A 57,671-nucleotide genomic window follows, 5' to 3' on the forward strand; every position below is an offset into this window, starting at 1 on the left:
TAATAAGTTCACAACTCCATCCAAAAATTTAAAATTCATGAGAAAACTACGACTAATTTTTCCTGTTTTATTGATCTGCTTATTTAGCATAAACGCCTGTAAAAAAGGAGATCCAGGACCGGCCGGGACCAATGGCACCAATGGCGCACAAGGACCAAAAGGAGATACCGGTTCGCCAGGTCCGGGTGGCCCGCAAGGTGCAACTGGCAATACTGGCGCAACAGGCCCCACAGGCCCTCAAGGACCAGCAGGATCTAACGGAACCGATGGTGCCAACGGAGCTGCTGGCACCATGAGTGTTAAAAGCTATTTGTTAATTAACAGAAGCGTAACCTTAACCGGATTTACCAATTTCAATATACCGGCCATAACACAGGATATAGTTGATAGCGGCGTTGTTTTAGCCTACTTCAGAACCACTGGAAGCACCGGAGCTTATTATGCATTGCCATACAGCGAAGCTGGCAGGACCATTACACTATCAGATTTTGGCGTTGGCTATGTTAATATTAAGGCCAACTTTTCACAAACCGGGCTCGATTTTAAGATTGTAGTTATTCCCGGAGGCTGGGTTACCACTCTGCAAATTGCGCATCCAAACATCAACTTTAAAAATTATAGTGAAGTAGCAACCGTTTTGCACATCAACTAATTTTATAAAAGGTTATATTAAGGGTGAAAGGGCTGATATTGAAGGTTCTTTTACCCTTAAGATTTGTAACAATGATATGATTAATAAGCGTTTAGGGCCGTTTTTGTAACAATCATATGCGTTTTTAACATTTAATACTTTATAAGTTGAACATTTGCAATTGGATTGTGTCCAATGTATAATTAATAATTTTTCAAGTAGAACAAATACTCTATGAAACCCCTGTTCCTTATTTTAAGCCTAACCATTTTAACTGCATTCAAAACGCTGGCACAAACCACGCATGATATTAGCGGCACCGTTGTTGATACTACAAAACTTTCGCTACCCGGCAGCAGTATTAAGCTCGTATCAAATGGGGGAGATAGTACCATATCTATAGCTGATGCTAATGGAAAATTTGCGTTCTCGGGCATTAAAGGCAGCAAAATAACACTTACATTATCATCCATCGGGTTTACATCCATCAAAAAACACTTCGCTCTTGATCCTGATGGAAAACCTGTTGATCTGGGTAATATCATCATGAAGGCTTCAACCAATATGCTTAACGTGGTAACCATTGTGGGCGTAAATCCGGTAACGCTGAAAGAGGATACGGTAGAATACAATGCCAGCGCTTATAAAGTACGGGAGAATGCCCCGGCAGAGGACCTGATCAAAAAACTACCGGGTGTTGATGTGGATGTAAACGGAAACATTACCACGCAGGGTAAACAAGTTACCAAGGTGCGCATAAATGGTAAGGACTTTATGGGAGGCGATGTTCAAAGCGCCACCAAAAACCTTCCCGCCGATGTGATCGAGAACATCCAGATGATTGATGACTATGGCGACCAGGCCAACCTTACCGGCGTTAAAACCGGTGAGCCGGATAAAATCATGAACATCACTATCCGCAAGGATAAAAACTACGGTTATTTTGGGCAGGCCACTGCAGGAGGCGGTAGAGATGCCTTACCTCAAAGCCAGGATATCCCTGATAAAAACCGTTATATAGGCTCTGTTAATGCGTTTGATTTTAATGGCGATCGCCAAATCGCTGTTTTAGGGAGCATTAATAATACCAACGTTAATACCTTTTCATTCGGCAGTCCAAGTGGCGGCGGTGGCGGCGGCTTTGGCGGTGGGGGTTTTGGCGGTGGCGGCCGGGGTAATGCAGGCCGCGGCGGCGGCAACTCGGGCAGCTTGATAACCACGCAAAATGGTGAAACCAACGCGCACTCTATCGGTACAAACTTCCGTGACCAATGGGGTAAAAAGCTTTCGGTATATGGAAGTTACAGTTTTGCCGATAATACGGTTACAACAACAACCAACACTTTACAGGAAAACAGATCGGCCTCAAACCCTACAACACAAAATCAAAACAGCGTTGAAAAAGATCAAAATATAAATCACCGCTTTACCTGGAATATGGAGTATAAACCTGATACTATTAACTATTTAAAAGTTACTCCTACATTTTCATACTCGGGCACCAATACTAATGAAAATGAGGCTGTAAATTTCAGCAGAAACGGGAATATATCATCGGCTTACACTGCTATTACCAACGGCGATTCGCAAGCACCTAATTATGGTTTTACAGCCTTATTTAACCATCGCTTTAAAAATCGCCATAACCTGAGCATCAATGCTACCGTAAGTTCGGCGCCAAGTTGGTCATACCAAAACCCGGTTTATGATTATACAGCAGGTAATCCTACTGCTCCAATAAACCAAATGATCAATACTTATAGCCGCACAAACAGCTATGGAACTAACGTTTCGTATCTGAACCCAATAGGCAAACGTTCATACCTGGAGCTTAACTACGCGTTTAACCGTGCTATTACAACCAACAACAAAGAGACCGATACCCTTTTTAATGTAGCTGATTTTTCTTTTAGAAGCGACAGCGCGTTAAGTAATCGCTATAATTACACTTTTACAACTAACAGGGTTGGCTTAAACTATCGTTTTATCGAAAAGAAATATAACTATACATTAGGATTGGGGGTTCAACCATCCGTCTTAGATGGCAACTCACCGGTAACGGGCATTTCAACGCACATATCAAACTTTAATGTAATACCCACTGCCCGTTTCATTTATAATTTTTCGCGCAGCCAATCATTCAGTGTTAACTATAATGGATCAAGCAGCACGCCAAGTTTTTCACAATTACAACCCGTGATCGACTTTTCAAACGCGCTTTACCCGGTTGAAGGTAACCCCAATCTGAAACCACAGTTTACTAACAATTTTTCGATCAGGTATAATAAGTTCAGTTTCCAAACCGGTGATGTATTTTTTGCTAACTTATCGTTCCAGAGTGTGCAAAACCAGGTGGTAACCAACACCATTACCTATCCTCGTCTTTATTCGCCTAATCCGAGATTCCAAAACACTATTTTAACTCAGTATTTAAATGCTGATGGATATTACACAGGTTCTGGTCGTTTAACTTATTCCAAACCATGGGAAAACCGCAAATACACCCTTACCTTTAATGGTACAGCTACCTACACTAATAATATAGGCTACCTCACCAATATTGATTCTACTTCATTTGCGGCCACTACCGAGAAAAATATTGCCAAAAACCTGGTATTTACCCCGGAAATTCGTTTCAGGGTCGATATCAATAACGTTGTTGACGCGCAAATCTTAACTAATTACGCTATCAACAGAACCAGTAATTCCGTACAAAATCCATTACTTAACGGAACGTCAAATATCCGGACCTGGAACATCGGCCTTACCGGTAAAAATTACTTTGGCGACTGGACATTTAGCTACGATTATTCTAAAGCCACCAACTACGGCTATAGCTCAGATATCAAAGTTACCAACCCCAACATTCTGAACTTATATGTAGAGCGCCGCTTTTTGAAAAATAAACAAGCTACTATCCGCCTGTCGGGTTTTGACTTATTTAACCAAAACACTGGCTTTTCATCAACATCAACAGCCAGTTCATTGACGCAATCACGGGTTAACCGTCTTTCAAGATATTATCTGTTAACTTTTACACTTAACCTGAAAAAGTTTGCAGGCAAAGCCCCTGTTCAGGATAATATGGGTCCTGGCGGCCGGTTCAGAGATGGTGGCGGACGTCGTGATGGCGCTGGGCCTGGTGGCGGTGGGCCTCCGGGAATTCCGGGCGGACCGCAATAACAGTATACAAAAAGGCCCCATCTATGTAGATGAGGCCTTTTATTTTATCTGTATAAAGCAGTATTATATTTAATTTACTCCCCTGTCAACACATTACTTATAACGCGTTCCAGATCTTCCAGATCAAAAGGTTTGGCCAGATATGTTTGGGCGCCGGCATGGCTTGCCAATAATTGAATATCGCTATTGGCCGAAAAGTAGATGACCGGAATATGCTTTAATTCTTCTGCTTTCTTAAGCGTTTGGGTAGCTACTATTCCCCCGGCATCGGGTATCCAGTTGTCCATCAATATAACATCCGGCAAAATCGGCAAAACTTTATCAACAATATTATTGCAATCGGTAAAAGTATGCACTTCCCATCCCTTCTCTTCTAAGATATAACTGCAAATAGAAAGTATATCTTCATCATCATCAAATATGATGATCTTTTTGTGCGGTTCTTCCATTCGTATACTTCCAGTGAAACTATAAATAAATTTTAATACTGGCAAATAATTTAAAGTCTTAATTAATATACCTGGTAATCCATTTAATGCCAGGGCTATATTCCGTTTGCTGTAGTGTTAAAATAGGGCAACAAAAATATCAGTTCCGATGTGCAATCTGGTGTATTTTTTACACCTTCGTAATATGTTAGTTACTCAATAAATTATACATCATTATATTGAAAACAATAATAAATTTACCATCCAATTTAAGCCTTATTTAAACCAGTTTACAGCAGTAACTTCCCTGTTAAATTTTAATTTATGAATAAAAATATCCGATCACTTTTACTGTGGCCGCTGCTGTTTGGCGCTACAATTACCGCCAATGCTCAAAAAGCAGATCAGGCCAGTTTGTGGCTTACCAAAGCCGACAGGTCTGTTTTGTTTGAAAAGCAAAAAGATGCTCTAACCTTTAAACCGGCTAACGATAACGGATTTACCATTACTATTGACGACAAAAAAACATATCAGCCAATTGATGGCTTTGGTTTTGCCTTAACGGGGGGTAGTGCCATGCACATCATCCGTATGAGCGCAGATAGCCGGGCCGCGTTACTGAAAGAATTGTTTGCCACCAATGGTAATAACATCGGGGTAAGTTATATCCGGTTGAGCATCGGCGCATCTGACCTGAACGAAAAAGTATTTTCCTACGATGATATGCCGGCTGGCCAAACCGACCCAGCCTTAAAACATTTTGACCTGGGGCCCGATAAGCAGGATGTGATCCCGGTGATGAAACAGATACTGGCTATCAACCCTGCCATCAAAATTCTGGGTTCGCCCTGGTCGCCGCCAGCATGGATGAAAACCAATGAAGATACCCGCGGCGGTCGTTTAAAACCCGAATATTATGGGGCCTATGCTAAATACCTGGTAAAATATATACAGGGCATGAAAGCTAACGGTATACCAATTGACGCCATAACCATTCAAAATGAGCCCTTGCATCCGGGCAATAACCCTAGCTTACTATTGGTAGCTCCTGATGAGGGAGTGTTTATCAAAAACCATCTTGGGCCAGCCTTTAAAGCTGCCGGTATTAAAACCAAGATCATTATTTATGATCATAATGCCGACAGGCCGGATTACCCCATCTCTATCCTGAACGATCCCGCGGCCCGTAAATATATCGACGGCTCAGGCTTCCATTTGTACGGAGGCAATATTGATGCCCTTACCGATGTGCACAACGCCCACCCTGATAAAAACCTCTATTTTACGGAGCAAATGGTGGTAGAAAAAGAAAACAGTTCTACCATCGATATTGCCTGGCCGGTTAAACGCCTGATCATTGGCGCAACCCGCAACTGGAGCCGCAACGTACTGGAATGGAACCTGGCGGCCGATCCGGATTATAAACCATACACCGACAGGGGTGGCTGTCCGATGTGCCAGGGCGCAGTAACTATTGATAAAAACTCCGTAAAACGTAATCTCGCTTACTACTCCATAGCCCATGCATCCAAATTTGTGCGCCCGGGTTCGGTTCGTATCTCTTCTAACAATTCAGATAAGCTGCCTAACGTGGCTTTCAAAACACCTGACGGTAAAAAGGTGCTCATCGTAGCCAATACCAGCGACTCGCCACAATCGTTCAATATTAAATACAATGGCAAAGCCATCGCCGCTACTTTAGAAAAAGGCTCGGTAGGCACTTATATCTGGTAAGCGTTCTTCATTCTTTGTTTATACCAATAACCTAAGTATATCATGTTATTACAAACTTTTAAAAATATATCGGTAAAGGTTTTGCTTATGGCCCTACCAGCTTCGTTTATTTCGTTACAGGGCAACGCGCAAAGCTTTTTAAAGGCCGACGGCAAAAAGATAGTTGACGAAAGCGGCAAAAACGTGCTGTTACGCGGTATGGGTCTGGGCGGCTGGATGCTGCAGGAAGGCTATATGCTGCATGTTAACAGGGATAGTCGCCAATACCGCATCCGCGAAAGATTGGAAGATTTGATGGGATCAGCAGAAACCAAGGAGTTTTACGATACCTGGCTGGCCAACAATACCCGCAAAATAGATATCGACTCGATGCGTCGCTGGGGCTTTAACTCTGTACGTTTGCCCATGCACTATAACCTTTATACCCTGCCAATTGAAAAAGAACCGGTTGCCGGGCAAAATACCTGGATAGACAAAGGCTTCAAAATGACCGACGATCTGCTGGCCTGGTGCAAAGCCAACCACATGTACCTCATCCTTGATCTGCATGCCACACCGGGCGGACAGGGTAACGACCTCAATATATCAGATCGTAATACCGATGTGCCATCATTGTGGGACAGCGAGGCCAACAAACAAAAAATGATAGCCCTTTGGCGCAAACTGGCCGATAGGTATAAAAACGAACCCAATATTGCCGGCTATGATATCATCAACGAACCCAACTGGGGCTTTGATGACCCGGCCAATGATAAGAATGGGCTAAAGGAAAAAACTAACGCCCCTTTACGCAAACTGATGGTTGATATTACGGCTGCTATTCGCGAGGTTGATAAAAAACACATCATCATTATTGAGGGCAACGGCTGGGGGAATAACTATAACGGTATACTGCCCACCTGGGATAAAAACATGGTGCTGAGCTTCCATAAATACTGGAACTTTAACGATCAAAAATCGGTAGAGCATATCATCAAAACCCGCGATCAGTATAATGTGCCTGCCTGGATAGGAGAGACCGGCGAAAACTCTAACGTATGGCTAACAGAGGAGATACACTTGCTGGAGAAAAATAATTTAGGCTGGGCACTTTGGCCACTGAAAAAAATGGGGAACAACAATCCGATCGAGATCCCATCAAACCTAAACTATGATGACGTGACCAATTACCTCAACACGGGAAAACATAAGCCTAAGGAAAGTAACGTATATAGTGGTACGCTCGAGATGGCTATACACGCCAAACTGGAAAACGCCATTATTCACCATGATGTGATCGATGCTATTTTCAGACAACCTTTTACAACCGCAACCAAACCATTTAAAGCAAATAAAGTTACCAACGGCACCATCATTAACGCGGTTGACTATGACCTTGGTCGCAACGGCTTTGCTTACTTTGATACCGATACTGCCGATTATCGTACCTCCGGGAAACCGGGTATCGGGAACCATGGCCGCACTTACCGTAATGATGGTGTAGATATCAGCAAAGATTCTTCCACCTATAACAGTTTTTATGTTGACCATATAGAAACCAGCGAATGGACCCAATACACTATTCAGGTAAAAACACCTGGCGTATACACAGTTAAGCTAAAAGTAGCTGCAGCAACCGACGATGCCAAATTAACGCTCAATATAAACGGTGCCGATCAAGCTAAAGAAGTGGCTATTCCCAACACCGCAGGACTAAAAACCTGGCAGGTGATCACCGTAAAAGATATCCGCCTAAAAGCCGGGGTTAATAAAGTAAGGGTGTACGCCAATAAGGGTGGGTATAACCTGCATTGGCTGCAGTTTTGGAAGGATAAGTAAAATAAATCATTGAATAGCCCGACCATTTTTTTAAAAAGTGGGTTTACATGGGTTTACACTTTTTATGGTTAACATTGACTTATTTATCTTATAATCAATAAATTATAAAAAATAACACTCAAAAAGTGTAAACCCAGAATTTGCCATTTAAGCACGGCGAAGAGTTTTGATTAATGATCATAGTCTTCGCCGTACTACTTATTGGCCCAACTATCCAAAAGCACAATCATCTCCGCTACTTTAGTAAGATCGTCTTTCATCACGTCTAAAAATAACGACTCCGGAAACATTGTCCCGAAGTCGTTATTCTTAGGTTATTGCTATTTTTGTTAAACATTGTTGCCTACCGATGATGACAGATCATAAAACAATACTTAGAGATTTTGTACGCGCATTCAAAAAGTGGTTGTCTGCGCATCATACCCCACAAGAGATCCAGGATCTGCACTTTGATGATACCAGCTATCCCGACTGGAAATCTATAGAAAATTATTTTTCGGGTCTGCTTGCTGCCCAACAGATCAATCAGCTGGATGATGAAGATCTGGCCAATTTGCTTTACCTTATTGCCCGGCATTGGGATGTGGGCAGGATGATTGCCTGGTTATCCGCAGCGCCCGAATTGTCAAATATTGGCCACTTATCAATTGATGATTTTCTTATTCTTGCCCGGGCGGTCTCCAAATTACATGGGGCCGAGTATAACGATGCCAAATCGCAATTCGCGTCATCTTTTAAAAAACTGGATAAGCTTACCCCGGAAACAGAGGACACCCTTTTAGAACTCTACTTTAGCAACGACGAATATACCAAACGCTTGTCCCTGCTGTCATTGGCCAAATTCGGCTATCCGGATATCAGAGAGCTCCTGAAACAATCATGGGAAATGGTTGACGAGAAATACCATAAAATTGGCTGCCTGCAAGCCATTGATGAGTACGTAAAAAATCCTGCGCTGCTTAACGAATACCTTGCATTAACCGCAACAGAAACAGGCGATGAACTGCAAAAATATGTGGCCTATCTCAAAAACAGGTAGGCTATCTGGCCTGGCGAATACTTTAGCATTGTGTTAAATTCAATGTGCCTGATCCTTTTAGTGCCTGCGTAAATGTTTGGCAGATACAGCGGTAATAGAAAACCATTTGTAACCCGTGGTGCGGCCTGTACGCGGCTTAAATGTGATCGGCAAATCAATGCCGCTACGCTTTACGGTAATAGTTACAGCATTAGTATAGCTTTCATAAGCCGGTATCAAATTGGTAGCAGATGCAATGGTATCTCCATTTTTTAAACCAGCCAGAGCCGCCGGCGATTTTGGATTTAGTCTGGCAATAACTTCTCCGGCTTTTATCGCTTGGGGTTTATCAAAACCTAAATCAAAGAATTGCGTAGTGACTGATTTCCGCTTGAAATTTTCACCATACGCGTTATTAACCGGGATGAGCAATCGTCCCGCCATCATCAATTTAAAATCGTTTACAGCCCAGTCGCCTGCTCTTTTTTTGATCAGCTCTATCCACGTTTGCTCGGTAGTTTGCAGGCCGCTTGCTTTCAGGCGGTTCATTTCCCTGATGAGGGATAGCACAGAAACATTTTTTATCCGGTGCTGTCGAAGTTTTCCTTCCAGATCGGCAAAATACAGCGCGCCACGGGTATAAGGCGTTGTCCAGGCATTACGGCCAGACCACATAATTTGTGGGATTTTTTGATTGGGGACATTTCTAAGCCGATTGGTATAATATTCTGCGAGCTCGCCGTTCCTAAGTTCTAAATACCGTTTCTCGCTAATCAATCCTGCATCATACAAAAGTTTAACAGATAAATAATCTGCGATACCTTCTACATACCAATCAGCAAGTCCGTCCGGATCGTACAGATCAGCAACAAAAACATGTATCATCTCATGAGCAGATAGCGATTTAATATCCTCATCATTCAGCGAAATACCCGTAGGCACATACAAAACAAACGAACCACTGGTTGCCCTTCCGCTTGATAAAGGAGGACCATTGTAAGAACGAAAAAAGTAATAAAAAGGCTTTTCGGACGACCCTTCCAGGCTATCCCTGATTACCTGGTGGGCTTTTGCAGCCCAATTAGCAGCAGCCTTAAATTCACTATCCGATCCCTTACCGAGCCCATACATGCTGAAGCCACGAGGATGATCTGTTGAGGTGAACGAACTAAGCGTCCCCGCTAAAAACTGTGCTTCTAAGAGATCACCGAAAGTTGTTTGAAATTTTATTGACTTTCCGGGGCCATAACTACATACAGCATCGGCCGTACCCGGCGATTCCCAATCGAGCTGAATCTCCATAGCTTTGTCTGTATAGGGCAGCAGCAAAAAACCACCAAATGATCCGGATATGCCGTCGCCTGCGGCCTGCAAATCTCTGACGGGGCCGCTTTGGGCGGGAATGGGATTTGCGAGAGGTACACGATAGGAAATTTGCAAAGGCCCTGTTATACTACGATCTGCTTGTATACAGTCGTAATCATTGCCATTTATCGTTTTACTTTTTACCTGATGAAATTTAACCGGACCCGAATTGTCCTTCGCATTTAAGTCGCATACGGTATCACTTGTACGCTGTAATGGTGTGAGTTTGTCAAACAGAAGAATGATCTTGTCTTTGGAATCACCGTAACCTTCGGGCAGTACATAAGTCACACCTATACCGTTGATCACATTATTATCGGCATGTGAGATTTTTAATTGCAATTTAACCTGGCTATGTGCTTTGGAGTAGAGAGCCAATAAGATAATGGCAACAAATAGTTTTTTCAGCAACATAGCTTAAATATCATGTATAATCAATTGCAAATGTCGGACGAATTCGCGGCTACCGCAAGCGGGTCCTTTGTGGTAAAGATAATGGGTTACAAGGTTTCTTGGTATGATGCCACAAGCGGGACGCTTGCGATAGCAGGAAATAGCTTGATCTTTACAAATAGATATATCTTAAAACAAGGATTAGTATTATCAAAAATACCCCGTAAAGGTAATTCAGCAAATCTCTATATCTAGAATTGATCAACCCACGCAACAGTATAAATACAGGGAAATATGCCAATAGTATATACCTTACCAAGGGCCTTGAAACGTAATTAATTAAGGATTTAGCTAATAGCCACACACAAATTGCAACCAAACAGGTATATGTGTAAAATATGACGTTTCTCATAGATTAGTATCCCGAATAATTGTTTTGCTCCGCTGTCCGTAGTTTCCAAAACTGAACCACCATGCCCAGAGGCTCCGTCTCTAGACTACCCGGCCCAGCCTTCCCGATCCAAACTTCGGAAATGTATGGCCTCGGCCAGGTGTTCCAGTTTGATATCTTCGCTACCAGCCAGATCGGCAATGGTGCGAGATACTTTCAGGATGCGGTCATAGGCCCGGGCAGAGAGGCCGAGTTTTTCCATGGCTCTTTTAAGCAGGGTTTGTCCGGCTACATCTATCTTACAAAGGTCGCGCACCATCTGGGGGCTCATCTGGGCATTGGCATGCAGATCGGGGCGATTACCGAAACGTTCTACCTGCACTTCTCGGGCTTTGATTACCCGCTCTCGGATCAGTTCGCTTTTTTCGGCGGCACGGTCTGAAGATAACTCACTGAAATTTACGGGCGTAACCTCCACATGCAGGTCGATCCTGTCTAACAGCGGACCAGAGATCTTGCTCAAATATTTCTGCACCATTCCCGGCGGACAAATGCATTCTTTTTCGGGGTGATTATAATAACCGCAAGGGCAGGGGTTCATACTGGCTACCAGCATAAAGCTTGATGGATAATCAACCGTGAATTTGGCCCTTGAAATAGTTACCCGTCGTTCTTCCAGCGGCTGGCGCATTACTTCGAGGGCGCTGCGCTTAAACTCCGGCAGTTCATCCAAAAATAAAACCCCATTGTGCGCCAATGAAATTTCGCCGGGCTGCGGATTACCGCCACCACCCACCAAAGCTACATCACTAATAGTATGGTGCGGCGAGCGGAATGGGCGAACCGTAACCAAAGCATCAGCCGCGGCCAGTTTGCCCGCCACCGAATGTATTTTGGTGGTCTCTAACGATTCATATAAACTTAATGGCGGTAAAATAGAGGGCAGCCTACGTGCCAGCATGGTTTTCCCAGCACCCGGAGGACCGATCAATATCACATTATGGCCACCAGCCGCGGCAATTTCCAGCGCGCGTTTGATGTTTTCCTGGCCCTTTACTTCGCTAAAGTCGCTGTCATAATTGCTCAGGCTGTTGTAAAATTCCTCGCGGGTATTCACCACTTCAGGCCCGATGTTTAAGTCGCCGTTAAAAAATCCGGCCACCTCTTTGATGTTATCTACGCCATAAACCTCCAGATCGTTCACAATGGCTGCTTCCCGGGCGTTTTGTTTGGGCAGAATAAATCCTTTGAAACCATCTTTACGGGCTTGTATGGCGATAGGGAGAGCTCCTTTAATGGGTTGTAAACTGCCATCCAGCGATAGCTCACCCATGATGATATACTTATCCAGATTTTCCGGTTCCATTTGGCCAGAGGCGGCCAAAACAGCTGTGGCTATGGTCAAATCATAGGAAGAGCCTTCTTTTTTGATATCCGCAGGGGCCATGTTCACCACCACCTGCTGGCGCGGCATTCGGAAACCGGTATTCTTTAACGCCGACTCGATCCGGAAATAGCTTTCTTTTACAGCCACATCGGGCAGGCCAACTATAAAATATTTGGTACCCGCCGCTATATTTACCTCAACTGTTATGGTAATAGCCTCGATACCATAAACCGCACTGCCAAAAGTTTTAACCAACACTGTGATAAAGTTTAATCAACGCGTAAGTTAAATATTTTTAATTAGCAGAAGAAAACAGAAAAGATATTAAATAAGTATATACAAAAAACCGCCGCCTCTATATCAAGAGACGGCGGGCCGCTATTTTTGATCTTGAAAATTAAGCTACCTGGGCAATAATCATCAAAAACCCGCAGGAGGCAATTACACAGGCCAGTATCATAACCGACCACATTTTTTGATGATGTTTGCTTATTTTTTCAAAGGCAATGTTAAGTTTATTAAACCGCTTGTTGTTTAGCAATACAAAATAGTTGAGCAGCAATGCGCCCACGGCCCCCAGCATGATATAAGTGCCGGCCATAGGATTAACATTAAACCAACTCGATTTTAAACAGATCTGTGCGATCAGCAATAAAGTAGTTAGTAATACGATCAGCAAAAAATTCAACCCAAAAAGCGAGTTAAATCGCGGTAAACTACCCTGACCGAAATTTTTGAAACTCCATCTGTAAAAGCTTACATACATGGATTTATAAAATTTTGTAGTGTTCATAGATCGTTGGTTTAAGGTTAACAATGGCTTGTTGTAATATTATATATCGAAATAACGCAATTTTTCAGAATTTTATTGTGCCAAATCAAATATTTTTTATCAACCCTCTATTTTTATTAAATAAATACCACATTTTGCCGAAAAATGAAATTGTGGCAAATTATCCTTATGAATACCACAAAAATATTAACATCTATGCAGCGGCGGTCGCTTGCAGCCTTGTGGTGGGTCCTGATTATCTATTGAGCTTCGATACTAAATGAGGCCAATACATTTACATTCGGATCAGGCACAACAGTTTCCGGCTTTACTTTTACCGGGAATTGAGCAATCGTAGTTTTATCTTTTACCTGCATGTGAAACACTTCTCCATTAATAGCTATCTCCAGCGGAAACTCATATAAATTATCCTGCTTTTGGTAAACATTAACGCTAACCGCCCCTTTATCCGCATCGTAATGCCAGCCAATGTTCAAATCCGGGTGCCCAGCCTTACGCAACCATTGGTTAAAGAACAGGGTTAAGTCCAGGCCGCTAACTTGTTCCATTTCCCGGCGCAGATCGTCGGTATTGGCATTGCTGTTCCGGTATTTGGCATAATAGTTTTGTATGCCTTTCCAAAAAAGCCCGTCGGTCAGTTTGCGCCGAAGCATGTGTAATACCCAACTTCCTTTTTGGTAGCTATTGGCATTGAGCAGCTGCATATAGTCGTTTTTCACCGCGCTGTCAACAACCGGAGTAAGACGCTCTTTTTCAAACCCCAACACTTTTTTACGGTCGGCCAGCATCCGTTTTTTTAAAGTATCCGCTCCATATTTATTTTCCAGGTACAGGTTGGTCATGTAGGTAGCAAAACCCTCGCTGAGCCACAGATGCCAGAAACTTTTTTCGCTGGCGCCGTCGCCAAACCACTGATGGGCAATCTCATGCGCCATCAATTCTTCTATATCGGGTGTCGTTACCGACTCTTCAAAGTAAAATATAGCACTGGCGTTTTCCATACCCCCAAATATGGTTTTTGATTGCACATTGGCCAGTTTTTCATAACTGAATGGGCCAACATGTTTGATAAAGAACGGCAGTATATCCTTAGCCACAGCATAACTTTTAAAGCCAGCCTCTTTACTCTCCGGGAAAACATAAGTATATACCGGGATATTGCCAACATCGCCCTGATGATCAATAGCAAATGCTGCAACACCTATCACCATTACTTTGGTGGGTACAACAACGGCTTCATGCCAGTGCGTCAATTTCAAATGATTGGGCAATTGCTGTTCTTTTATTTTCAGGCCGTTGGATACTACCTGGTAATGATCGGGAGCGGTCACCACAAAATCAACCGAGGCTTTATCAGCCGGAACATCTACGCAGGGTAGCCAGTTATGCGCCCGGTTTGGCCAGTTATCACCAAAAAAGGTACGGTGGCCAAAGTGATTGGTCGAGATGATCAACCCATCGGCGGGGATACCGGCATAGCTTATTTTGTAGCTGTGCCGACTATTTGCTTTAGTATTGGTATAAATTTTCACCACACCTGTATCCTGTACAAATTTGAGCCTTTTTCCATTTTCGGTAACTGATGACACGAGCATCCCCTTGCCTTCGCTGTTCTTTTTTACCATGTCGAGGCTAAAGGCCGACGCGTTTTTCAAAAACTTAACATCTACCGTGGCCTGTCCCTTGATGTTATTGTCCACATCGGTCAGTTGCAGCGCGAAGTTGTAATGCTGCACATCAATAACAGCACCCGGGACCTGTGCCTTTACGGTTATACTTAAAATTAAAAGAGCCGAGGATAATATCGTTTTACGCATATATTTAAATGGGATATAGCATGGTGTATTACACAAAACTAAAATAAAAAACCGGCCAAAACAGCTCCTGGTTTATATTTAAAAACGATGTTATCTGCTGTTGATATGTTACTTTAATAATGCTTTAACCTTGCTATCAAAATTCACTTTGTTAATACCAATTAAAGTATCAATTGCCGACAGATAATTCTCATCGCCCTTACCACAATTAATTAGCGTTATGATTCCCGGTAGGCCCTTTTTTTGTTCCACTTCATCCGCTATTAAACCCGCGATCACAGACCGCACCTTTGCCATTGAATTAAAGACCACCGGGTTGATACTAAACAGATCATATAAATTTACCTGCGGGTGCTGTCGTACATATTGCTTCAATTGTTTAACCAGTTGTTTTTGTAATATCATTTCGCCGTTTTCATCGGTGTAATATGCGTTGCCCCAGCTGTAAGCAATGCCTTCTTCGGCGGCCGAGTTACGGGAGCCGATCCGAACCTTCGCTGCGTAGTAATGAAACGCGTCATGCGAAAAATCTTCATTATTCATGATCGAAAAAATACAGTTCCCGTCAACACCATAACCATCTTTGGTTTTACCGATTGACGCCCGGTCATATTCGTATCCCAGCAGCTGCAATACTTCCTGATAATTAGCACACATGTAAAAATCCATTACTTCTGGCGACAAACCCAGCCTTTGGGCAATGAGCGTATTGTTTTGGTCAAACTTTTGAGCCCGTGCAACATTAAGTTTATCCGGATAATGATAAATAATACGACCAACGGTTTTGGTCTTCCATGTACGTGTGAGGTAATTTACCGGCAGCGCAAAAGTGATCTGCTTTTCCTCAACGAGGACTATCAAATTAAAAATAGTTTTTAACTGATTATCTCTGCTTGTAATGGCTGTGGTTACAAAATACTGTTTGCCGGAAACCGGGTATAAATTGATTAGCTCCTGATGATCCGGACCGGCATTCGATTCTGTCTTTAACGATTTCAGGATGGAAATACTGAGCGTTGCCTTATCTTTTGAAACCTCGTTCCCGCTTAGTTTATTGGTTTCTATTTTGGCAAAAAGGCTGTCCAGTGAAGTTATGATCCGGGATCTGAGTGTTTCTGTTACCTCACTATGCCGGTTTTGGGCTACCGAAATAGTTTGCCCAAATACTTGGCTGGTAAAAACCAAAAGTAAAATGATGGATAGCTTTTTCATTGCTCATATTTTACTAAAAATACACATTTAGGTATATGGCTATGATATAACCCGAAAAAAGCTGCGACAGGGGAGTTTTTTTGTCTTGGGAAACCCCGCCAAGCCAGCGGGGTTAATCAATTTACATCTTAGGCATACGGCGCATCATGCTGGCCATGGCTGCCGGGTTGCTCATTTGTTTCATCACCTTTTTCATGTCGTCAAACTGCTTCATGAGGCGGTTTACCTCGGCCAGGTCGGTACCGGAGCCTTTGGCTATGCGGGTACGGCGGCTTTGGTTGATGGTTTCGGGGTTTGATTTTTCAAATGGGGTCATCGACTGGATGATGGCCTCGATAGCTTTGAAGGCATTATCGTCAACCTCTACATCTTTCATCATTTTGCCCACACCTGGTATCATGCCCATCAGATCTTTCATATTACCCATTTTTTTGATCTGCTGTATCTGGCTGTAAAAATCGTTAAAATCAAACTTGTTCTTGCGGATCTTCTTTTGCAGCTCGGCAGCTTCTTTCTCGTCAAACTGCTGTTGGGCACGTTCTACCAGGGAAACCACGTCGCCCATGCCCAGAATACGGGAGGCCATACGATCCGGGTGGAAAACATCCAGCGCTTCCATTTTTTCGCCGGTACCGATAAATTTGATCGGCTTGCTTACTACCGATTTGATTGACAGGGCGGCACCACCACGGGTATCACCATCAAGCTTGGTTAAAACCACACCGGTAAAATCCAACCGGTCATTGAACACTTTGGCGGTATTTACAGCATCCTGGCCTGTCATGGAATCAACCACAAACAGGATCTCATGCGGGTTAACCGCTGCTTTTACCTGTTCAATCTCCACCATCATGGCTTCATCAATAGCCAAACGACCGGCGGTATCGATGATCACCACATTATGGCCGTTTTGTTTAGCCAGGGCAATACCCTCACGGGCGATAGCTACCGGATCTTTTGAATCGCGGTTGGCATATACAGGGATACCTATCTGCTGTCCCAATACCTCGAGCTGGTCAATAGCCGCAGGGCGGTAAATATCATCAGCAACCAGTAAGGGCTTTTTATTTTTTTGCGTTTTTAAGTAGTTGGCCAGTTTACCAGTAAACGTGGTTTTACCCGCACCGTTCAAACCCGCTATAAGGATAACGGTTGGCGTAGCCGGAAAATTAAGCTCGGCAGTGGTGCCGCCCATCAGCTCGGCCAGCTCATCGTTCATGAGCTTGGTAAGCAACTGGCCCGGCGAAACAGCCGTTAATACATTCTGCCCCAGTGCCTTTTGCCTTACCTCATCGGTAAAGGCTTTGGCTGTTTTATAGTTAACGTCGGCATCCAGAAGGGCTTTGCGTATCTCCTTCATGGTTTCGGCCACGTTTATCTCAGTAATAGTTCCCTGACCCTTCAGGACCTTGAACGCCCTGTCGAGTTTATCCGAAAGATTTTCAAACATTATTATAAAGTACTTTAATCTTTAAAGGTTACAAAGGTATGATTTTGAAATATATCCGTTGAATTATTTTGACCCCGATGCCGCTTTTTGAAAAGAGCTTTTACATCGGGCTAACAAAAACTTTTTAAACCCCGGATTTTAACACTTTTTTGGCCAAAAACAGGGTAAAAACGAATCAAAATATTTGAAAAAATCCTGTTTTAACACTTTTTAACAAATTATGGCCCTGTTTTGAGCCGTTTTTAAAACTTTAAAAAGTATTAATTTTTTGATTATCAAATAACTATTTACCAAACCTCGCGATTTTTGATCTGTCTTTTCTTTAACAAAACAGCCCGGTTTCCATGATCGGGAACCGGGCTGTTGATGTGTATCAAATATACGGAATTTATTTTATTTACGGGAATTTATACAACATCCCCAGGGCCAGGCCCTCCGTAGCCTGGGCGTCTTTCGAGGTATGTTTATCATAAAGCAGCGTACCATTAAGACTAACATTGATTAACCGGTTAACCCGGGCCGATAAAACCATATCCACACGATGGGTAATGAATTTAAGGTCCTGCCCGTAGGGTATAAATAAGGCATAGCGGGTATTTAGGTGTACGTTTTTCATGATATCCTTATCAAACAGGGCAACCATCTGGAAGGCCAGGTCGTTTTTTACCGTTTTCAAAGTATCAACACCATAATTATCCTGTTGCTCTTTGTGAATTGCATGGTCGAGCACAAAAGTTTGCCTGGCAGTACCCGTGCCCAAACGCAGATCGAAATAGCCGGTAGGTTTATACTCAAAACCCAGCGCCTCGGTTAAATAACCCGGCGACATAAAATTGGAGATATACTGCGAGGTAAAAGTGCCGTTGCCATTATCAATATAATTGTAGCCCTTATCAAACTGCGACTCAAACGTTAACGACCCAAATATGTACCAGTGTTTGGATAATTGCGAGGCTATCTTGTTATCGAAATAAATACGGTCGTTGGTTTTACGTTTGCCCTGGCCTTTGTTTTTGGATATACCATATTGCAGGTTCAGCTCAGATACATAGCTAAATGGAGCCTTGTTATATTCGGTGTGGTAAATAAAGTTTGATCCTAATGCTACCGCGTTTACACCGCCCGCCGCGTAATTACTGGTAAATGACGATTGATTAAAATTTAACCCAAAGGTGATGGACTTTTTCCAGTAGTTCACCTTATAATCCAGCATGGTCATCGGTATCTGTGATCTTTGCAGTTGTACGGGCCGCACACGTGTGGGGATGGCATTTTTGCGCGAATCTATCCGGAGTTTATTGATTTTCGCGGTGTCAATTTTAACAGTATCGCGCTTCAGGGAGTCGGTTTGTTGTGCTTTGGCGTTGATGCCCAGGGCTATTAATGCCAGAAATGGCAGTACAAGTCGGGTTTTAAACATAGTGAACAAATTAAAGCAAAAATCTCCTTTTATAACAGATTAATAAAAATTTGGAAAGATGGTTTTAAAAAATTGAGATTAGGGAGGAGGGGAGAGAGATTATTGTGAGCGTCATTGCGAGCGATAGCGTGGCAATCCCAAACTATACAGAGCGGCTCTACAAATCGGGGATTGCCACGTCGTTCCTCCTCGCAATGACGCGTGAACAGGAAGAGGCGAAGAGAGGGTAGTCGAATGAAGGGTAGAGCGCAGAGGCCTGCCCACCATGCTTCGACAGTGCTCAGCATGACACCCATACAGGCTACAAAATAGTCCCCTTCTGCTATTACCAGCTTATGATTTCTCCATCCTTGAAAAATTGACCTGTTGGGCCTCCTTTGGGTAGCGTTGCGGCAAATACGATACTTTTAGCTCCGTCGCTTACCGATCTTCCGCCAAAGCCGGCTAAAATATCGTGGGTAGCGGTGAGGCCGGGGGTGGCGGCATTCACCAAAATGCTATCTTTTTTCAGATCTGCTGCCGCTTTAAGCGTAAAGGCATTCAGTGTGGCCTTGGAGATGCTGTAGGCAGATATGACATCTCTCCAGGGATTAACAAGACTGTAGCCTTCCCCGCCAAATGACCCCGAGCCCGAAGATACGTTCACGATTCTCGCATGTTCGCTTTTTTTGAGTAAGGGGATAAAATACTTAACCGTGCCCCATACGCCAATAAAATTACTTTCGAATACTTTTCTTATATCATCTAAATCTATCGTTTCCGTATCATACTGATCGGGGAACAAGGTGGCATTGTTGATCAGGACATCAAGCTTCCCAAACTGGTTGTTCACCTCTGCCGCGACGGCCTGTATCATCACTTCATCCGTAACATCCAATGCCATCGGCACAATATCCAGCTGTTCTTTAATTAACAGGTTGGCAAGCCCATCGGCAGTTTCCTGTTTCCGGGCGGTTATAATTACCTGATAGCCCTGGTTGGCGAGCTGCCTGGCCACTTCAAAGCCAATCCCTGTTTGTTTACCCACACCGGTGATGAGCGCTAATTGTTTATTTTTCATGAGTGTTTAATTCGTTGTGTGGTTCTCCGATCCGCAGGTTATATGATCATCTTGATAGTTGCTATCGCGCTTTCCATATCGGCTATTTGTTTGCTGATCGACGCGCTTGCCCTGGAGCCTTCCAGCATAAAATAAAGCATATCGGCCAGTGCCTTATCAGAAAAGCCTTTTTTATCCTCCAGCTCGGTTACTAATTGAAAAAACAGGTGGCGGAAGCGGCTTTTCACCGCCTGTACACGCTCCAAAACTATTTTTTCTGAAGGCGCTATCTCCGCGTTGATCTTTAAAAACGGGCAGCCACCAAAGTTGGTAGCATGGTTGCGCGTTATCGAATATTCAAAAATTCCTATGATTTTATTACGAGCACCCTGTATTTCACGCAGATGGTCTTCCAGGGCATCAAATAAGGCTGATGCCTGTCTGTCCAGGTAAGCCAGTAACACATCGGTTTTTGACCGGTAGTTGTTATATAAAGATGGCTTGGCAATGCCGGCTTCGTCTATGAGCTGGTTAATGCCGGTGAGGTTATAACCCTGGGTATAAAACAAGCGGGTAGCGGTTTGCATGATCCGCTCGTCGACACTTTCTTTTTTCATCATAGAACAAAGGTAGATCTGGAAAAATGAACATACAAGTCTGTTCATTTATATTGCTGAATTGTTACATCCGGATGATATGAAGACTCGTGGAAACTAGAATGAGCTTTATTTGTAGATTAGCAATAATAAACATTTAAAATAAAACAATAATTCGATGGCATATATAATGGTTGATATTGAAAGCGATGGACCAATACCGGGCGATTATTCTATGATCTCATTTGGAGCTGTTCTGGTAAGTAACGATTTAAATGAAACGTTTTACGGAAAACTAAAACCAATTTCAGAAAAATTTATCCCGGAGGCATTAGCCGTTTCCGGGCATACAAGGGAAGATGTTTTATCTTTTGATGATCCTAAAAAAGTGATGCTTGAGTTTGCCGAATGGATAAAAAAAGTTTGCAAAGACAGGCCAATATTTATTAGCGACAATAATGGATTTGATTGGATGTTCATTTGCTGGTATTTTCATCATTTTACAGGCGAAAATCCTTTTGGGTTTAGTTCACAAAATTTAGGTAGTTTATATAAAGGGATAGAAAAAGACACTTTTAAAACATTTAAACATTTGCGAAAAACAACGCATACACATCACCCGGTAGATGATGCAAAAGGAAATGCAGAAGCCCTATTAACGATGAAGTACGAATATGGATTAAAAATTAAGTTTTAACCAAGTCACGACAGCGGTGCATCATATATTCACATATCTTATTGTTACTTTAAGTATTCAGTTTAGCTACATTGGCATATTGTTTTTTTTGTTTACTAAAATAGTTAAACGGGAGATAGAAGAAGTAGAGATCGGCATTGACAATATTTTTTGTATTTATATAAAAAAGGTAAAAGTAAAAATAGGCTTAACCTTTTTCTTTATAGTGGGATTAAAACCTAAAGAAAATCAGGATGCTGCAATTCGGGATAAAGAATTTAAATTATTCGGCATTTTAAATATTGCTGCTAAGTTGGTTTTATTAGTTGCTGTATTTATCATCGCCGGATTACATATATCCGCCATACTTTATTACCTGTTTTACTTTTGTTGTATTATGAGTTTACAACAGCTAAAAATAGGGTTTCAGCATTTCAATGGTTTTGACCTTGCTGTTGGGATACTTGAACTTTCTATAATATTTGATATCCTAGGTCAGTTAATCATAAATTTTCTTTCTGAAAGCAAAACAAAGCGGAGCATCTTTTTGATAAACAGCGGTTTGGCGGTATTACTTTATCTCCGTTTGGTATGCAGTTATCTATTTATAAATTAACTCAATCCATAATATTAATGCTGGCAAAAATGCCAACTCCACGCAGTATGAGTGTTTTATTTTTATCCGTATCTACATAGCGGTTTCGCCGTTTATCGTCTACCACCATAAAAATATTGGTTACCTCCGGGATCACATGCCAGCCTGCCGGCGCCTTGATCCTGATCTCCCCGCAAAACTGAGTGCAATCTAATACTACCGCTCCGTTGAGATCGGCATTACTAAAGTCAACCGTTGTTCGGCCAAATAAATTGGTGAGCTGGCCATATTTGAATTCTTTTGACAGGATCTGCTTTTTTACCTCGCCAAATATGGCAGTGGTGTTGATATAATCATCATTCATGACACAATTTTTTATTCAGCCAAATTAGGGTAGCTGGTTACTTATATGAAGGCAAAATTGGCGGCATGATTAAAGATGTCGGTGAATACCTGTTTTTTTGTGGTAAAGAGCGGCCTGTCTTAGCAGCAACAAACCCATAAATTTTGGTTACTTTGCTTTTTTACCCGAGCAAATGAATAGCGCAATCATCCTTTCTAATATTAATGAACACGTTCAGCTAAACGCGGATGAACGGACATACCTGGAATCTGTTTTAATTTCAAGGCCATTCAGGCATGATGAACTGATTGTACAAAACGGGGATGTTGCCCGCTATATCATGTTTGTGAATTCCGGGTATATCATGAGCTATTATACCGATCAGGCTGGTGATGACCATGTGGTTCAGTTTGCAGCGCAAGGCTGGTGGAGCGGCGATCTGTTTAGCTTAAGCGCCGACCCCAGAACCATCTATTCAACTAAAGGCCTGAGCAATGGCGAACTGCTGCTGTTACCCCGGTCGGCCCAGGATCAATTATTTGAAAAATATCCCAAGTTTGAACGCTATTTCCGCATCACGTTTCAAACCTCACTCATCAGGCAGCAATTGCGCTTTATTGAAAGTTATTCATTAACCGCCGAGGAGCGCTATGTAAGGTTTCAATCGAGATTCCCCAATATCGATCAGTACATCGCTCAAAAATACATTGCATCCTACCTGGGTATAACCCCCGAGTTTTTGAGCAAGATCCGTAAGCGGTTGTTATTAAAGTAAGCTTAACCCGGTTCAAGATTTCGCCCCGCATTTCATAACCTGGTTCATCTTGTGCCGGCTGACTGCGTTTTAATTTTGTGTTCAAATAAATAAGGATAATGGAACACATAAAATCAACATGGTCAATTGACCCCGATCACTCCGAGATACAATTCAAAGTAAAGCACCTGGCCATATCAAATATTGCCGGTACTTTTAAAACATTTAAGGGTGATGTAATTAGCCCCAAAGAAGATTTCGACAACGCAGCAATTAATTTGGCGATAGACGCAAACAGTATTAACACCCAGCACGAGATAAGGGATGGACACCTTAAGGGGGAGGAGTTTTTTGATACCAATCAATTTCCCCAGATCTCTTTTAACGGATTATTACAAAAGCAAGCCGGCAAGTATGAACTCACAGGCAATTTAACCATACGCCAAAACACCCAGCCTATTGTACTGGATGTAGAATTTACCGGCATCGGTAAAGGACGCAATGGCGATGTGCGGGCCGGATTTGAGGCAAGCGGAAAAATTAACCGTAAAGATTATGGCCTTACCTGGAGCATGCTTACCGACACTGGTGCTTTAATTATAGGCGAAGAAATCAAGCTGCATTTTGATATTCAGTTGATCAAACAGTAATTTAATACCCCTTGCCTTCATCTAAATAAAAAACCCCGGGCCTCGCGTCCGGGGTTTTTAAGATAAAGATGTTGTTATTTAATATTGATAAGGATAGGAGTGTCGTTATTAATTTGCCTTATATTCAAAATCGCCAGAATAAGGCGTTGTAGTAATGGTTTTGGTGATGACGGGCTGCGCGGCTCCGTCAATTACAGGTTCCAATTTAAAAGTAAAGCTATGTCCTGCAGTAGCGCTAAACCCACCCGTAGAAATAGCAGCAAGATATATTGGTGTGGTTGTTTCTATAACCACCTGCCCGGCCCTGAACTGGGCATTTGTTATGGTAAGCGATGTTTGATTGGGTTGTACAACACCATTTAATTTAAAAATAGTTGTGGTATTGGCTGTTGCTGTGGTACCTACAATAGCCAGGTCAAAATCATCAGATGCCAGCAAACCGGTGGTTGACATGGTGAACTTCATGTTCTTTTGAGTGATGCCTGGGGTTGGGTCCGGATCGTTTTTCTTGCTGGAACATCCGCTAAAGGTTAATAAACCCAAAACGACAAGGTTTATCCATAAAATTGCTTTTTTCATAAGAGTTGTTTTAAATTGTTTGTGATTGATTAATTATAAAATTTCCATATCCGCGATCGGCGGATAAGGGCAAGCTTGTTGTTCTTAATTGTTGTTTTTATCCTTTCTTCCTCAATACGTTTTCAATCTATTTGTCGGCGGGTGCCATGTTAGGGAGTAGGCGTTTCAAAAGTAGGGTGGGTAATCACACCAAACAATCAGGTATATCTGGTATTTTTTTATACCTATAGTTAGGTATTTTTAATGCTTTTTAAATAATTCAACTTTGCATAAAAGGAATTTCAGGGCTGGTATTTGGATAAAAGAAAACTTTACCATTAAATTTAGGCCCCTGATTATCCTGCATCTACCAAAGTCTTCAGCTTAAACCAATGAAAAAATATTACAATCTGATAGTTTTTATGGCGATAGCCTTGAGCAGTCGCGCGCAGCTGCCTCTTAACGGAAAGCATTATGCCGACAGCATACGCTTAGCCCTAAACACCCCTGTACCCGATAGCGCCAAGGCCCGCAGCTGTTTCCGGCTAACAGATTATTTTATCCTGTCGGAAGATACCTTAAAGGCCCGCCAATACTTACAGCAGGGGCGTAAATACAGCGGCGACAATAAATACCTGCGATCTGTTTTTTTGGTTTTCCAGGCGGGTACATTACCTGGTTCGCGCCCCGACTCGGCTATAAAAACGTATTTACAAGCCGATAAAGAACTACAAAAGTATCATACCGCCGATGCTTATTTGATACGAGCCAAAGGCCTGCATGACTATGCCCGCTTGCTGCAATATAAAAATGACAACCCCGAAGCTTACGTAAACATCCTCCTGAACCAGGCCCTTCCATTGGCCCAACAGGCCGGCGACCGCGGTTATACTGGTAAAATTTACCTGGATATAGCTTTCGCGTTTAAAAATTTAAACAATTTTAAAAAAGCCGAGATTTATCTTTTTAAAGCCATTGCCACACTTAAAAATGCGCCGAAAGATGCGCAATACCTGGCATCGGCCTATCATACACTGTCTGAAAACTATTCACTATCGGGCAAGGCAACACAAGCCGCCGCCATGTTGGATAGCATGCGCGTTTTACTAACACCTTACCCCGATGCCGATATCTGGCTTGATTATTATGCCGGCGAGGGCATGCGCCTTACTATAGCCGGGCAGTTTGATCAATCGCTCAGCGTTATTGATAAGGGTATTGCGCTGGCGCAAAAATTACAGCAGGAGTATCCGGAACAGCGGCTGCTGATGCAAAAATTTTATGCCCTGTATAATAAAAAATCCTTTCAGCAGGCCAAGAGTGTTGCGCTTGATCTTAGCCACCGTAAGCCATTCATGAACATCGCCTCAAACCGGTCGCAGTTATTTTATTGTCTGGCGCTAACTGATGAAGAACTCAAGGATAAGGCCGGAGCCTATGATTGGATGAAACGGTACAGTGCCCTGAGCGATAGCATAGCCCACAGTACCCTGGAAACCAAAATAAACTCGCTGGAAATAAAGTACCAGACTGCCGAAAAACAGAAAAAAATTACGGAGCTGGAAGCTGGCAGGCAAAAAGCTAAACTGACCAATTGGTTACTGGGTATTGCCAGCATCACTTTACTCATCATTACGGTATTTTTGATCTACTATTATCGCAACAGCAAAAAACTGGCGCAACAAAAGGAACTGAACCATCAGCAACAGTTAAAAGAGATAGAACAGCAGCAGCAGCTCAAATTTACCCAGGCCATGCTTACCGGCGAAGAGCAGGAACGGCAACGTGTGGCCCGCGATCTGCATGATGGCCTGGGCGGCATGCTTTCGGGTATCAAAATAAAACTTTCGGGACAGGCTAAGGCGGCAGGGCATCAGGAGCTTGACGGTGTGATATTGCAGCTGGACCATTCGGTGGCAGAGTTGCGGCGCATAGCCCGCAACATGATGCCCGAAAGCCTGCTGCGGCTGGGCTTGGAAACAGCCCTGCGCGATCTGTGCGAATCATTGATGAGCACACAAACCAGGATCAAATTCCAGGCTTATGATATCCGGAAAGATATGCCCGCGGTTATACAGGCTAACATTTATCGTATTGTACAGGAGCTTTTATCAAATGCGGTAAGGCACGCGCAAGCCAGCAATATCATATTACAATGCAGCCAAAACGACGAGATCTTTTTAATAACTATTGAAGATAACGGCATTGGGTTTGATACCCAGGCGGCCTTAGATGCCGAAGGGATAGGCTTTAGTAATATTAAAAACCGGGTAGACTATATGAAGGGGAAAATGGATATAGAATCGGTGATCAATGAAGGGACCACCATTAACATCGAATTAAATGCGGCAGGATAAGATCATAATAGCCATTATTGACGATCACCCCATGGTGATAGAGGGACTGAAATCATTGTTAAAACCCGAAGCTGCTGTTTATGCTACGGTAAGCTTTACAAGGGGCATGGAGTTTATTTCTTTTTTAAGGCAGAACGACGTAAACCTGGTATTGTTAGATATTAGTTTGCCCGATGTGAGCGGTATTGAGTTATGTAAGGAGATCAAGAAGATCTCGCCCGAAACCATTGTGTTGGGGCTGAGCAATCAAACCGAACGCAGTATGATGCTGCAAATGCTGCAGAGCGGCGCCAGCGGCTATTTGCTCAAAAATGTATCGCCCGATGAATTGCTCACCTGTATACAGGAAGCCCTGCACGGGCTGATCTCCTTTAGTCGCGAGGCCAAAGAGATCATGGGGCGTCCCTCAAAAGCCGGACTAAATGAGGTGGCTTCCATCACCAAAAGAGAAAAACAGATCCTGGAGTTGCTAGCCCAGGGCAAAACCACAGCGGCCATTGCCACAGAACTTTTCCTGAGCCCCCTTACCGTTGATACACACCGAAAAAACCTGCTGCAAAAGTTTGAAGTGAAAAACACCGCAGAGCTATTAATGGCAGCAGTACAGCAGAAATTATTGTAATCCAACAGTCCTTGCTAAGCTATTTCATACACCTGTATCATTAGCAAACGCGCCTGTTCGGTACCGAACAATCACATTAGCATAAACGGCCATTAATCATCTGACTGATAGCATTTTATATTTTTGGTATTAAATATGCTGCTGGTTTTTAATAATTAGTATAATATGATCCGTAGTTACTTAAAAATAGCCTGGCGAAATTTTTACAAGCGTCCGTTTTATTCACTCATCAATATATTTGGCCTGGCCCTGGGAATAAGCTGTACTATTGTGCTGTTTTTATTTATCTCATATCATTTAAGTTTTGATACCTACCACGCCAATGCCAAACGCGTATACCGTGCAGTGACCGAGCTGCATTTACCCGATGGCAGCATTGAATATGACCAGGGCACGCCTTACGTTTTAGGACAAATACTAAAACAGGGGATACCAGCGGTTGAAAATCAAACGGTATTGCTTGAAAAACGCACTTTTACCGTGGCTGCAACTCAATCCGGCACAACCAAACAAAATCTTTTTAACGAAACAGAAACCGTAGCCTTTACTGATAATAACTGGTTCAAACTATTTAGCTATAACTGGATATCGGGCAACCAAAATACCCCCTTAACAGAGCCTTATACCGCTGTTATTACTGCCGACCTGGCTAAAAAATACTTTAATACCACAGATGCTACCGGCAAAACCATCAGGCTGGATAATAAATATAACGTAACGATCACTGGTGTTTTGGAGGATAATCCCAAAAACACCGATGTACAATCAAAAATGTTCCTGTCGCTTGCATCGGTTAAACCGATGTATCCGGATATGAAAGACTTTTGGACCGATATTGGCTTTATTTCTTCTAAAAACCATGTATACGTATTATTACATGATGATCAATCATTAAAAGCGGTTGATCAGCGCATACCAGAGATCACTAAAAAACCGCTGGAGGCATACGGCGGCGTTTATCATTTTCATTTACAACCCCTGGTCGATATTCACTTTGACAACCGCTACAGCGGAACCATTGCCAAACCACTGCTATTGATACTGGCCACTATCGGGCTTGCATTGATCTTGATAGCCTGTGTTAATTTTATCAATATGGCTACTGCCCAAAGCCTTACCCGGGCCAAAGAAATTGGTACCCGCAAGGTTTTAGGAAGCACCCAGAAAGGTATTTTCTGGCAATTTATAACCGAAACAGCTTATGTAACGCTGGCTGCCGCAGCTATAGCCGTTTTAATGACCGCTTTGTTTTTACCTCAGCTCAATAGCTGGCTTCAACTGCCTTTGGCTATCAACAAAAACCTTATCTTATTTTTGGGTGTATTGATCGTTTTGGTAGTATTTATAGCCGGTTTTTATCCGGCCGTCATACTCAGCCGGTTTAAACCGGTAAACGCTCTAAAAAACATCATCAGTAACATTAACCCTACGTCAAAATTATCGCGCGGGGTGTTAATTGTTGCTCAAAATGTAGTAGCCCAGGTGCTTATTGTTTGTACTTTAATTATAACCCTGCAGGTAAAATTTCTTAAAAACGCCAATCTCGGGTTTAACAAAGATGCTGTTATTATGCTCCCGGTTCCAAATAACGACGCTGCAAAGCTATCGTTTCTGCACAACGAGCTTAGCGCCAATCCCGATGTTAAAAACGTGAGCTTTTGCTACCGTCCACCTTCTTCAACATCGGATAAAGGAGGCACCATCCGTTTTGATAATAAACCATGGGAGAAATTCGCTGTTAGAAGTGTAATTGGTGATGAAAACTATACCAAAACCTTTGGCTTACAGCTGTTGGCTGGCCGCAATATAACCGCTACAGACACCAATGCTACCGCATATCTGGTTAATGAGCAGCTATTGCTAAAATTAGGGATCAAAAACCCCGAACAGATTATTGGGCGCCAATTAATAGACGGTGATTTCAGCGACAAAAACGGGATCATTGTAGGCGTTGTTAAAGACTTTCATATCCATTCTTTACATGACAAAATTGATCCTGCCGTAATTGCATCCAAATCGGCTTTGTATGAGTATGCCGCGGTAAAAATTTCAGGACAGCATCAAAGCCAAACCATTAACGCCATTCAACAAAAGTGGCAGGTAGCATTTCCACAAAACGTATTTGAATATCATTTTCTGGATGAGCAACTCGCCGATTTTTATCGTAAAGATGAAATGATCAACAAACTCATCAAAACCAGCTCTATCATAGCTATTGTTATCAGCTGTTTAGGCATGCTGGGCTTAATATCATTAATTACTGTGCAGCGCACCAAAGAGATAGGCATACGCAAGGTATTGGGTGCTTCTGTTAGTAATATCGTTGGCCTGTTAACCGGCAGCTTTTTAAAGCTCATCATGATAGCCATTATTATAGGCACCCCCATTGCCTGGTGGGCCATGCATAACTGGCTGCAAAATTTTGCGTATCGTATTGAAATTACGTGGTGGGTATTTGGCCTGGCGGCTGTGGTTGCGCTGGGTATTGCCTTCTTAACAGTAAGCATTCAGGCCATCAGGGCGGCTATATCAAATCCTGTGAAAAGTATAAGGAATAACTAAAACGGATTTTCCTCAATGATAATTTGAGTATGGATAACAATGAAATTACATACTTATTAGTGAGGTATATTACCCATGCCGTCAACGCCGCGGAGATTACGCAAATTAAGGAATGGATAAATGCCCATCCCGAGAATGAGCAGTATTTTGCCCAGCTATATGAAACCTGGCATGATATGCTTTACCTGCAACCGGCAGATGTAACCTTTAAAAAAGCACCTGTTAAACACTTATCCATCTCCAGGCAGCCGCAGCCGCCATATTCAAAAAGGTTCCAATTGTCCGATCTGCTGGTGTATTGCAGTACGGTTATTCTGTTTACAGGATTTATTTATATTGTATTAAACATTTACAATTTAGGTGTATTTTGATACTCCGTTTCTATGTAAACGATCATTCAGTATTTCCTTAAAAATCCTTGCTACAGAGATTTTCTGCTTTGTCACATTTATACTACATTTTCCGGCCTTTAACAATTTGCTAATATCCATAGAGTAGTTTGGCTGCCAGATACCCCGTACATGGTTATATATAAAGCAAATGAACTCCTTTTTACAAAAATCTCTTCCCGGCAACCCGTTATTCAAGGGTATTGCCGGTACTGCATTGGCCATCTTCCTGGCCTACTCCGGTAGCTATGCGCAAAGTCAGTCGCCATCGGCTCATAGCAATCCCTGGGCACCCGTTACACCAGAGGTACTGCCTCCCATTGCCAGCCTGAGTAAAGGCGTATGGCTCAAAGGCGAACTGCATGTACACTCCCGCCACAGCAAGGAGTCATCCAACAATTCCATCGCCAAGATCCTCTCTTTTTCAAAAGCGGTTGGTATCGATTATATCTGTATCACCGATCATGACAACCATGTGAACGGCGATGTAGCACACAATACCTGGGCCGATCCGGAATTTAAGTCGGACTCGATACTACTGTTGTATGGCGCCGAGTGGACCACCGTTCGCGGGCATGGCAACGCGTTTTCGGCCAAACCCTATGATCATCAACGGCTGTATGACGTACGCGATCAGCGTGATGTTGTAGTTGGCGCCGTAAAAAAAGAGCTGGGCATCCATTTGTCGGCCAATCATCCAAGCGGGAAGGATCATTTCGGATATTCCTATGATATGGTGAACTCCATTGAGGTTTGGAACTCGGCTATCTGGTCAAAAAACGCCAATGCCATCATGATCTGGGACGATATGCTTTCCTCCGGCCGTAAACTAACCGGCAGGGGAGGCAGCGACGCTCACCACGGCACACCAGAAGGAACCGAGCAACCATCCAAAAACACCTATCAGGCCAAAGCCAATTATGTAGGCACACCCACCACCTGGGTATTTGCTACGGCGCGAACCTCGCAGGCTGTGATAGACGCGCTTACCAATGGCCGGGTATGTATAAGCTCAAACCCATACGCCCCGCGTGTTGAATTTTATGCGGATATTGATCAGGACGGTAAAATGGATATGATGATGGGCGATAACACCAAAGCCACGGGCAAACCCGCAAAGTTCCAGGTTAAGTTAACCGGCAAAACCGTATCCGACTCCACCTATACCGTAAACGTGATAAAAAATGGCGATAAGTTTGGCACATACCTGGTAAGCGGGAAGATAGCCTCTGTGGAGTTTACAGATACCCCGCAAGCGCAGGGCCGCAGCTACTATCGTATAGAAGTACAAGGTCCGTCAACCCCATATCCTCAGGTTCCGGGCTCCATCGCCCTGAGCGGTAACATGGTGGGCTTATCAAACCCCATCTATTTTAACTTTGATCCTAATTTTTGATCACACACAACACGATATAAAAATCTATTGTTAAAAAAGAAAAGGCCCTGATCAAAACCAGGGCCTTTTTTCTTTTCTTATTTTCTGATTAGTACAGATCTGGTTTTATTACAAATTTTTCCCAAGGCCCAGGTGTTGGCTTCTGGCAGTTTACACGACCGCCACCATTACCATTAAAAGAGTTAAGGCCGCTACCATCTATCCGCAGGTAAGTATTTGCAAAAGCGGCTGATTGTATGGTATAAGTGCCATCGCTTTGTTTGGTAATATTAAACCTTTCCCAAGGACCAACCGGGTTATTCAGGTTTACAATACCGGCGCCGTTAGCTGGATTATTGGGAACACTGCTGCCGTCCATTCTTAAAAACAACCCGGGGAAGTAATTCGATTCGATGACGTAAGTACCGTCTGGCTGTTTGGTAAATAACATTTTTTCATACGGGCCCGCACTATATTGCGCATTTACAACGCCGCTGCCTGCCGAATTTGAAACAAATTTTGAGCCATCCATTCTCAGAAAAACATTATAAAACTGTTTCGATCCAATGGTTGCCAATACATCCGCTAAAGTTATTTGCTTGCCTGTTATATACTGGGCTATATAATCTGCTACCGCTTGTTTTTTTGCCGGATCATCAATCAGGTCTTGTAGTGGAATAGCGGCTCCAGCCACGTTGCTTATTTGTATAAAAGCTGCATTATCACGTGTACAGCTGCTTTGCCATGCGGTGATATCTACTTTTGGTGCGGTATTATCAAGGCTAAGCTGGCCAAATACACCTTTTGTTCCGTCGCCACCCACTGTGCTGTAGTACATGGTTTGATCATAGTTTGAATTTACAGATGAATCGGCATAAGTTACATCTGATTTTATGCCAAACGTATGAAAAAGGCCATGAACATCTAAACCAGCTTTTACCGAAAGGCCCCTGTTTGAGCTTGAGCTTTGTGAGCGATAAAAAACATTCAGCTTGGCTCCTAAAACAATATCGGTTAAAACATGGGTACCATACTTGGTCACCAATTGCTGAGCCGACATGGCGCTCACGTCTGATTTGAATATAGAGGTTAAATACGTGCTTTTGATCAGATCAATCGGCGCGTTAAATTTTAATCTTTTTTGTTTGATGATCACCGATGCGCTGGCATACGAGTATTTTGATGAGATCTTACTTGTTTCATGAAAGTTTACGGTAAGTGTTGCGCCCCAAAAGCTGCTCAACCCCAACGGCGACAATGTAGCAGTTGTGTTTGATGTTAAGCTATGCAAATAATCCGAAGCATTTCCACCTGCCGCATATTCTGCATATTGTGTAACATTTACATCGGGCACATAACGTCCGGGCTCATTCTGCACCAGCTTATCAATATCGATCACCTGGTAAGTTGCAGAATTTGAACTGGCATATTCGCCGGTTGCATCGTAGCCAAAACCCAGCAGATCATACTTATTATCGCCGGCAGATTGGGTTTTTAATTTCGGGTTACCGGTGTCTGTTCCCGGAGTTTTGACCATGTCCTTTTTACAACCGGCAACAAGTAATACCGATCCGAGAAAACCCGTTAGTAAAGAATTCAAGAGTAGTGTTTTTTTCATATTTTTTTTATTTATACACAATATTAGCACATTAAAATGTATTTTTTTATTAATAATTCATTATCATATTGCATATAATGCATTATTAATTAAATCGCGTGTTTATTAAAATATATTAACCTATAGATAATTTTAACAGTAAAGAGGCCGTTGTTATATAGCAGCCTCTTTACTGTTTATTTTTTTCTTATTTTAATTCAGGCTTAATTAATGCTACCTATCAGTGTACCATCAGCAAAACTGCTTTGGCTGCAGCCATCGGTACCGGTAATACCATCGTGCCCGGCACACGTTGAGAACGACCAGTAAGCGCGGCCGCGATACAACGGACCTTTACCCACGGTTGTGCCCCAGTTGCCATTAAAGCTCAATGCCGTAATATTACAGCTGATCTCTACCAGGTTGTTACCGGTAAGCACCTGGTCATTAGCACTCGCAGGGTTCCGGTAATCGCCATAATAAGAGCAGGCATAACCCGGAAAAGAGATGGAGTTGCCAAAGTGGTAGCTACCGTGGGCGGTTTTGCCCACCCATACCTGCACACGGGTTCCGGCGGCAACAGTGCGCCAATCGCGGGTATACCAGCCGGCATGCTGAAAGTAAGTAACGGTAAGTATCTTGTTGGTTTGGGTGTTTACCTGTACCACAACATGCTCCCAGTCGTAATCATGGCCGCCCAGGTTCTGGAAGCAGGTTGATTGTGTTTTGTAAGTCCACCAGTAATCAATAAATACGCGGCTGCTATTATTGGGGTTTTGTTGAACTTCGTAGTAAGTTGGAAAATCCTTGCTGCGGGGTGCATCACGGTTAACCAGCGAAAGTGTACCGCCGCAAACAATGCTGGCAGGATCGGTATTGGCAAAAACATTTTCAACAGAGGTAGGATAATCTGGCGTAGCCTGATCAAAGTTAAGCTGTGGGGCATAGGTGGAGGCCAGTGTTTGGGCCTGCGAGCCGGTGATCTTGGTTGTACTCTCGGCACAATCCTGGCACATTACAGAACTAACTTTTTGTTTGGCTTCGCTTTCGTTGGTACCGCCGATAACGTCTTCCTGTTTTTTACATTGAGTAAACAGCACAGCGATCAGGGCCAGCAATACCGGCAATAGTGATTTTGATTTCATGGTTAGTGGTTTTTATTTATTAGTTTTTGATTAGTTGAACTTTTTTACAAAAAACTAACCGGCATGGAACCGAAATAAAAACAAAGCGTAAATACCTGGTGATAAGGTTACTCATTGGGTTAGGCTTATTGATTTCGTTTATTATTGGTTAAATATTACTCCATTATAAATAAATATATTTAACTCAAAAATGGATTATCCTTGTTAATTAATGGATAATATTATGTTATTATTTAACATTAAAAAGAAAAAAATATCGCACAAGGCGCTATTCGGCAAGTGCAATTATCTTATTTTTTTCTTAATAGGATAGACTTTTTCGAAATAACTATTTTAATATGTAACGATATTGGCGGGGCGGGAATAGCAAACATCAATTTGCCAGATCCCCCGGCTTAGGTGCAACCAGTTGAGGTAAAGCAAACACCCGGGGCGAGCGCAAAAAGCGCCTGAGGTTTGATTTGATAGAGGCAATGAATTCATAGTCGCTGGCGGTGGTCACCAGGTAGTAGCCAGGGCGGTAACGTTGCATAAAATCGGTCAGTTGCTGATCTTTCAAATGGGTAATGTTGCCAACGTAGGTACGGTTAAACCTAAAGTCGATCACGTTTTGTTTGTAATCGCGCTCAATAATGCCACGCAGCTTTTCGGCATTGCGGCCGCTGCGGCTTAGTGCATTCCATAAAGCATCTATACCCAGGCCCGCACCCAGGCCTGGCGCGACAGAAAGCAGGTCATGATTATCCAGCGATCCATAAATTTTGGTATAGTCCCTTTTTGTCGATTCCAGCAGTTTCTGCGGATTGAGCATCGTATCACGCACAAAAACCTCTTTAAGTTGTATGGCCGACCGTTTCATATAAACAGCCAGCGACGCATTGTTTTGCAATTGAAGGGTATCGGCATAATGATCGGGCTTGGTGAAAATAAGCACATCGCCGGGTTTAGCCTCTATATTAAACTCCCCCTTAAAGGTATTATAAACTGATTTGCCGGTTGTAGCGTTGAGCACATTTACTTTGGCAATACGGCCTTTGCTGTCTTTATCAAATACAATACCATCAACTGTTTTTTGCTGAGCAAAAACCGTTGCAGGTAGGGTACATAAAATCAATAGCAACCATATTTTCATGGTGACGCCAAAAATAAACGTTTGGCAATGCCTGTTCATATTATTTAACAACAATTAACAGCTTTTTGATGGTATCAAGTAGTTAGTATCAAGTATCACGACTTTTGAAAGCGATATCTGTATACTGCAGGAAGGAATCATGATACTTGATACTAACTACTTGATACTCGCAGCTACTTCACCACTACCAATTTTTGGCCAATGGATATGCGGTCATCAGCAATACTGTTCAGCGCCTTTAACTCATCAACTGTTATTCCAAAACGTTTGGATATGTTGTATAGTGTATCGCCTTGCTTAACGGTATATATTTTATCGTCGGGTTTGGTTTTAGCAATGGTGTCGGTATCGGCTTTACCTATATTATTATTGATTTGCGTAAGCACACGGTCTTCGCGTTTGATTTTGGCAATTTCTCCTTCAGGGCGATCATACTGGTCAAGATGATAACGCACAATAATATTAATGAGCAGCTCGGGGTATTTGGGGTTGGTGGCATAGCCGCACTGTTTTAGTCCGCGGGCCCAGCCTTCGTAATCATTTTTGTCCAGTTCAAACAGTCGGGCATAGTTTTTACGTTTCAGAAAAGCAGAGTGGTCGCGATAAGAGTCATCGGGGTTATCATATACCCTAAAACATTCATTGTGGCTATCATCGTCTTTATAATAACTTTTCCCTCTCCATTCGCTGGTGCATTTAATACCAAAATGGTTGTTGGCAATTTTGGCCAGGTCGCTATTGCCGCTGCCCGATTCAAATAAACCTTGCGCCAGTGTAATACTTGCCGGTATACCATACTGGTTCATTTCCTGTATGGCTATGCCTTTAAACCGTTCGATATAGGAAAGCGAGGTGTACGACTGATAACTGGCAATAGCGTCCTGGTTTTGCTTTTTGATGGTACTGTTGTTCTGCCGAACCTGCCTGTTAGAGATGGTTTTCTTTTTGGATGAACAGGAAGCAAGGCAAACAGCCGCGACGAGTAGGAGATAGATTTGTTTTTGCATACTATTAAAAAGAGACAAGAATCGAGAGAGTCAGGAATCAAGACGAAGGACCTTTCTTCCATCTTGATTCCTGACTCTCTTAACTCCTGACTCGCAATTCTTTATTAGTTTGTTTCTGCTAATTGAGGCCTTACCTGCTTTACGGAATCCTGTGGTTTTTCGTCAAGATCATGCAGGTCATACTTGCGGATAATGCCCAACACTTGCGAGGCCCATTTGCGGCTGCCGGCATAGCCACTGCGTTGTATGCCTTTGGCCCATCCCAGGTAATCATAATGTGTGAGCGCATCTGCCAGGTGACTGAACTGTTTGCGCTCGGTCATGATACGGGCAAAATCCTGGAAAGAATCCATCACCGAATCATATTTTTTATATGCCGTACGTACTTTTTTATGGCCTTTGTAAAAAACAGCGCCGCCGCCGCCTTTTACGCCAAACTGGTTGTTTAAATGCTGAGCCAGAGTGCTGTTACCGCTGGCCGACTCATGCATGGCCACGCCTAAAACGATACTTGCCGGGATCCCGGTTTCGTGCATAATGCGGATGGCGTCGTCTTTGAATTTTTCTATGTAAGAAGTTGGGGTATTTTTCTGTGCTGAAGCAGCTAATGTTGAGATCAACAATGATGTAATCAGTAAGATTTTTTTCATAATTTATTTTTTTCTGATAACCAACAGCCCATCGCGTACCGGCAGGATCAATTTTTCAACCCTGGGGTCAACAGCTATCTGGTCATTTAGTTTGCGGATGTTCTCGGTATCGGTATCTTTTTCGTCACCGTACACCTTTCCTTTCCACAAAACATTGTCAATTATTATTAATCCTCCGGACCTGACCTTGTCAAAAGTCATTTGAAAGTAAGTAAAATTATTCTTTTTATCCGCATCAATAAACACCAGGTCGAAATTATCTTCCTCTAAATCAGCTATAATGGCCTCTGCCTGGCCAAAATGCAGTTTTATTTTGTTTTCAACATTTGTTGATTTAAAGTGTGAATTGATGATTTCCTCCATCTCGCGGTTCACTTCGATGGTATGCAGAATACCGCCTTCCACCAGGCCTTCGGCCAGGCAAATGGCAGAGTAGCCTGTAAAAGTGCCTATCTCCAGAATCAATTTAGGCTGTACCATTTTGCTCAAAAAACTGAGCAAACGGCCCTGATAATGACCCGACAGCATATGCGGACGGAGCACCTTTAAATGCGTTTCCCGGTTGAGCTTTTGCAACGCTGCCGGCTCGGGATCGCAATGGTCATCTAAGTATGCCTGTAGGCCATGTGGTAGAATATCCATGGCGGCAAAGATAAGGATTTTGTTTTTAATAGAATTTCTGAACCATGGTTTGCTTGATTAGTGTTTTGAACCATGATTAATAGGATTTACTGATAGCCTTGATTCTGAGAAAAAAACCTACTAATCCTTCAATCAAGTAAATCATGGTTCAGAAGAAAACAATAGGGACTAATAGGATTTATTGATTACCTTGATTTTAGTTTATTGATCATTTTTTTATTGCAGCATAAAGAATTAACTAAAAAAATAATTGGGTGTGCCATGAAAGTTCATAATGCCTTAGGGAATGGCTTTCAAGAAGTCATTTATCAGCGGGCATTAGCCATAGAACTATCGAAAGCAGGCTTAGCTTACTCCAGAGAATTGGATATGATCATCTATTATGACGGCATTGAAATAGGCACACGACGGGTTGACTTTTTTATAGAAGGCTCAATTATGGTAGAACTAAAAGCCATTATCGCTTTAGAAGAAGTACACCTGGCCCAAGCCATGAATTATTTAGAGGCCTACAAAATGGAATAGGGTTATTGATAAACTTTGGGTCAAAAAGCTTACAATTTAAACGTATGCATAATAATAAGCTATTGTAATGTTTCTGAACCTTGATTCGCTTGATTGAAGGATTAATAGGATTTTTTTCTCAATCGTGCTAATCAATAAATCCTATTAATCATGCTTCAGATATTACGCAGAGAATCAAGAAATCCCCTAATCATGTAAATCATGGTTCAAAATAATCTACGGTCCATGTAGCTTTGCAGCAATATCACTGCCGATATCGTATCAACCAATTCCTTATTTTGCCGGTTTTTCTTGTTCATGCCGCTTTGGGCGATAGTGGCCGATGCCATTTTGGAGGTAAACCGCTCATCCAGCATTTCGATGGGAACATCCGGAAAGTTCTTTTTAAGCAGGGTTACAAAGCCTTTTACATGCACAGCCGATTGGGAGGGTGTGTTATCCATTTGCTTGGGTTCGCCCACTATAAAGCGCTCTACCTGCTCAGTTTGCAGGTAGTTTTTCAGGTAATCTACGATGTACTGCGGATGTATGGTATCCAGTCCTGTAGCAATAATCTGCAGGGGATCGGTTACCGCGATGCCTATACGTTTGGTACCATAATCAAAAGCCATTACCCTCATAATAGATGTAAGATATGAGATATGAGATGTGATATTTTCATTATGCAAAGGTATAGGATATTCTTTTTAAACTATTGCTATCGCAACAATCAATTAAATAGCTTATTAACAGCCCATTAATTACAAAAAAGCAAGGCAATCTTATATCTCATATCTCATATCTCACATCTAATTCTTATTTTGCACCAAATGCAGTTTAAAGATATAGTTGGACAGGAGGCTGTAAAGCAAAGATTGGTGAACACGGTAGCCGAGAACCGGGTAAGCCACGCGCAGTTATTTTTGGGTCCCGAAGGGTCTGGCAGCCTGGCATTGGCAGTTGCTTACGCGCAGTTTTTATCGTGCGAAAACAAGCAGGCGGATGATTCCTGCGGCGAATGCGCATCATGCCGTAAATATCAAAAGCTGATGCATCCCGATCTGCATTTCTCCTATCCCTTTTTTGCAAAACATAAGGATGATACTGCCCTTACCTTCATTGAGCAGTGGCGCGAAGCTTTCACGGTAAATCCCTACCTGAGCCTTGATGACTGGCGCGGATATCTGGATGCCGAGAACAAGCAGGCCAATATCAATATTGCCGAGTGCCACCAGATCATTAAAAAACTCAGCTTTAAACCTTTTGAATCAGTTTATAAGATCCTGATCCTCTGGCTGCCCGAATACCTGGACAAAGAAGGCAATGCCTTGCTAAAAATTATTGAGGAGCCGCAGCCCAACACACTGTTTATATTGGTAGCGCAAAATCAGGATCAGATCCTGAACACTATCTTGTCGCGCACGCAGCTGGTTAAAATACCCAGCCTAACGTACGACGAAATAAAACAACACCTCCTTACCCAACATAACCAAACCGAGGATGCCGCCGCCGAAATCGCCTACTTAAGCAATGGCAACCTGACCGAGGCCCTGGCCATGCTACAGCAGGACAATAAAGGCTATCACGACCTTTTTGTACAATGGCTGCGCCTTTGCTTTAGCAATAAGGGACTGGAAGTTTTAAGCTTTGTTGATCAGTTTGCCAAAATGGGCCGCGAAAACCAGAAAAACTTTATACGCTACGGCATTAGCTTTATACGCGAGTGCTGCCTGCTGATGGCCGGAGCCGGTAATCTGGTGCACCTGCCCGCAAAAGAGCTGGAAACAGCGCAAAAAATGACCAATGTGCTGAGCATCGAAAAGAGCCAATATATAAGCGATGAGCTCGAAAAAGCACATTATCATGTAGAGCGAAATGCGAACCCTAAAATTTTATTTTTAGATGTATCTTTACAGATTATTAAAATATTAAATTTAAAAACCATCCCTCAGGGGAGTCAATATATACCAAATTAATTATGGGTTGTGGAAGTTGTTCAACAGGTGGCGGATGTTCGCCTGCGGGCTGCAAAAGTAATGGTTCATGCCTTACTAATGGTTGCAGCAAATTAGATGTTTACGATTGGCTTGCTCACATGGACATGCCAACAAACTATAAACCGTTCCCGGTTATTGAAGTAAAATTTAAAGGCTCACGAAAAGAGTTTTTTGTAAATAACGACAATATTTACCTGGAAGCCGGCGAATTGGTGGCTGTAGAAGCAACTACCGGCGGTTATGATATTGGCCATGTATCGTTAACCGGCGAACTGGTGCGCATGCAAATGGTTAAACGCCATGTAAAGGAAGCTGATGTGGTGAAAAAGATATACCGCAAAGCTACCGTAGCCGATGTTGATAAGTGGAAAGCGGCCAAGGATATGGAATGGGAAACCATGCACAAATCGCGCAAGCTGGCCCTTGACCTTAACCTGAGTATGAAACTGAGCGATGTGGATTACCAGGGCGATAAAACCAAAGCCACTTTTTATTATACAGCCGAAGGCCGCGTTGATTTCAGGGAACTGATCAAAAAAATGGCCGAAACGTTCCGGATCCGTATCGAGATGCGGCAGATAGGTATGCGTCAGGAAGCAAGTCGCTTAGGCGGCATTGGTTCATGTGGTCGCGAGTTATGCTGCTCCACTTGGCTTACCGATTTTAAAACCGTATCTACTTCGGCGGCACGTTATCAGAATCTTTCGCTAAACACCTTAAAGCTGGCAGGCCAATGCGGTAAGTTGAAATGCTGCCTCAACTATGAGCTGGACACCTATATGGATGCACTGAAATATATCCCCGATAATGTGAACGTATTGCGTACCGAAAAAGGTGATGCCCGTTTGCAAAAAACGGATATATTTAAAAAGATCATGTGGTTTAGCTATCCCCGCGAAGAATCATGGGTACCATTGCCTATCAGCAAGGTAAAAGAAATTCAGCAGCAAAATAAAGAAGGTATTATCCCTGCCGATCTGGGCGAACTGGTGGAGGTAGAAACCCAATCAGCAAAAGAGCTTGATTATGAAAATGTGGTTGGCCAGGATAGTTTAACCCGTTTGGACGAACGCCGCAACAACAATAAAAAGAAAAATAATAACCGGAACCGCAATAATAAAGACCGTAAAGACGGGAACTCTGCTCCGGAGAATCGTGGCGGTAATCAACCACGCCCGCAAGGTGCTGCGCCATCGACAGACAAACCGGAACAACAACAACCTAACAGACCGGCTAATAAACCACAACAGCAAGGAAACAACAGACCACCACAACAACAGCCACAGGCCCAGGGAGGCGACAAACCCGCGCAGGAAAACCGCAACCGGAACCACAGACGCCGACCAAATCGTCCAAATAAAAACAATAATAATCCACCTCCGGACAATAAAGCATAATGAAACGGGTTCTGAATTCCTTTTGCGTAGTAACAGGTATTTTGCTGATCGCCATATTAGCCGGCTGTTCTGATGCCAACTTGGTTGTGGATAATAATACTCCCCTTGCCGATCATAACTGGAGCTATGTAAACAGGGTTAAATTTGATTGCAAAATTGACGACGATGCCGTGGCCTATAACCTATACCTGAATTTACGGGTTACCGACAATTATAAGTACTCCAACCTGTTTGTGCTTATCTACGAAACATCGCCAGATAAGCGGGTAAAAGTTACCCGCTACGAAGTAAAGCTTGCCGGTCGCGATGGTGAATGGTTTGGTAAAGGATCGGGCAATTTGTACAGCTACCAGGTACCATTTAAAACAGGCGTAAAGTTTCCGGCCAAAGGCAATTATCACTTTGAGATAGAACAAAACATGCGCGACAATCCCCTGCATGAGGTCAGCGATGTGGGTTTAAGGGTAGAGAAATCAAAGTAAGTACTCCGCTTATTTTACTATCTTGTTCTACCTAATTATCGCATTACCATGAATCAGGAATTTCCGGTATCAACCGGGTACAAAATATTTTATGGAGTTATTGCGCTTGGCATGATCGGCCTTGGCGCTTTTTTACTCACCACGCCAACTCCTGGCAGCGCAGCCATATATCTTTTTCCTCTGTTTTTCATTATCGGCGGCATTATATTGGTGGCGGATAAATTAAAAAGCAATATCTCTATCTACCCAGACAGCTTTGTACAAACCGGCTTATTCAAAACCAAAAGCATTGCCCTTACCGATATCAAAGGTTTCAGGATAGAGAGCAAAGTGTTTTACATAGAGTCGGCTACTTCAAAAATGACCGTACGCAGCTATTCGGAACTTGCCGATTATCGGGAGTTATTACTGTGGCTCAGGGAAAATTACCAGGATTTGGTCGCTGCAGATTATAAAGCCGACCTTCAAAAAATTCTGACAGATCAATCTTTGGGTTATACTGAGGAGGACCGGAAAGCTGCACTTAAAAAAGCAAAAATCATTTCTTTTACCTATAATATATTGGGGGTTGTCCTTTTCCTTATAAATTTTTTAGTTGGTCATGATGCCTTTTACGAGGGCTTGCTTATTATGTATCCGATCATAAGCATTTTCATATTATTCACCGGCAAGGGACTTATCTATTTTTACATTAATAAACAAAGCCCTTATTACAGCATCTGTTTCGGAGCTTTTGCAGCCATCGTGGCCATGTTTATTAAATCTATGGATAACTATTACCTGTTGCCATCGGGCCATACCTTACCTGCTTTTTTAATTATTTGTGTTGTTTTTTTCCTCGCCTTAAAATTTGCTAATTCGGAAAAGGCCGCTACTGCGATGGGGCTCGCTTCCATATTTTTGTTTTTGGCAACAAGCCTGGCATATGGTTTTTGTACTTTCAGACTGATCAATTGCTCATTTGACAAATCTTCTGACAAGGAATTCCACGCGTCTGTTATTAATCACAACATCACCCATAGCAAAGGCACACATTATCACCTGGTAATAGGTCCATGGGGGCCGCAAAGGGATATAGAAAGTATTGATGTTTCCCAATTCGAATATTTTCAGGACACCATCGGATCAACGGTAAATCTTCATTTGAAAAAGGGCTTGCTGAGCATCCCATGGTATACCATTTCGAAATAGCCCATCGTATGCACGTGCCTGTAGAACAATTCCATAATTTAACCTACTTAAGCGCTGGCAACACCCGCCAACAGGCCGCCTATAACCTACTTTTGGAATACGATGTGTTTGGCATTCTGCAACCATTCGACCCTGTTTTGGCCGGTACTATTCCTATTAATATCGATATAGAAAACAGCGACCTGGATATCATTTGTTGTTTTAACGATAAAGCCGATTTCAAAAATGCAGTAATCTTAGCCTTTTCAGGTTTTGAAAATTTCAGCCTATTAGATACCATTATAAATCAACAGGAAACCATCGTCGCTAATTTTTCCGTTGATGGTTGGCCTGTAGAGGTTTTTGGTCAATATATTCCCACCCGGCAACAAAACGCCTACCGGCATATGATTGTAGAGTATCTGCTGTTGGAGCATCACGGCGAATCGTTCAGGCAAGAGGTAGTTGAGCTCAAAAAGCAGGGTTACAAAACCGAACCCGCCTTTGCCAGGTTACTTGGATTAAGCGGCGATCCCTATCTGGAATTACTAAAACCCGATTTGATCAATCAGCTTAAAACCAAATAAAAAGCCATTATCGAGTACTCCGAAATACCAGGTTAAGTATATTTTATTTTGAAATGCTAAAATTATTATCATATTTTTACTAATATTTTTATCAATATGAGTAATGATATTTTATTAGTTGTTTCCCTGGCGATACTTTTCCTTGCTGTTTTTTTGTTTTTGAAGAAGCCTAAAACGATTGAACTGATATCGGCAGAAGAGTTGAACCGGCTCCGCACCGAGCAGGATCTGCTTAAAATTAACCTGGCCAGGGCCGAAGAAAAAGGCAATGTCATATCTATAGAAAAGGAAAATATCATCCAGTTATTGAAGGACGAAAAAACCCGGCTGCTTGATGAATTGTTATTTGAGCGCAGCCAATTGGCCCAGGCCAACAAGGAATTAGAAAACACCAAAGCTTACCATCAGTCGCAGCAGGAAAAACTACAGGAACAAAAGATAGAGGTAGAACAGATCCGTACACAGTTTCAGCGCGAATTTGAAAACGTTGCCGAAAAACTACTGAAAGAAAAATCGAAAGAATTTGTAGACGTAAACCGTACCAACCTGGATATGATCCTCAACCCGCTCAAGGAAAACCTGAAAGCTTTTGAGGATAAGGTAGAAAAGGTTTATAATATGGAAGCGGCAGAACGCAATACACTGAAAGGCGTAATCACCCAGCTGATGGACATGAACAAGCAGATCAGCGACGAAGCGCAGAACCTGACCAAAGCGCTCAAAGGCGACAACAAAAAGCAAGGCAACTGGGGCGAAGTGATCCTGGAAAGGGTACTGGAACGATCTGGCCTTGTACGCGACCAGGAATACCGTGTACAAGCCGCTATGCAAACTACAGATGGGACCCGTTACCAGCCCGACGTAATTATTGACCTGCCTGATGACAAGCACCTGGTGATCGACTCCAAAGTGTCGCTGATCGCTTATGAACGCCTGGTTAACGCCGATACAGAGGAAGACCGGAAACTTTTTGCCAAGGCACACATCGAATCCATCCGTAACCATATCGGTGGTTTATCCTCCAAAAAATATCACGATCTGTACAAGATCAACTCGCCCGATTTTGTACTTCTTTTTGTTCCCATAGAGTCGTCTTTTAGTATTGCTGTACAGCTGGATGGCGAGCTGTTCAATTATGCCTGGGACAAAAAAGTGGTGATCGTGAGCCCGTCAACATTACTGGCTACGCTGCGTACCATTGCCAGTATGTGGAAACAGGAACGCCAAAACCGAAACGTATTGGAAATTGCCCGCCTAAGCGGCGATATGTATGATAAATTTGTGGGGTTCCTGGGCGATATGGATAGCATAGGCCGTAACATCAACCAGACCCAAAGCGCCTATAATACGGCTCTGAACAAGCTATCGGAAGGCCGCGGAAATTTAACAACTACTGCGGAGAAGATTAAAAAGTTAGGTGCAAAGGCTGATAAACAGATCGATCAGAAGTTTATAGGGGAGTAGCCGATAAAAGCTATAACTTATTTGTCATCCTGAGGAACGAAGAATCTATTAATGAACTATGCCCACAGAATAGATAGATGCTTCACTTTCGTTCAGCATGACAAAACGAGAGAAAAAGCGCCTAAGTAGTCACATCTTCCCTTTGCTCATTAAACCAAACATTAGCCGCTTTAGAGAATAACAGCCGCAAGGCTAACAGTTCAATAATAATCTCGATGGCGTATAGCACGATAACCAGGACAGTTAATTTTTCTTTTACACCCTGACTTAGTAACTGGGCCAAAGTAAAACCGAAGGAGAGCAGGTTAAAAAGCACAAACAAAATCATCAGTATCCGGGCCCATTTTTTACCTGCCGATATAGCAGTGATCACTGCACTGATCACAATAAAAACAACAAGAAAGGGAATGATGCCGATGCCATCGAGCCAATCGGTGATCATGGACAGGATAAACCCGATATACAACAACATCACCGCGGTGGCTACCTGCTTTGGCTTATCGTTATCCGGATCCTGTCCGTTGAGTTTTTTGAAGATACTATTGAACATGCCTTATCAATCTTTTTTAAAGGCATTCCATCCCTGTGCTTTCAGGGCATGTACATTACCTGTTTTGGTAATGAGGTTACAGCCCGCTGAAGGCTCAGTTATATGCCCGATGATGGTGATATCCATCTTGAACTTGATCTTGTCGTAGTCGGCTTGTTTTACTGTAAAAAGCAGCTCGTAGTCTTCGCCGCCACTCAGTGCACATACAGTAGGGTCGAGGTTAAATTCACGGGCGGTTTCATAGGTCATCGGGTCAAGCGGGATCTTGTCTTCGTACAAGTTACAGCCCTTATCGCTTTGTTTACAAATGTGCAATATCTCGGATGCGAGGCCATCAGATACATCAATCATGGCTGTTGGTTTTACATCAATGCTTTTCAACAGTTCCACAATATCGCGACGGGCTTCGGGTTTTAGCTGACGTTCCACGATATAATCCTTGCCTTCCAGATCGGGCTGAACCTGTGGATTTTCCAGGTAGATCAGTTTTTCGCGTTCCAACAGCTGTAAACCAACATATGCGCCACCTAAATCGCCCGATACACAGATCAGGTCGCCTTCACCTGCGGTATTACGATAAGTAACATCTGCTTCCTCCGCATAACCGATAGACGTTACACTGATCACCAAACCCTGTTTTGACGAGGTGGTATCACCGCCAACCAAGTCGACATTATATTTTTCACAGGCGATATAAATACCTTCATAGAGTTCTTCAATGGCTTCCAACGGGAACTTACTCGACATGCCGATGGATACCGTAACCTGCGAAGCGGTACCATTCATGGCGTAAATATCGCTCAGGTTTACCTGTATAGCCTTGTAGCCTAAGTGTTTTAGAGGAGTATAAGCCAGATCAAAGTGGATTCCTTCCAGTAACATATCGGTGCTGACCAAAACCTTTTTACCCGTAAAGTCCAATACAGCAGCATCGTCACCGACACCTTTCACCGTGCTTTGCTGAGTTAGTTTGATGTTTTTTGTCAGATGACCTATCAGGCCAAATTCTCCTAAGTCTTCTAAATTCGTCCTGTCCTGGTTTTCAAACATTTTTTCTTAAATATGATAATCTGCAAAAATACTAAAATTCGACCACCTGTAAATTTCTTAGTGTTGGTAATTAGCACATACAGCTCAAAAATTTTCGGGCCGTCGCAAAACCCACATGATGTCTTTCGCCGAAGGCGGAAAAATTTTTTGAGATTTTAAGCTCAATACACATTGTACTTTACAGGTTCTTTCCTTTATGCCTCCTACCGCCGAAGGCGGGAAATTTTTGACCGATTTTAGGCTATCAGACAAATCCGCCCGGCAGCAGCACAAACCCATTATATCCGCCAAAGGCGGGAAAAAAATTTTTGGATTTTTAGCCTCTTAACAAAACTAATTCCTTTTTATAAGCCCAATTGTGCCGATATTTCCAGCATCCGTTCAATTGGTTTTACAGCGCGTTCAATGATATGCTCAGGCACGGTAATTTCCGGTGATCCGTTTTTTAAACACAGGTATAATTTCTCCAATGTGTTCCTTTTCATATGCGGACAATCGTTACAAGCACAATTATTATTTGGCGGCGCCGGAATAAATGTTTTATCTGGGTTTTCCTTTTGCATCTGGTGTAGTATCCCTGCTTCGGTTGCTACTATAAATTCTTTATCCGGATGGCTGCCTGCATATTTTAATATCCCGGTTGTTGAGCCTATATAATCGGCCATTTGCAATATAACTTCCTCGCATTCAGGATGTGCCAGTAATTTTGCATTGGGGTATCTTTCCTTGAGTTTGGTTATCTTTTCCCTCGAGAAAATTTCATGAACCATACAGGCTCCATTCCACAATACCAGGTCGCGTCCTGTTTTTTTAGCCACATAAGCACCCAGGTTTTTATCCGGCCCAAATATGATCTTTTGATCTTTTGGCAAACTCTCTACAATGGCTACCGCGTTACTTGATGTACAAACAATATCACTTAAAGCTTTCAGTTCAGCAGTACAGTTTACATAAGTGATCACCAGGTGATCCGGATAGTTTTCCTTAAACTTTTTAAATAAATGGGGTGGGCAACTATCTGCTAATGAACAACCTGCCTTTAAGTCGGGTAATAAAACTTTTTTGTTTGGTGAAAGTATTTTGGCGGTTTCGGCCATGAAGTGTACCCCGGCGAAAACGATGATATCGGCGTCAGTTTTCGCGGCTTGTTGTGATAGCCCCAAACTGTCTCCAATATAATCCGCAATATCCTGGATATCGGGTTCCTGGTAATAATGAGCCAAAATAACTGCATTTTTTTCCTTTTTAAGTTTTTCAATCTCATCAAAAAGATCCAAGGTGGGGTCGATGTATTCGTCCACAAATCCTTTCACATTTAATTCTTCGAAGATATCCATTTCAACATTTCAATTAATAACAACTAATTTTTTATATAAATAAAACTATTGTTTATTGGTGTGTTAGTATTGTGCAAAAGTCGTGATATATTTTGTTTCATTAATTAGTTTTCACATTTTACTAACAGTTTTCCACATCTTTTGATATTATATTTGATTGATTTTGTGATTCGTATGACAATCAAATTTTATTTAAAAAAGTTTTATGTTAATATTTTGTGAGTGGGGAAAATGTTAGCTATATGACTTTAGTACCTCAAAAGTCGCTCAAAAATTATTCATATTAGCATCAAAAATGGGAGTTATCCACGAGTTGATTATTTATTAGCTATTTGTTTACATGAAATTAACAGGTTTTATACCTGTTGTTAACACTAATTATACTTTTACACAATTTACACATAAATATGACCAAAACTGTTGATTTTCTGGTTGTGGGTTCCGGTATTGCCGGATTGAGTTTTGCGCTGAAAGCTGCAAAGCATGGTAAGGTTCTGATAGTTACAAAATCAAACGAAGATGAATCAAACACTAAGTATGCCCAGGGCGGCGTTGCGGTGGTTGTGGATAAAAAAGAAGATTCTTTTGAAAAACATATAGAAGACACCTTAATATCGGGTGATGGTCTTTGCGACAAGGAAGTTGTGGAAGCCGTTGTTAAAGAAGGTCCGGCCCGCATCAATGAAATTATTGATTACGGAACGAATTTCGACAAGACAAACGAAGGCTTTTATGACCTGGCCAAAGAGGGTGGACATTCCGAATTTAGGGTGTTGCATTATAAAGATGTAACTGGTTGGGAGATAGAACGTTCTCTTTTGGAAGAGATTCATAAGAACCCCAATATCGAGATATTAACACATTATTTCGCGGTTGATTTGATCACACAACATCATTTGGGCGAGCTGGTTGGCAAATCCAGTACCGATATTACCTGCTATGGTATTTATGCTTTCAACACCGAAAGTAATATTGTGGAGAAGATCTTATCCAAAGTGACGGTGATGGCTTCGGGTGGTGCCGGTCATATTTATGCGGTAACCACTAATCCAACCATTGCTACCGGTGATGGTGTGGCGATGGTTTACAGGGCCAAAGGAAAAGTAAGGAATATGGAGTTTATACAATTTCATCCTACGGCTTTATATAATCCGGGCGAGTATCCTTCCTTTCTGATATCAGAAGCAGTACGCGGTTTTGGTGGTGTGTTAAGGCGTACCAATGGCGAAGAGTTTATGCAGGAGTATGATGAGCGTAAATCATTAGCTCCGCGAGATATTACAGCACGTGCTATTGATGCGGAGATCAAAAAATCGGGTGAGGATTTTGTTTACCTCGATATCAGGCATCGCAGTAAAAAGGATATTTTGAATCATTTCCCTAATATATACGCCAAATGTCTGGAGATAGGTATTGATATGACCAAGGATATGATACCGGTAGCGCCGGCATGTCATTATATGTGTGGTGGTATTATGGTTAACCATGTGGGGCAGTCATCTATACTACGTTTATATGCTTGTGGTGAGTGTTCATCAACAGGATTGCATGGAGCTAACCGGTTGGCTTCCAATTCCTTATTAGAAGCTTTGGTTTTCGCACACCGTATATATGAAGACGCGGTAAGTAAATTTGAAGCTTTTGTTATACCCGATAATATCCCCGATTGGGATGAAAAGGGGGTACAGTTATCAAATGAGGATATCCTGGTAACACATAATGTACGCGAAATGCAGAAACTGATGAATGACTATGTAGGTATCGTCCGTTCTGATTTCAGGCTGGAAAGAGCTTTACGTCGTTTAGGTTTATTATATGAAGAAACTGAATCTTTTTATAAGAAAACAAAGCTATCGGTAAAGCTTTGCGAGTTGCGTAATTTAATACAAGTATCGTTTATTGTAGTAAAATCGGCAATGCTAAGAAAAGAGAGTAGGGGATTACATTATACTACGGATTATCCTGTGCATGCAGAAAAAGTAGAAGATACGGTTTTTTAAAATATGAAACCTTTAAAATTGGCTCCTACTATTAGCACACCAGAACTTTCTTATTATTCACCTGATAGTGATGTAGCAAAACGAATCAAAGAAAGAGAAACTGCTAATATAGTTGAGGGGTATGTACTCACAAGATTATCTTCTAATGAGGATGTATATAATTTTTATGCTGAGATAAATGTAGATAATGACAAATTGTGGGCATTATTTAAGTCCCTTGTTATACAAATGCCGGATGAAGTTGCTTTGATCTATCATCATATTGATAATAGCCCCAAGTATGGGATGTATGTAGATAAGTTTGCTTTGATAAATTTTTTAGATGGGTTTGAAGTAGAGTTATGTCAGGATGGATTTTTAGAATATGGTGTTATATCTCATAGGGAAAATTCATTGGATGAGATATTTGTTAAAAAGCCTAAATACTTACAATGTTGGGGTATGGAAGTAGAGAGATTTATTTCTGTAATGGAGCAATATGAATTAAATGTCTATGATAATTTGAACTTTATAGACGAGTACCCTTCACAAACAGAAAGTTTGGAACGCCATATACCTGATTGTATAAAGACATTTGATATACTAAAGTCTTTTGAAGATGAGTTCGGTGACGAGCAGTTGCTTTAGATAAGTATGAATTTGAGCGGAAAACGGGATTCGAACCCGCGGCCTTCAGTTTGGGAAACTGATGCTCTACCAGCTGAGCTATTTCCGCTTAAATTTGTATTCAAACATAAATAAAAAGTACATCAAATCAATACTTCAATAAATCATTAATTCAATAATTAATTGTATGCCTGTTATATTGCCCGTTAAAGATAAAAGCCCTGCTTGGGGTGAGGATTGTTTTATAGCGCCAAATGCTACTATTGTGGGTGATGTGGTAATGGGCAAAAACTGTTCGGTTTGGTTTAACGCGGTGATTCGCGGTGATGTGCATTACATTAAAATAGGGGATAATACCAATATACAGGATGGTGCAGTTATACACGCCACTTACTTAAAAGCTGCTGCCAACATTGGGAGCAATGTTTCCATAGGCCATAACGCCCTTGTACATGGGTGTACACTGCATGATCATACCCTGGTGGGTATGGGTGCCATTGTGATGGATCATGCCGTTGTAAATGAATTTGTGATCATAGCTGCAGGTGCAGTAGTATTAGAAAATACTATATGCGAATCAGGATATCTTTATGCCGGGATACCAGCAAAAAAGATAAAACCCCTTACAGATGAACAAAGGGCGATGCTAAAGCAGCTGCCCAATAATTATATTATGTATTCCGGTTGGTTTAAGGAATAATAGGCTCCTTAGGTACCGTTATAGCTTCTTCAGCTTCCCAGTTTGGTCTTAAGGATATTACTTTATCACTTACCCAGGTTTGTTCGGGTTGTTTTTTTAGATGCACGTTGCCGCTGTCCCATCTTCCGTTGTGATTTTCATCATAAATAACTCTGAACAGGTATTTACCGGTGATAATGTTTTTATAAACTATAGAGCCATTACGCGTAATAGGGTCACTTTGTAAAACTTTTTTCTGATCATTCAACAGCTCAACAACATAAGCTTTTGAAGTGTCGGCAGGGAGCGTAACTTTTAGGGTGAGCGTGCTATAGTTATCTGTTTTATCTATCTGGAATTTCTTTGATATTCTTTTATTCTTATCTCCATAAATAGATGTAAAAGCGGCTTCGTTAAAAATGATTTCATATTTACTGCCTTGTCGCCAGCGGTATTTTACTGTGAGCTTTTTGAAGTTCCCTGTATCTTTTTGCAAAGTAAGATCACTGGTAGCAACTGCCACAGAGTCTTCATTTAGCGTGATGAGTGAATTATCAAAGTTTTCTATAGGCAGACTGGCCGTTAGTTTTAAGTCGTTACCAGGCTTAAGCAGGTTGTTACCATTAATGTTATATTGAAAGGTTAACGATCGCTGAAAGCTTTCCTTTTTGCCTTTTAAAAGCGAAGTAGAATCAATTGGTTTGCCATTATCAAAAACAGCTACTCTGATGGAGTCGAAATTCATATTGCGCAGATAAACTGAAGCAGTATCTTTTGTTTTACTAAAATCTACTTGTTTTTGTTTGTCGATGTCTGCAGGATAAATAACTTTTATAGAAGGATTAGTTAGTGCTTTATTAAAAACAAAAAGCATTTTTCCGTCGGTATCAAAACGTTTTTCGGAGAATCTGAATTTTTCGGGATTTTGCTTAAACAGATTTAATTGAACATTTGAAGTATCGGATCTGAGGTGGATAGGTTTTTTTAAAAAAGCTATTAGCTCCTGATCGTTATCAAATATCTTATTAGGCGATGCTTCTTTTAAAGCATAGATGCGATAGGTGTCTTCACGCAGATTGTTTAAGCTAAAGTTCCCTGAAGAATCTGTTGTGGCAAAGATGCTCGGTTTCTTTTTCCCGAAAAGGAGGGAGTCCTGTTTTAACGTGAAGATCATCACGGTTACATCTTTTTCTTTTTCCTGGGTTAAGGTATTGGTAACGGTTCCGGAAATACTCAAAGAGTCAATATGTGGGCCGGTTGAAAAAACGTAGGTAAAGTTTTTAAGCACGTTGCTTTCATTAACATCCTGGATAGCTTTTCCAAAATTGATAACGTAAGTAGTATTTTTTTGAAGGGTATCCTTCAATTTTATTTTTAGTATCCTTTTGCTAGCAGTGTACTCCGGTTGTTTATCCATCGTAGGGCTCATGCTTATTTCCTGGTACTGGTTGGTGAGTTTAATAAACTCATCGAATTCGAGGCTAATTTCTTTAGCCGTAAAATTTCGGGTTTTGTTGGCAGGTATTGCCTTCACTAATTTTGGTGGAGTAAGGTCGCGAGGTCCTCCCTGCGGTGGTTGTTGGGCTGCGCAGCCAAAAAAAAATAAAATGGCCAAAAAATAGGATGGAAAATAGGAAAAATTAACCCGTTTTTTATTTAACATAGTTTTTAGGCGATATAAGCGATTTTTATGTTTTTATGATCTGTGATATTAAAAATTTAAAATAATCGATTTAAAACAATATTTTATAACTTATTTATTATCAATTAGTTATAAATTATCTGGATACATGAACCATTAAAACTGAAATGTCAGACGGTGACACACCCGAAATTCGGGATGCCTGACCTAATGTGCGTGGTTTTATCTTCATTAATTTTTCGCGCGCTTCTTTTGAAAGTGATACCAGAGTATGGTAATCAAATTCCGGATTGATCTCTCTGTCTTCCATTTTTTTCATGCGATCGACAATTTCCAATTCTTTTATAAAGTAACTCTCATATTTGATTTTTATTTCAGCTTGCTCAATAGTTTCTTTATCATAGGCTGATAATAATTCGGCTAAGGGCTCATCGGCTTTTTTAAGATCATTAAAACCAACTTGAGGGCGACTTAATAAATTAAAGAGTTTAACACTTTGTGATAGGGGGCTTGTACCTAAATCATCCAACAGGCCATTCACATGACTTGGGTCTATTGATTTGTTCCTGGTATAGGCAACGATATCATCGGAGTTTTTAACCTTTTGTTTTACCTTTTCCAAACGTTCATCATTGATCAATCCCAGTTCATGACCCATTGGGCTAAGTCTGATATCGGCATTATCCTGGCGTAGCAATAGGCGATGTTCGGCCCTGGAGGTAAACATACGATAGGGTTCTTCGGTACCTTTTGTTACCAAATCATCAATCAATACACCTATATATGACTCCGATCTTTTCAGGATCAATTCATGTTTATCGTTGATTTTTTGGTGTGCGTTAATACCTGCAATAAAGCCTTGTGAGGCTGCCTCTTCGTATCCGGTGGTACCATTAATCTGTCCGGCAAAGTACAGGTTGCTGATCAGTTTAGTTTCTAAAGTTAAACCTAACTGGGTAGGTGGGAAGTAATCGTACTCTATGGCATAACCCGGGCGGAACATTTTGGCAGTCTCGAAACCGGGTATTTGGGTAAGTGCTTTGTACTGTACATCCTCTGGTAAAGACGTCGAAAAACCATTTACATAGATCTCGACTGTGTTCAATCCTTCAGGTTCAACAAATATCTGGTGACGATCGCGCTCGGCAAAACGGTTTATTTTATCTTCGATAGAAGGGCAATAACGGGGACCTAATCCTTTAATACGACCAGTAAACATGGGCGATTTTTCAAAGCCTTCTTTTAATGTTTCGTGTACTTTGGTATTGGTATAAGTGATCCAGCAGCAGCGTTGTTCCTGGATCATATCAACATCGGTGAAGGAGAAACGGCCACGTTCTTCATCACCCCATTGCTCTTCCATCAGGCTATAATTAAGACTGCGTCCGTCAATACGGGGTGGGGTACCAGTCTTCATTCTACCTGAATCAAAACCTAAAGTAATGAGCTGTTCGGTTAAACCAGTAGCCGATTTTTCGCCTGATCTGCCACCTCCAAATTTCTTTTCGCCTATATGTATCACACCATTTAAGAAGGTACCGTTGGTGAGTACTACGGCATCTGCTTCTATCTCTACACCTATAGAAGTGCGTACTCCTTTTATGGTATTATCTTTTACTAAAAGGGAGGTAACAGTATCCTGCCAGAAGTCGACATTTGGAGTTCTTTCCAAAGCTAAACGCCACTCTTCTGCAAAGCGCATGCGGTCACTTTGTGCCCTTGGGCTCCACATAGCAGGGCCTTTTGACTGGTTTAACATCCTAAATTGGATAGAAGTTTTATCTGTAATAATACCTGAATATCCACCTAAGGCATCTATCTCACGCACTATTTGTCCCTTGGCAACGCCACCCATAGCAGGGTTACAACTCATCTGTGCAATGGTGCCCATGTTCATGGTGATGAGCAATACAGATGATCCCAGGTTGGCAGCAGCAGCAGCGGCTTCACAGCCGGCGTGGCCTGCACCAACAACTATTACATTATATTTTTTAAACATTTTTACCTCCATGTTCCACGTGGAACATTATGATCTTATAGTCAATTATGCTTAAATAAAGCGATTTGATCTTGTTTATTGTTAATGTTCCACGTGGAACATTAGGTTGTTTTATTCTTATTTGAATAATAGAATACAAAATTATTCAATCTATATGGATGTTCCACGTGGAACTTTTAATAATGATATTAAGGCTACAAAGCCCCAAACGCCCTCTAATACAACAAATGGATAAAAATTAACCATGTAAGAGGCATAGCAGCAAGTGCCTGCACCTACAAAATTCATGAGTTTATATATCTTGCTTTCGGCTGATAATTTGTTGAATAAATTTAATAAAAAAGCGATCAAAAGTATGATTACACCTACAGAAGCGATGATATCGGATATTTTCACGTTATGATTCGTTTAGTTCAGTAAGCTCCATCCAACGCATGCTTTTTGCATCTAATTGTTTATTTAAAGCATCAATCTCAACCAGTATTTCATTCAGTTTTTCCGGAGCTATACCTGTAGTATTTAATTGTTCGGTTTTGTCCTTTATCTTGTTTTCTATAGCTTGTATTTCCACTTCTGTTGCTTCCAGTTCTTTAGCTTCCTTAAAGCTTAGCTTGCTTTTTTTAGGTGTAGCTACAGGCGTAGGGGCGACAGGTGCAGGCTTTTTAGCTTGTTGCTTTTCTTCTTCCAGATCAATACGGTAAGAAGAGTAATTGCCATTATAGATACGTACCTGGCCGCCATCTTCCATAATAAATAGCTGATCGGTTAGTTTATCTAATAAATACCTGTCGTGCGATACGATCATCAGTACGCCGGTATAGTTAGTTAAAAACTCTTCCAGTACATTCAGTGTGTCAATATCCAGATCATTGGTAGGCTCATCCAGTATCAGGAAGTTTGGATTCTTCATCAGGATGCTCATCAACTGCAGACGTTTCTTTTCCCCGCCGCTTAATTTGGATATAAAGCCATATTGTTTAGCAGGAGGGAAGAGGAATAAAGTAAGCAGGGCAGAGGCAGAGATGGTTTTACCATCGGCCATAGTGATAAACTCAGCCACATTTTTTACAATGTCAATTACGCGCTCATCATCTTTAAAAGTAATGCCCGACTGGTGGAAATAACCTAATACGGTAGTTTCTCCTTTTACTACGGTTCCTTTATCTGGTTGTAAGCCCCCGGTGATAATGTTAAGTAAGGTCGATTTACCACTGCCATTGCGGCCAGCTAAACCAATACGGTCGCCCTTTTTGAATATATAGCTAAAGTCATTAATAAAAGTACGATCGCTGAATGATTTGAAAAGGTGTTCCATTTCCATGATCTTGTTGCCCTGGCGTGCAGTTTTTACGCTCAGTTCAACCTTTTCACGTATGCCACCAGCTTTGGTTTTCTCTTCCAGGTCATAATAAGCATCAATGCGGGCTTTTGATTTGGTTCCGCGGGCTTGTGGTTGCCTGCGCATCCATTCCAACTCTTTGCGCAATAGGTTGCTGTTTTTTTGGAAAGTGGCTTCATCCGCAGCATCACGTTCTGCTTTCTTTTCCAAATAATATCCGTAGCTGCCATTGTAGGGTTGTATTTTACCCCGGTCTATCTCTAATATCTCGTTACATACATTGTCCAGGAAGTACCTATCGTGTGTAACCATTAATATGGTTTTGTTGCCTTCCGTTAGTAATTTCTCCAGCCACTCTATAGTATCAATGTCCAAATGGTTGGTAGGCTCATCCAGAATATAAATGTCCGGATCTTCAATAAGCAACTTGGCCAGGGCCAAACGTTTCTTTTGTCCACCGGATAGGGTATTGATCTTTTGATTCAGATGATGGATATCCAACCGACCCAAAATAGTCTTGATCTTGTACTCATATTCCCAGGCATCAACCTCACTCATCTCTTCCATTACTTTCTCAATGGCTTTGGCATTGTCGGGGTCGTTTTCCAAAAGCTCTTCATACTTACGGATCAACTGTTGTTGTACATCATCAGCATGAAAAATATAATCACTAATGGTTACCGCGTTTTTAAAATGAGGATCCTGCTCCAGGTAACCCATATTCAGGTCACGGGCCTGCACAACCTTGCCTTCGGTTGGTTTTAAGTGACCGGCCAATAATTTTAACAGGGTAGATTTACCCGCGCCATTCACACCAACCAACGCAACCCGGCGGCCACGGTTTATACCGATGGTTATATTTTTAAACAGCCAGTTGTCATGAAATTGATGACCAAGATTTTCAGCAGAAATGTAAGTGCTCACGATAGTTCTTTTATTTTGTCAGACTCATATATAAATGAGCCCTTGTTAGTTTGTATTGATTGGTTATACATAGCAACAGCCACAGTTGCCGCCAGGATGCTTTTGTATTTTTTGAGCCCGCCAAATAATAGGGGATCTATAATTTTAAATAAGCCGGTTACTATTTTTTCCTCAGGCCGTCTTTCTGTTCTTTTACCGATTAGCATAGATGGGCG

Annotated in this window: 51 protein-coding genes and 1 tRNA gene (1 of these 52 running past the window's edge); 24 read left to right on the forward strand and 28 right to left on the reverse strand. The window is 42.0% G+C overall.

The window, feature by feature from the left end:
* Nucleotides 1-37 precede the first annotated feature (37 nt).
* Together ACTJKG_RS03195 and ACTJKG_RS03200 are read left to right on the forward strand one after the other, a co-directional pair.
* On the forward strand, nt 38-652 hold the full coding sequence (locus tag ACTJKG_RS03195) for a hypothetical protein (protein WP_440738333.1): 615 nt from the start codon (nt 38-40) through the stop codon (nt 650-652).
* 213 nt (nt 653-865) lie between these two features.
* Nucleotides 866-3,814, forward strand: a complete 2,949-nt coding sequence (locus ACTJKG_RS03200) for an outer membrane beta-barrel protein (protein ID WP_440738334.1) — start codon at nt 866-868, stop codon at nt 3,812-3,814.
* Between the two features lie 74 nt (nt 3,815-3,888).
* Here ACTJKG_RS03200 and ACTJKG_RS03205 read toward each other — a convergent pair whose 3' ends face one another.
* A complete protein-coding gene (locus ACTJKG_RS03205; protein WP_172334294.1) occupies nt 3,889-4,263 on the reverse strand; it encodes a response regulator in 375 nt (124 codons plus the stop codon).
* Nucleotides 4,264-4,566: 303 nt separating this feature from the next.
* On the opposite strand from ACTJKG_RS03205, the gene ACTJKG_RS03210 reads away from it, so the two are divergent.
* The 3 genes from ACTJKG_RS03210 to ACTJKG_RS03220 all read left to right on the forward strand — a co-directional run bounded on the left by ACTJKG_RS03210 (nt 4,567) and on the right by ACTJKG_RS03220 (nt 8,833).
* Nucleotides 4,567-5,976 (forward strand): glycoside hydrolase family 30 protein, encoded by a 1,410-nt coding sequence (locus tag ACTJKG_RS03210; protein ID WP_172334293.1) that lies wholly within the window; start codon nt 4,567-4,569, stop codon nt 5,974-5,976.
* A gap of 42 nt (nt 5,977-6,018) precedes the next feature.
* Complete coding sequence (locus tag ACTJKG_RS03215; RefSeq protein ID WP_440738335.1) at nt 6,019-7,794, forward strand: cellulase family glycosylhydrolase; 1,776 nt, start codon at nt 6,019-6,021, stop codon at nt 7,792-7,794.
* 349 nt (nt 7,795-8,143) lie between these two features.
* Nucleotides 8,144-8,833, forward strand: coding sequence for a hypothetical protein (locus tag ACTJKG_RS03220; protein ID WP_440738336.1), 690 nt, complete (start codon nt 8,144-8,146; stop codon nt 8,831-8,833).
* 57 nt (nt 8,834-8,890) lie between these two features.
* Here the strand turns inward: ACTJKG_RS03220 and ACTJKG_RS03225 are convergent, their stop codons facing one another.
* The 9 genes from ACTJKG_RS03225 to ACTJKG_RS03265 all read right to left on the reverse strand — a co-directional run bounded on the left by ACTJKG_RS03225 (nt 8,891) and on the right by ACTJKG_RS03265 (nt 20,699).
* Nucleotides 8,891-10,591: a hypothetical protein gene (locus tag ACTJKG_RS03225; RefSeq protein WP_440738337.1), complete on the reverse strand. Its 1,701-nt coding sequence runs from the start codon at nt 10,589-10,591 to the stop codon at nt 8,891-8,893.
* 476 nt (nt 10,592-11,067) lie between these two features.
* A complete protein-coding gene (locus ACTJKG_RS03230) occupies nt 11,068-12,606 on the reverse strand; it encodes a YifB family Mg chelatase-like AAA ATPase (RefSeq protein ID WP_440738338.1) in 1,539 nt (512 codons plus the stop codon).
* Between the two features lie 139 nt (nt 12,607-12,745).
* Complete coding sequence (locus ACTJKG_RS03235) at nt 12,746-13,141, reverse strand: hypothetical protein (protein WP_172334275.1); 396 nt, start codon at nt 13,139-13,141, stop codon at nt 12,746-12,748.
* 239 nt (nt 13,142-13,380) lie between these two features.
* Entirely contained in the window at nt 13,381-14,958 is a 1,578-nt protein-coding gene (locus ACTJKG_RS03240; RefSeq protein ID WP_440738339.1) for a M1 family metallopeptidase, read from the reverse strand.
* 108 nt (nt 14,959-15,066) lie between these two features.
* A complete protein-coding gene (locus ACTJKG_RS03245; RefSeq protein ID WP_440738340.1) occupies nt 15,067-16,170 on the reverse strand; it encodes a hypothetical protein in 1,104 nt (367 codons plus the stop codon).
* Between the two features lie 121 nt (nt 16,171-16,291).
* On the reverse strand, nt 16,292-17,620 hold the full coding sequence (gene ffh / locus ACTJKG_RS03250) for a signal recognition particle protein (RefSeq protein ID WP_172334272.1): 1,329 nt from the start codon (nt 17,618-17,620) through the stop codon (nt 16,292-16,294).
* Between the two features lie 397 nt (nt 17,621-18,017).
* Complete coding sequence (locus ACTJKG_RS03255) at nt 18,018-19,040, reverse strand: DUF3078 domain-containing protein (RefSeq protein WP_172334267.1); 1,023 nt, start codon at nt 19,038-19,040, stop codon at nt 18,018-18,020.
* 325 nt (nt 19,041-19,365) lie between these two features.
* Nucleotides 19,366-20,100 (reverse strand): SDR family NAD(P)-dependent oxidoreductase, encoded by a 735-nt coding sequence (locus ACTJKG_RS03260; protein WP_440738341.1) that lies wholly within the window; start codon nt 20,098-20,100, stop codon nt 19,366-19,368.
* 38 nt (nt 20,101-20,138) lie between these two features.
* The gene (locus ACTJKG_RS03265; protein WP_440738342.1) at nt 20,139-20,699 is read right to left on the reverse strand and encodes a TetR/AcrR family transcriptional regulator; all 561 of its coding nucleotides are present in this window, start codon (nt 20,697-20,699) and stop codon (nt 20,139-20,141) included.
* A gap of 154 nt (nt 20,700-20,853) precedes the next feature.
* Here ACTJKG_RS03265 and ACTJKG_RS03270 point away from each other — a divergent pair, with 154 nt between their 5' ends.
* On the forward strand, nt 20,854-21,372 hold the full coding sequence (locus ACTJKG_RS03270; protein WP_440738343.1) for a 3'-5' exoribonuclease domain-containing protein: 519 nt from the start codon (nt 20,854-20,856) through the stop codon (nt 21,370-21,372).
* A gap of 88 nt (nt 21,373-21,460) precedes the next feature.
* Nucleotides 21,461-21,967: a hypothetical protein gene (locus tag ACTJKG_RS03275; protein WP_172334263.1), complete on the forward strand. Its 507-nt coding sequence runs from the start codon at nt 21,461-21,463 to the stop codon at nt 21,965-21,967.
* 1 nt (nt 21,968) lies between these two features.
* On the opposite strand, the gene ACTJKG_RS03280 is transcribed toward ACTJKG_RS03275, so the two are convergent.
* Nucleotides 21,969-22,310, reverse strand: coding sequence for a hypothetical protein (locus tag ACTJKG_RS03280; protein WP_172334262.1), 342 nt, complete (start codon nt 22,308-22,310; stop codon nt 21,969-21,971).
* Nucleotides 22,311-22,482: 172 nt separating this feature from the next.
* Here ACTJKG_RS03280 and ACTJKG_RS03285 point away from each other — a divergent pair, with 172 nt between their 5' ends.
* Together ACTJKG_RS03285 and ACTJKG_RS03290 are read left to right on the forward strand one after the other, a co-directional pair.
* Nucleotides 22,483-23,064 carry a Crp/Fnr family transcriptional regulator gene (locus tag ACTJKG_RS03285; protein WP_440738344.1) on the forward strand — a complete coding sequence of 194 codons (582 nt, stop codon included), beginning with the start codon at nt 22,483-22,485 and terminating at the stop codon, nt 23,062-23,064.
* A 98-nt stretch (nt 23,065-23,162) separates the two neighbouring features.
* Entirely contained in the window at nt 23,163-23,693 is a 531-nt protein-coding gene (locus ACTJKG_RS03290) for a YceI family protein (RefSeq protein ID WP_172334260.1), read from the forward strand.
* Between the two features lie 108 nt (nt 23,694-23,801).
* On the opposite strand, the gene ACTJKG_RS03295 is transcribed toward ACTJKG_RS03290, so the two are convergent.
* A complete protein-coding gene (locus ACTJKG_RS03295; RefSeq protein ID WP_172334259.1) occupies nt 23,802-24,272 on the reverse strand; it encodes a hypothetical protein in 471 nt (156 codons plus the stop codon).
* Between the two features lie 371 nt (nt 24,273-24,643).
* Between ACTJKG_RS03295 and ACTJKG_RS03300 the strand changes: the two genes are divergently transcribed.
* From ACTJKG_RS03300 to ACTJKG_RS03320, 5 genes are all read left to right on the forward strand, one after another.
* Complete coding sequence (locus tag ACTJKG_RS03300; protein ID WP_172334258.1) at nt 24,644-26,608, forward strand: sensor histidine kinase; 1,965 nt, start codon at nt 24,644-24,646, stop codon at nt 26,606-26,608.
* The gene (locus tag ACTJKG_RS03305) at nt 26,595-27,230 is read left to right on the forward strand and encodes a response regulator transcription factor (RefSeq protein WP_172334257.1); all 636 of its coding nucleotides are present in this window, start codon (nt 26,595-26,597) and stop codon (nt 27,228-27,230) included. The genes ACTJKG_RS03300 and ACTJKG_RS03305 overlap by 14 nt, the downstream gene beginning before the upstream one ends.
* A gap of 165 nt (nt 27,231-27,395) precedes the next feature.
* Nucleotides 27,396-29,792, forward strand: coding sequence for an ABC transporter permease (locus ACTJKG_RS03310; protein ID WP_440738345.1), 2,397 nt, complete (start codon nt 27,396-27,398; stop codon nt 29,790-29,792).
* Between the two features lie 29 nt (nt 29,793-29,821).
* A complete protein-coding gene (locus ACTJKG_RS03315; RefSeq protein WP_172334255.1) occupies nt 29,822-30,163 on the forward strand; it encodes a hypothetical protein in 342 nt (113 codons plus the stop codon).
* Between the two features lie 169 nt (nt 30,164-30,332).
* Nucleotides 30,333-31,577: a CehA/McbA family metallohydrolase gene (locus ACTJKG_RS03320; RefSeq protein ID WP_440738346.1), complete on the forward strand. Its 1,245-nt coding sequence runs from the start codon at nt 30,333-30,335 to the stop codon at nt 31,575-31,577.
* An 88-nt stretch (nt 31,578-31,665) separates the two neighbouring features.
* On the opposite strand, the gene ACTJKG_RS03325 is transcribed toward ACTJKG_RS03320, so the two are convergent.
* From ACTJKG_RS03325 to ACTJKG_RS03350, 6 genes are all read right to left on the reverse strand, one after another.
* Nucleotides 31,666-33,174 (reverse strand): MAC/perforin domain-containing protein, encoded by a 1,509-nt coding sequence (locus ACTJKG_RS03325; RefSeq protein WP_440738347.1) that lies wholly within the window; start codon nt 33,172-33,174, stop codon nt 31,666-31,668.
* A gap of 203 nt (nt 33,175-33,377) precedes the next feature.
* On the reverse strand, nt 33,378-34,298 hold the full coding sequence (locus tag ACTJKG_RS03330) for an NPP1 family protein (protein ID WP_440738348.1): 921 nt from the start codon (nt 34,296-34,298) through the stop codon (nt 33,378-33,380).
* A 373-nt stretch (nt 34,299-34,671) separates the two neighbouring features.
* Nucleotides 34,672-35,469: a hypothetical protein gene (locus tag ACTJKG_RS03335; RefSeq protein ID WP_440738349.1), complete on the reverse strand. Its 798-nt coding sequence runs from the start codon at nt 35,467-35,469 to the stop codon at nt 34,672-34,674.
* Between the two features lie 134 nt (nt 35,470-35,603).
* On the reverse strand, nt 35,604-36,437 hold the full coding sequence (locus ACTJKG_RS03340) for a glucosaminidase domain-containing protein (RefSeq protein WP_440738350.1): 834 nt from the start codon (nt 36,435-36,437) through the stop codon (nt 35,604-35,606).
* A 104-nt stretch (nt 36,438-36,541) separates the two neighbouring features.
* Complete coding sequence (locus ACTJKG_RS03345; protein WP_172334249.1) at nt 36,542-37,087, reverse strand: glycoside hydrolase family 73 protein; 546 nt, start codon at nt 37,085-37,087, stop codon at nt 36,542-36,544.
* A gap of 3 nt (nt 37,088-37,090) precedes the next feature.
* Entirely contained in the window at nt 37,091-37,729 is a 639-nt protein-coding gene (locus tag ACTJKG_RS03350; protein ID WP_172334248.1) for an O-methyltransferase, read from the reverse strand.
* Nucleotides 37,730-37,990: 261 nt separating this feature from the next.
* Between ACTJKG_RS03350 and ACTJKG_RS03355 the strand changes: the two genes are divergently transcribed.
* Entirely contained in the window at nt 37,991-38,254 is a 264-nt protein-coding gene (locus ACTJKG_RS03355) for a GxxExxY protein (protein ID WP_440738351.1), read from the forward strand.
* Between the two features lie 206 nt (nt 38,255-38,460).
* Here the strand turns inward: ACTJKG_RS03355 and ruvX are convergent, their stop codons facing one another.
* The gene (gene ruvX / locus ACTJKG_RS03360; protein WP_172334246.1) at nt 38,461-38,874 is read right to left on the reverse strand and encodes a Holliday junction resolvase RuvX; all 414 of its coding nucleotides are present in this window, start codon (nt 38,872-38,874) and stop codon (nt 38,461-38,463) included.
* A 189-nt stretch (nt 38,875-39,063) separates the two neighbouring features.
* On the opposite strand from ruvX, the gene ACTJKG_RS03365 reads away from it, so the two are divergent.
* From ACTJKG_RS03365 to rmuC, 6 genes are all read left to right on the forward strand, one after another.
* Complete coding sequence (locus ACTJKG_RS03365) at nt 39,064-40,209, forward strand: DNA polymerase III subunit (protein ID WP_172334245.1); 1,146 nt, start codon at nt 39,064-39,066, stop codon at nt 40,207-40,209.
* Between the two features lie 2 nt (nt 40,210-40,211).
* Complete coding sequence (locus tag ACTJKG_RS03370) at nt 40,212-41,627, forward strand: PSP1 domain-containing protein (RefSeq protein WP_440738352.1); 1,416 nt, start codon at nt 40,212-40,214, stop codon at nt 41,625-41,627.
* On the forward strand, nt 41,627-42,109 hold the full coding sequence (locus ACTJKG_RS03375) for a gliding motility lipoprotein GldH (protein WP_172334243.1): 483 nt from the start codon (nt 41,627-41,629) through the stop codon (nt 42,107-42,109). The genes ACTJKG_RS03370 and ACTJKG_RS03375 overlap by 1 nt, the downstream gene beginning before the upstream one ends.
* Nucleotides 42,110-42,157: 48 nt before the next feature.
* Nucleotides 42,158-43,300 (forward strand): hypothetical protein, encoded by a 1,143-nt coding sequence (locus ACTJKG_RS03380; protein ID WP_440738353.1) that lies wholly within the window; start codon nt 42,158-42,160, stop codon nt 43,298-43,300.
* Nucleotides 43,279-43,866, forward strand: coding sequence for a DUF4269 domain-containing protein (locus ACTJKG_RS03385; protein WP_253952183.1), 588 nt, complete (start codon nt 43,279-43,281; stop codon nt 43,864-43,866). Before ACTJKG_RS03380 ends, ACTJKG_RS03385 begins: the two co-directional genes overlap by 22 nt.
* 96 nt (nt 43,867-43,962) lie before the next feature.
* Nucleotides 43,963-45,330, forward strand: a complete 1,368-nt coding sequence (rmuC, locus tag ACTJKG_RS03390) for a DNA recombination protein RmuC (protein ID WP_440738354.1) — start codon at nt 43,963-43,965, stop codon at nt 45,328-45,330.
* Between the two features lie 121 nt (nt 45,331-45,451).
* Here rmuC and ACTJKG_RS03395 read toward each other — a convergent pair whose 3' ends face one another.
* From ACTJKG_RS03395 to nadA, 3 genes are all read right to left on the reverse strand, one after another.
* Nucleotides 45,452-45,880, reverse strand: coding sequence for a hypothetical protein (locus ACTJKG_RS03395; RefSeq protein ID WP_172334240.1), 429 nt, complete (start codon nt 45,878-45,880; stop codon nt 45,452-45,454).
* Nucleotides 45,881-45,886: 6 nt separating this feature from the next.
* Complete coding sequence (gene thiL, locus ACTJKG_RS03400; protein WP_440738355.1) at nt 45,887-46,930, reverse strand: thiamine-phosphate kinase; 1,044 nt, start codon at nt 46,928-46,930, stop codon at nt 45,887-45,889.
* Between the two features lie 344 nt (nt 46,931-47,274).
* A complete protein-coding gene (gene nadA, locus ACTJKG_RS03405; protein ID WP_172334238.1) occupies nt 47,275-48,267 on the reverse strand; it encodes a quinolinate synthase NadA in 993 nt (330 codons plus the stop codon).
* 407 nt (nt 48,268-48,674) lie between these two features.
* Here nadA and nadB point away from each other — a divergent pair, with 407 nt between their 5' ends.
* The gene (nadB, locus tag ACTJKG_RS03410; protein WP_172334237.1) at nt 48,675-50,267 is read left to right on the forward strand and encodes an L-aspartate oxidase; all 1,593 of its coding nucleotides are present in this window, start codon (nt 48,675-48,677) and stop codon (nt 50,265-50,267) included.
* A 3-nt stretch (nt 50,268-50,270) separates the two neighbouring features.
* Nucleotides 50,271-50,894, forward strand: a complete 624-nt coding sequence (locus tag ACTJKG_RS03415) for a hypothetical protein (protein WP_440738356.1) — start codon at nt 50,271-50,273, stop codon at nt 50,892-50,894.
* 15 nt (nt 50,895-50,909) lie between these two features.
* Here the strand turns inward: ACTJKG_RS03415 and ACTJKG_RS03420 are convergent.
* Nucleotides 50,910-50,982, reverse strand: a tRNA-Gly gene (locus ACTJKG_RS03420).
* Between the two features lie 78 nt (nt 50,983-51,060).
* On the opposite strand from ACTJKG_RS03420, the gene ACTJKG_RS03425 reads away from it, so the two are divergent.
* Entirely contained in the window at nt 51,061-51,573 is a 513-nt protein-coding gene (locus tag ACTJKG_RS03425; protein ID WP_440738357.1) for a gamma carbonic anhydrase family protein, read from the forward strand.
* Here the strand turns inward: ACTJKG_RS03425 and ACTJKG_RS03430 are convergent.
* The 5 genes from ACTJKG_RS03430 to ACTJKG_RS03450 all read right to left on the reverse strand — a co-directional run.
* On the reverse strand, nt 51,563-53,215 hold the full coding sequence (locus ACTJKG_RS03430; RefSeq protein WP_440738358.1) for an Ig-like domain-containing domain: 1,653 nt from the start codon (nt 53,213-53,215) through the stop codon (nt 51,563-51,565). The two genes, ACTJKG_RS03425 and ACTJKG_RS03430, sit on opposite strands and share 11 nt — an antisense overlap.
* Nucleotides 53,216-53,330: 115 nt before the next feature.
* Entirely contained in the window at nt 53,331-55,193 is a 1,863-nt protein-coding gene (mnmG, locus tag ACTJKG_RS03435; protein ID WP_440738359.1) for a tRNA uridine-5-carboxymethylaminomethyl(34) synthesis enzyme MnmG, read from the reverse strand.
* Nucleotides 55,194-55,343: 150 nt separating this feature from the next.
* Nucleotides 55,344-55,589: a CBU_0592 family membrane protein gene (locus tag ACTJKG_RS03440; protein ID WP_440738360.1), complete on the reverse strand. Its 246-nt coding sequence runs from the start codon at nt 55,587-55,589 to the stop codon at nt 55,344-55,346.
* A gap of 1 nt (nt 55,590) precedes the next feature.
* On the reverse strand, nt 55,591-57,456 hold the full coding sequence (locus ACTJKG_RS03445; RefSeq protein WP_172334232.1) for an ABC-F family ATP-binding cassette domain-containing protein: 1,866 nt from the start codon (nt 57,454-57,456) through the stop codon (nt 55,591-55,593).
* On the reverse strand, nt 57,453-57,671 hold the end of the coding sequence (locus ACTJKG_RS03450; RefSeq protein ID WP_440738361.1) for an oxidoreductase. The gene runs 438 nt beyond the window's last position; the window shows 219 of its 657 coding nt (coding positions 439-657); the start codon falls outside the window, past its right edge; its stop codon occupies nt 57,453-57,455. The genes ACTJKG_RS03445 and ACTJKG_RS03450 overlap by 4 nt, the downstream gene beginning before the upstream one ends.

The sequence above is a fragment of the Mucilaginibacter sp. 22184 genome, assembly GCF_052045695.1.
Lineage (GTDB): Bacteria > Bacteroidota > Bacteroidia > Sphingobacteriales > Sphingobacteriaceae > Mucilaginibacter.

What these genes read in the sequence shown, in the direction of transcription:
- ACTJKG_RS03245 (WP_440738340.1), bottom strand. Translation starts at nt 16,170, where the DNA reads ATGAAAAAGCTATCCATCATTTTACTTTTGGTTTTTACCAGCCAAGTA.
- ACTJKG_RS03325 (WP_440738347.1), bottom strand. Translation starts at nt 33,174, where the DNA reads ATGAAAAAAACACTACTCTTGAATTCTTTACTAACGGGTTTTCTCGGA.
- ACTJKG_RS03215 (WP_440738335.1), top strand. Translation starts at nt 6,019, where the DNA reads ATGTTATTACAAACTTTTAAAAATATATCGGTAAAGGTTTTGCTTATG.
- ACTJKG_RS03205 (WP_172334294.1), bottom strand. Translation starts at nt 4,263, where the DNA reads ATGGAAGAACCGCACAAAAAGATCATCATATTTGATGATGATGAAGAT.
- nadA (WP_172334238.1), bottom strand. Translation starts at nt 48,267, where the DNA reads ATGGATATCTTCGAAGAATTAAATGTGAAAGGATTTGTGGACGAATAC.
- ACTJKG_RS03290 (WP_172334260.1), top strand. Translation starts at nt 23,163, where the DNA reads ATGGAACACATAAAATCAACATGGTCAATTGACCCCGATCACTCCGAG.
- ACTJKG_RS03235 (WP_172334275.1), bottom strand. Translation starts at nt 13,141, where the DNA reads ATGAACACTACAAAATTTTATAAATCCATGTATGTAAGCTTTTACAGA.
- ACTJKG_RS03305 (WP_172334257.1), top strand. Translation starts at nt 26,595, where the DNA reads ATGCGGCAGGATAAGATCATAATAGCCATTATTGACGATCACCCCATG.
- ACTJKG_RS03220 (WP_440738336.1), top strand. Translation starts at nt 8,144, where the DNA reads ATGATGACAGATCATAAAACAATACTTAGAGATTTTGTACGCGCATTC.
- ACTJKG_RS03385 (WP_253952183.1), top strand. Translation starts at nt 43,279, where the DNA reads ATGGTATACCATTTCGAAATAGCCCATCGTATGCACGTGCCTGTAGAA.
- ACTJKG_RS03330 (WP_440738348.1), bottom strand. Translation starts at nt 34,298, where the DNA reads ATGAAATCAAAATCACTATTGCCGGTATTGCTGGCCCTGATCGCTGTG.
- ACTJKG_RS03425 (WP_440738357.1), top strand. Translation starts at nt 51,061, where the DNA reads ATGCCTGTTATATTGCCCGTTAAAGATAAAAGCCCTGCTTGGGGTGAG.
- ACTJKG_RS03200 (WP_440738334.1), top strand. Translation starts at nt 866, where the DNA reads ATGAAACCCCTGTTCCTTATTTTAAGCCTAACCATTTTAACTGCATTC.
- ACTJKG_RS03240 (WP_440738339.1), bottom strand. Translation starts at nt 14,958, where the DNA reads ATGCGTAAAACGATATTATCCTCGGCTCTTTTAATTTTAAGTATAACC.
- ACTJKG_RS03225 (WP_440738337.1), bottom strand. Translation starts at nt 10,591, where the DNA reads ATGTTGCTGAAAAAACTATTTGTTGCCATTATCTTATTGGCTCTCTAC.
- ACTJKG_RS03355 (WP_440738351.1), top strand. Translation starts at nt 37,991, where the DNA reads ATGAAAGTTCATAATGCCTTAGGGAATGGCTTTCAAGAAGTCATTTAT.
- ACTJKG_RS03340 (WP_440738350.1), bottom strand. Translation starts at nt 36,437, where the DNA reads ATGCAAAAACAAATCTATCTCCTACTCGTCGCGGCTGTTTGCCTTGCT.
- ACTJKG_RS03295 (WP_172334259.1), bottom strand. Translation starts at nt 24,272, where the DNA reads ATGAAAAAAGCAATTTTATGGATAAACCTTGTCGTTTTGGGTTTATTA.
- ACTJKG_RS03260 (WP_440738341.1), bottom strand. Translation starts at nt 20,100, where the DNA reads ATGAAAAATAAACAATTAGCGCTCATCACCGGTGTGGGTAAACAAACA.
- ACTJKG_RS03270 (WP_440738343.1), top strand. Translation starts at nt 20,854, where the DNA reads ATGGCATATATAATGGTTGATATTGAAAGCGATGGACCAATACCGGGC.
- ACTJKG_RS03380 (WP_440738353.1), top strand. Translation starts at nt 42,158, where the DNA reads ATGAATCAGGAATTTCCGGTATCAACCGGGTACAAAATATTTTATGGA.
- ACTJKG_RS03430 (WP_440738358.1), bottom strand. Translation starts at nt 53,215, where the DNA reads ATGTTAAATAAAAAACGGGTTAATTTTTCCTATTTTCCATCCTATTTT.
- ACTJKG_RS03345 (WP_172334249.1), bottom strand. Translation starts at nt 37,087, where the DNA reads ATGAAAAAAATCTTACTGATTACATCATTGTTGATCTCAACATTAGCT.
- ACTJKG_RS03335 (WP_440738349.1), bottom strand. Translation starts at nt 35,469, where the DNA reads ATGAACAGGCATTGCCAAACGTTTATTTTTGGCGTCACCATGAAAATA.
- ACTJKG_RS03280 (WP_172334262.1), bottom strand. Translation starts at nt 22,310, where the DNA reads ATGAATGATGATTATATCAACACCACTGCCATATTTGGCGAGGTAAAA.
- ACTJKG_RS03300 (WP_172334258.1), top strand. Translation starts at nt 24,644, where the DNA reads ATGAAAAAATATTACAATCTGATAGTTTTTATGGCGATAGCCTTGAGC.
- ACTJKG_RS03350 (WP_172334248.1), bottom strand. Translation starts at nt 37,729, where the DNA reads ATGGATATTCTACCACATGGCCTACAGGCATACTTAGATGACCATTGC.
- ACTJKG_RS03365 (WP_172334245.1), top strand. Translation starts at nt 39,064, where the DNA reads ATGCAGTTTAAAGATATAGTTGGACAGGAGGCTGTAAAGCAAAGATTG.
- ACTJKG_RS03265 (WP_440738342.1), bottom strand. Translation starts at nt 20,699, where the DNA reads ATGATGAAAAAAGAAAGTGTCGACGAGCGGATCATGCAAACCGCTACC.
- ACTJKG_RS03255 (WP_172334267.1), bottom strand. Translation starts at nt 19,040, where the DNA reads ATGTTTAAAACCCGACTTGTACTGCCATTTCTGGCATTAATAGCCCTG.
- ACTJKG_RS03370 (WP_440738352.1), top strand. Translation starts at nt 40,212, where the DNA reads ATGGGTTGTGGAAGTTGTTCAACAGGTGGCGGATGTTCGCCTGCGGGC.
- ffh (WP_172334272.1), bottom strand. Translation starts at nt 17,620, where the DNA reads ATGTTTGAAAATCTTTCGGATAAACTCGACAGGGCGTTCAAGGTCCTG.
- nadB (WP_172334237.1), top strand. Translation starts at nt 48,675, where the DNA reads ATGACCAAAACTGTTGATTTTCTGGTTGTGGGTTCCGGTATTGCCGGA.
- rmuC (WP_440738354.1), top strand. Translation starts at nt 43,963, where the DNA reads ATGAGTAATGATATTTTATTAGTTGTTTCCCTGGCGATACTTTTCCTT.
- ACTJKG_RS03375 (WP_172334243.1), top strand. Translation starts at nt 41,627, where the DNA reads ATGAAACGGGTTCTGAATTCCTTTTGCGTAGTAACAGGTATTTTGCTG.
- ACTJKG_RS03395 (WP_172334240.1), bottom strand. Translation starts at nt 45,880, where the DNA reads ATGTTCAATAGTATCTTCAAAAAACTCAACGGACAGGATCCGGATAAC.
- ACTJKG_RS03285 (WP_440738344.1), top strand. Translation starts at nt 22,483, where the DNA reads ATGAATAGCGCAATCATCCTTTCTAATATTAATGAACACGTTCAGCTA.
- thiL (WP_440738355.1), bottom strand. Translation starts at nt 46,930, where the DNA reads ATGTTTGAAAACCAGGACAGGACGAATTTAGAAGACTTAGGAGAATTT.
- ACTJKG_RS03315 (WP_172334255.1), top strand. Translation starts at nt 29,822, where the DNA reads ATGGATAACAATGAAATTACATACTTATTAGTGAGGTATATTACCCAT.
- ACTJKG_RS03210 (WP_172334293.1), top strand. Translation starts at nt 4,567, where the DNA reads ATGAATAAAAATATCCGATCACTTTTACTGTGGCCGCTGCTGTTTGGC.
- ACTJKG_RS03320 (WP_440738346.1), top strand. Translation starts at nt 30,333, where the DNA reads ATGAACTCCTTTTTACAAAAATCTCTTCCCGGCAACCCGTTATTCAAG.
- ACTJKG_RS03310 (WP_440738345.1), top strand. Translation starts at nt 27,396, where the DNA reads ATGATCCGTAGTTACTTAAAAATAGCCTGGCGAAATTTTTACAAGCGT.
- mnmG (WP_440738359.1), bottom strand. Translation starts at nt 55,193, where the DNA reads ATGTTTAAAAAATATAATGTAATAGTTGTTGGTGCAGGCCACGCCGGC.
- ACTJKG_RS03415 (WP_440738356.1), top strand. Translation starts at nt 50,271, where the DNA reads ATGAAACCTTTAAAATTGGCTCCTACTATTAGCACACCAGAACTTTCT.
- ACTJKG_RS03195 (WP_440738333.1), top strand. Translation starts at nt 38, where the DNA reads ATGAGAAAACTACGACTAATTTTTCCTGTTTTATTGATCTGCTTATTT.
- ruvX (WP_172334246.1), bottom strand. Translation starts at nt 38,874, where the DNA reads ATGAGGGTAATGGCTTTTGATTATGGTACCAAACGTATAGGCATCGCG.